This is a genomic window from Pseudomonas sp. FBCC-B545, from assembly GCF_059134095.1.
The window spans coordinates 6,043,652-6,101,322 of the sequence record NZ_CP101441.1 but is presented as its reverse complement, the minus strand read 5'-3'; the positions used below and the strand labels follow the sequence as shown (position 1 = coordinate 6,101,322).

45 protein-coding genes and 3 pseudogenes (2 of these 48 running past the window's edge) are annotated in these 57,671 nt (G+C 58.9%); 38 read left to right on the top strand and 10 right to left on the bottom strand.

Features of this window, described 5'->3' with window-relative positions:
* From NMB39_RS28020 to NMB39_RS27990, 7 genes are all read left to right on the top strand, one after another.
* On the top strand, nt 1-408 hold the 3' end of the coding sequence (locus NMB39_RS28020; protein WP_046070313.1) for a TolC family outer membrane protein. The gene continues 948 nt to the left of window position 1, outside the view; only the last 408 of its 1,356 coding nucleotides appear in the window; its start codon lies beyond the left edge, outside the window; its stop codon occupies nt 406-408.
* 41 nt (nt 409-449) lie between these two features.
* Nucleotides 450-2,606, top strand: a complete 2,157-nt coding sequence (locus tag NMB39_RS28015; protein ID WP_057025722.1) for a type I secretion system permease/ATPase — start codon at nt 450-452, stop codon at nt 2,604-2,606.
* Entirely contained in the window at nt 2,596-3,960 is a 1,365-nt protein-coding gene (locus NMB39_RS28010) for an HlyD family type I secretion periplasmic adaptor subunit (protein ID WP_198721300.1), read from the top strand. The genes NMB39_RS28015 and NMB39_RS28010 overlap by 11 nt, the downstream gene beginning before the upstream one ends.
* A 240-nt stretch (nt 3,961-4,200) precedes the next feature.
* On the top strand, nt 4,201-5,121 hold the full coding sequence (locus NMB39_RS28005) for a LysR family transcriptional regulator (RefSeq protein WP_057025712.1): 921 nt from the start codon (nt 4,201-4,203) through the stop codon (nt 5,119-5,121).
* Between the two features lie 219 nt (nt 5,122-5,340).
* On the top strand, nt 5,341-6,876 hold the full coding sequence (locus NMB39_RS28000) for an MFS transporter (RefSeq protein ID WP_057025713.1): 1,536 nt from the start codon (nt 5,341-5,343) through the stop codon (nt 6,874-6,876).
* Nucleotides 6,877-6,891: 15 nt separating this feature from the next.
* Nucleotides 6,892-7,950, top strand: coding sequence for an HlyD family secretion protein (locus NMB39_RS27995; protein ID WP_057025714.1), 1,059 nt, complete (start codon nt 6,892-6,894; stop codon nt 7,948-7,950).
* Entirely contained in the window at nt 7,947-9,392 is a 1,446-nt protein-coding gene (locus tag NMB39_RS27990; RefSeq protein ID WP_494339771.1) for an efflux transporter outer membrane subunit, read from the top strand. Before NMB39_RS27995 ends, NMB39_RS27990 begins: the two co-directional genes overlap by 4 nt.
* A gap of 33 nt (nt 9,393-9,425) precedes the next feature.
* Here NMB39_RS27990 and NMB39_RS27985 read toward each other — a convergent pair whose 3' ends face one another.
* The 4 genes from NMB39_RS27985 to NMB39_RS27970 all read right to left on the bottom strand — a co-directional run bounded on the left by NMB39_RS27985 (nt 9,426) and on the right by NMB39_RS27970 (nt 13,997).
* Nucleotides 9,426-10,688 carry a type II toxin-antitoxin system HipA family toxin gene (locus tag NMB39_RS27985; RefSeq protein WP_082636747.1) on the bottom strand — a complete coding sequence of 421 codons (1,263 nt, stop codon included), beginning with the start codon at nt 10,686-10,688 and terminating at the stop codon, nt 9,426-9,428.
* The gene (locus NMB39_RS27980; protein ID WP_057025717.1) at nt 10,666-11,025 is read right to left on the bottom strand and encodes a helix-turn-helix domain-containing protein; all 360 of its coding nucleotides are present in this window, start codon (nt 11,023-11,025) and stop codon (nt 10,666-10,668) included. Before NMB39_RS27980 ends, NMB39_RS27985 begins: the two co-directional genes overlap by 23 nt.
* A 108-nt stretch (nt 11,026-11,133) precedes the next feature.
* A complete protein-coding gene (locus NMB39_RS27975) occupies nt 11,134-11,838 on the bottom strand; it encodes a DUF3142 domain-containing protein (protein ID WP_494339772.1) in 705 nt (234 codons plus the stop codon).
* Nucleotides 11,835-13,997, bottom strand: coding sequence for a PA5441 family protein (locus NMB39_RS27970; RefSeq protein WP_494339773.1), 2,163 nt, complete (start codon nt 13,995-13,997; stop codon nt 11,835-11,837). Before NMB39_RS27970 ends, NMB39_RS27975 begins: the two co-directional genes overlap by 4 nt.
* Before the next feature lie 169 nt (nt 13,998-14,166).
* On the opposite strand from NMB39_RS27970, the gene NMB39_RS27965 reads away from it, so the two are divergent.
* The 19 genes and pseudogenes from NMB39_RS27965 to NMB39_RS27875 all read left to right on the top strand — a co-directional run bounded on the left by NMB39_RS27965 (nt 14,167) and on the right by NMB39_RS27875 (nt 43,941).
* Nucleotides 14,167-15,747, top strand: a complete 1,581-nt coding sequence (locus tag NMB39_RS27965; protein ID WP_494339774.1) for a glycosyltransferase family 39 protein — start codon at nt 14,167-14,169, stop codon at nt 15,745-15,747.
* Between the two features lie 32 nt (nt 15,748-15,779).
* Complete coding sequence (locus NMB39_RS27960) at nt 15,780-16,025, top strand: DUF2789 domain-containing protein (RefSeq protein WP_124398894.1); 246 nt, start codon at nt 15,780-15,782, stop codon at nt 16,023-16,025.
* A gap of 179 nt (nt 16,026-16,204) precedes the next feature.
* Nucleotides 16,205-16,829: pseudogene (locus NMB39_RS27955) on the top strand (Fic family protein); the annotation flags it as partial.
* A gap of 74 nt (nt 16,830-16,903) precedes the next feature.
* Complete coding sequence (locus NMB39_RS27950; RefSeq protein ID WP_169718284.1) at nt 16,904-17,326, top strand: hypothetical protein; 423 nt, start codon at nt 16,904-16,906, stop codon at nt 17,324-17,326.
* Between the two features lie 782 nt (nt 17,327-18,108).
* Complete coding sequence (locus NMB39_RS27945; protein WP_046070329.1) at nt 18,109-18,528, top strand: MarR family winged helix-turn-helix transcriptional regulator; 420 nt, start codon at nt 18,109-18,111, stop codon at nt 18,526-18,528.
* Nucleotides 18,525-20,603, top strand: coding sequence for an FUSC family protein (locus NMB39_RS27940; protein ID WP_494339775.1), 2,079 nt, complete (start codon nt 18,525-18,527; stop codon nt 20,601-20,603). The genes NMB39_RS27945 and NMB39_RS27940 overlap by 4 nt, the downstream gene beginning before the upstream one ends.
* Nucleotides 20,600-20,809: a DUF1656 domain-containing protein gene (locus tag NMB39_RS27935; RefSeq protein WP_003187469.1), complete on the top strand. Its 210-nt coding sequence runs from the start codon at nt 20,600-20,602 to the stop codon at nt 20,807-20,809. The genes NMB39_RS27940 and NMB39_RS27935 overlap by 4 nt, the downstream gene beginning before the upstream one ends.
* Nucleotides 20,806-21,696: an efflux RND transporter periplasmic adaptor subunit gene (locus tag NMB39_RS27930; protein WP_057025565.1), complete on the top strand. Its 891-nt coding sequence runs from the start codon at nt 20,806-20,808 to the stop codon at nt 21,694-21,696. Before NMB39_RS27935 ends, NMB39_RS27930 begins: the two co-directional genes overlap by 4 nt.
* The gene (locus NMB39_RS27925; RefSeq protein ID WP_057025564.1) at nt 21,693-23,135 is read left to right on the top strand and encodes an efflux transporter outer membrane subunit; all 1,443 of its coding nucleotides are present in this window, start codon (nt 21,693-21,695) and stop codon (nt 23,133-23,135) included. The genes NMB39_RS27930 and NMB39_RS27925 overlap by 4 nt, the downstream gene beginning before the upstream one ends.
* 81 nt (nt 23,136-23,216) lie before the next feature.
* Nucleotides 23,217-23,849: a hypothetical protein gene (locus NMB39_RS27920; RefSeq protein ID WP_057010456.1), complete on the top strand. Its 633-nt coding sequence runs from the start codon at nt 23,217-23,219 to the stop codon at nt 23,847-23,849.
* Between the two features lie 146 nt (nt 23,850-23,995).
* The gene (locus NMB39_RS27915) at nt 23,996-25,492 is read left to right on the top strand and encodes a YdgA family protein (RefSeq protein ID WP_494339776.1); all 1,497 of its coding nucleotides are present in this window, start codon (nt 23,996-23,998) and stop codon (nt 25,490-25,492) included.
* Nucleotides 25,493-25,794: 302 nt separating this feature from the next.
* On the top strand, nt 25,795-28,275 hold the full coding sequence (pgaA, locus tag NMB39_RS27910; protein ID WP_494339777.1) for a poly-beta-1,6 N-acetyl-D-glucosamine export porin PgaA: 2,481 nt from the start codon (nt 25,795-25,797) through the stop codon (nt 28,273-28,275).
* 12 nt (nt 28,276-28,287) lie between these two features.
* Nucleotides 28,288-30,291 (top strand): poly-beta-1,6-N-acetyl-D-glucosamine N-deacetylase PgaB, encoded by a 2,004-nt coding sequence (pgaB, locus tag NMB39_RS27905; RefSeq protein ID WP_494339778.1) that lies wholly within the window; start codon nt 28,288-28,290, stop codon nt 30,289-30,291.
* 3 nt (nt 30,292-30,294) lie between these two features.
* Entirely contained in the window at nt 30,295-31,635 is a 1,341-nt protein-coding gene (pgaC, locus tag NMB39_RS27900; protein WP_494339779.1) for a poly-beta-1,6-N-acetyl-D-glucosamine synthase, read from the top strand.
* 2 nt (nt 31,636-31,637) lie between these two features.
* Nucleotides 31,638-32,120 (top strand): poly-beta-1,6-N-acetyl-D-glucosamine biosynthesis protein PgaD, encoded by a 483-nt coding sequence (gene pgaD / locus NMB39_RS27895; RefSeq protein ID WP_043049161.1) that lies wholly within the window; start codon nt 31,638-31,640, stop codon nt 32,118-32,120.
* A 469-nt stretch (nt 32,121-32,589) separates the two neighbouring features.
* A complete protein-coding gene (locus NMB39_RS27890; RefSeq protein ID WP_494339780.1) occupies nt 32,590-34,308 on the top strand; it encodes a ShlB/FhaC/HecB family hemolysin secretion/activation protein in 1,719 nt (572 codons plus the stop codon).
* A gap of 31 nt (nt 34,309-34,339) precedes the next feature.
* Nucleotides 34,340-42,445, top strand: coding sequence for a two-partner secretion domain-containing protein (locus tag NMB39_RS27885; RefSeq protein ID WP_494339781.1), 8,106 nt, complete (start codon nt 34,340-34,342; stop codon nt 42,443-42,445).
* A 2-nt stretch (nt 42,446-42,447) separates the two neighbouring features.
* Nucleotides 42,448-43,029: a hypothetical protein gene (locus NMB39_RS27880; RefSeq protein WP_494339782.1), complete on the top strand. Its 582-nt coding sequence runs from the start codon at nt 42,448-42,450 to the stop codon at nt 43,027-43,029.
* A gap of 462 nt (nt 43,030-43,491) precedes the next feature.
* Nucleotides 43,492-43,941: a hypothetical protein gene (locus NMB39_RS27875; RefSeq protein ID WP_306956781.1), complete on the top strand. Its 450-nt coding sequence runs from the start codon at nt 43,492-43,494 to the stop codon at nt 43,939-43,941.
* A gap of 106 nt (nt 43,942-44,047) precedes the next feature.
* On the opposite strand, the gene NMB39_RS27870 is transcribed toward NMB39_RS27875, so the two are convergent.
* A complete protein-coding gene (locus NMB39_RS27870; protein WP_057725484.1) occupies nt 44,048-44,305 on the bottom strand; it encodes a hypothetical protein in 258 nt (85 codons plus the stop codon).
* 335 nt (nt 44,306-44,640) lie between these two features.
* Here NMB39_RS27870 and NMB39_RS27865 point away from each other — a divergent pair, with 335 nt between their 5' ends.
* The 6 genes from NMB39_RS27865 to NMB39_RS27840 all read left to right on the top strand — a co-directional run bounded on the left by NMB39_RS27865 (nt 44,641) and on the right by NMB39_RS27840 (nt 48,757).
* A complete protein-coding gene (locus tag NMB39_RS27865) occupies nt 44,641-44,892 on the top strand; it encodes a transposase (protein WP_494339783.1) in 252 nt (83 codons plus the stop codon).
* Nucleotides 44,893-45,414: 522 nt separating this feature from the next.
* On the top strand, nt 45,415-45,648 hold the full coding sequence (locus NMB39_RS27860) for a hypothetical protein (protein ID WP_306956783.1): 234 nt from the start codon (nt 45,415-45,417) through the stop codon (nt 45,646-45,648).
* A 44-nt stretch (nt 45,649-45,692) separates the two neighbouring features.
* The gene (locus NMB39_RS27855; RefSeq protein WP_306956784.1) at nt 45,693-46,289 is read left to right on the top strand and encodes an imm11 family protein; all 597 of its coding nucleotides are present in this window, start codon (nt 45,693-45,695) and stop codon (nt 46,287-46,289) included.
* Nucleotides 46,290-46,653: 364 nt separating this feature from the next.
* Nucleotides 46,654-46,863, top strand: a complete 210-nt coding sequence (locus NMB39_RS27850; RefSeq protein WP_233518739.1) for a transposase — start codon at nt 46,654-46,656, stop codon at nt 46,861-46,863.
* A gap of 646 nt (nt 46,864-47,509) precedes the next feature.
* Nucleotides 47,510-47,881, top strand: a complete 372-nt coding sequence (locus NMB39_RS27845) for a hypothetical protein (protein WP_306956785.1) — start codon at nt 47,510-47,512, stop codon at nt 47,879-47,881.
* Between the two features lie 186 nt (nt 47,882-48,067).
* Nucleotides 48,068-48,757, top strand: a complete 690-nt coding sequence (locus NMB39_RS27840; RefSeq protein WP_494339784.1) for a transposase — start codon at nt 48,068-48,070, stop codon at nt 48,755-48,757.
* A 30-nt stretch (nt 48,758-48,787) separates the two neighbouring features.
* Here the strand turns inward: NMB39_RS27840 and NMB39_RS27835 are convergent.
* The 3 genes and pseudogenes from NMB39_RS27835 to NMB39_RS27825 all read right to left on the bottom strand — a co-directional run.
* Nucleotides 48,788-48,880: pseudogene (locus NMB39_RS27835) on the bottom strand (RNA 2'-phosphotransferase); the annotation flags it as partial.
* A gap of 243 nt (nt 48,881-49,123) precedes the next feature.
* Nucleotides 49,124-49,264: a hypothetical protein gene (locus NMB39_RS27830; protein ID WP_306956786.1), complete on the bottom strand. Its 141-nt coding sequence runs from the start codon at nt 49,262-49,264 to the stop codon at nt 49,124-49,126.
* Nucleotides 49,265-49,433: 169 nt separating this feature from the next.
* A pseudogene (locus NMB39_RS27825) lies at nt 49,434-49,658 on the bottom strand (cupin-like domain-containing protein); the annotation flags it as partial.
* A 270-nt stretch (nt 49,659-49,928) separates the two neighbouring features.
* Between NMB39_RS27825 and NMB39_RS27820 the strand changes: the two are divergent.
* Together NMB39_RS27820 and NMB39_RS27815 are read left to right on the top strand one after the other, a co-directional pair.
* Complete coding sequence (locus NMB39_RS27820) at nt 49,929-50,186, top strand: hypothetical protein (protein ID WP_306956787.1); 258 nt, start codon at nt 49,929-49,931, stop codon at nt 50,184-50,186.
* 124 nt (nt 50,187-50,310) lie between these two features.
* The gene (locus tag NMB39_RS27815) at nt 50,311-50,712 is read left to right on the top strand and encodes a hypothetical protein (protein ID WP_306956788.1); all 402 of its coding nucleotides are present in this window, start codon (nt 50,311-50,313) and stop codon (nt 50,710-50,712) included.
* Nucleotides 50,713-50,818: 106 nt separating this feature from the next.
* Here the strand turns inward: NMB39_RS27815 and NMB39_RS27810 are convergent, their stop codons facing one another.
* Nucleotides 50,819-51,076, bottom strand: a complete 258-nt coding sequence (locus NMB39_RS27810) for a hypothetical protein (RefSeq protein WP_306958601.1) — start codon at nt 51,074-51,076, stop codon at nt 50,819-50,821.
* 457 nt (nt 51,077-51,533) lie between these two features.
* Between NMB39_RS27810 and NMB39_RS27805 the strand changes: the two genes are divergently transcribed.
* The 4 genes from NMB39_RS27805 to NMB39_RS27790 all read left to right on the top strand — a co-directional run bounded on the left by NMB39_RS27805 (nt 51,534) and on the right by NMB39_RS27790 (nt 57,377).
* Entirely contained in the window at nt 51,534-54,122 is a 2,589-nt protein-coding gene (locus NMB39_RS27805) for an autotransporter family protein (RefSeq protein WP_494339785.1), read from the top strand.
* A gap of 1,535 nt (nt 54,123-55,657) precedes the next feature.
* Nucleotides 55,658-56,338, top strand: a complete 681-nt coding sequence (locus tag NMB39_RS27800; RefSeq protein WP_057025555.1) for a CsgG/HfaB family protein — start codon at nt 55,658-55,660, stop codon at nt 56,336-56,338.
* Nucleotides 56,339-56,367: 29 nt separating this feature from the next.
* A complete protein-coding gene (locus NMB39_RS27795; RefSeq protein ID WP_046070345.1) occupies nt 56,368-56,730 on the top strand; it encodes a DUF4810 domain-containing protein in 363 nt (120 codons plus the stop codon).
* Nucleotides 56,727-57,377 (top strand): DUF799 domain-containing protein, encoded by a 651-nt coding sequence (locus NMB39_RS27790; protein WP_046070346.1) that lies wholly within the window; start codon nt 56,727-56,729, stop codon nt 57,375-57,377. The genes NMB39_RS27795 and NMB39_RS27790 overlap by 4 nt, the downstream gene beginning before the upstream one ends.
* Before the next feature lie 23 nt (nt 57,378-57,400).
* Here NMB39_RS27790 and NMB39_RS27785 read toward each other — a convergent pair whose 3' ends face one another.
* On the bottom strand, nt 57,401-57,671 hold the 3' portion of the coding sequence (locus NMB39_RS27785; protein ID WP_494339786.1) for a M10 family metallopeptidase C-terminal domain-containing protein. It continues 1,943 nt past the right edge of the window; 271 of the gene's 2,214 nt are visible here — the last part of the coding sequence; the start codon falls outside the window, past its right edge; its stop codon occupies nt 57,401-57,403.

The window sequence follows — 57,671 nt, the reverse complement described above, 5'->3', positions numbered from 1 at the left end:
GACCTGCAATCGAAGTCCTACCAGGCCAACCAGGCCCTGGATATCCGCAACAACGCCTTGCGCCAACTCAATGAAGAGCTAGGCTTGGCCTGGAACGCGTTGAACAACGCCAATGCGCAATTGCCAGTGGCTCAGCAATATGTGGACCATAGCTCCCGTGTACGCACCTCCTACCAGCAACAGTTCAGCCTCGGTCAACGCACCCTGCTGGATTTGCTCGACAGCGAAAATGAATTGTTCACCGCTTCCCGCCGCCTGGAAGAAATCAAGAACATTCAGTTATTTACTCAGTATCGAATCAAGGCGACCATGGGTGAATTGCTCAAGAGCCAGGGAGTGGTCGCACCAATGGCTTCCGTCGTACAGAACGACGTGAAACCTAAAGTCCAACTGCCTGGGATGAATTGAGCCACCCCAATAGCCCCATCTGTTAGTCGAGAGTGCACCGCGTGGAACCTGAAAGCAGTCGAGTTCATCTCAGTCATGATCCACGCGCCCTGCATGACGACCCGTTGCTCGACGGGCTGTTGGCGCTCTGCGCCCTGCATCAGAAACCGGCCAGCGCGGCCATGCTCACTACCGGCCTGCCGCTGCCCTCGCAACGCTTGAGCGCCGAGTTGTTGCCGCGTGCCGCTGCACGGGCCGGGCTGCAAGGCCGGCTGCTGCAACGCAAGCTGGAGCAGATCCCCACGATTGCATTGCCGGCGCTGCTGTTGCTCAAGGACGGTCGCAGTACCGTGCTGGTCGGCTGGGAAGGCGAGGATGAAGCACGGATCCTGCTCAGCGAAAGCGACGGCGGCGAAGTGCTGATCAAACGCGAAGCATTGGTCGACGATTACATCGGCAAGGTCTTCTTCGCCCAGCCGCAACACAAATTCGACGTCAACCACGGCAGCCTGATTCCACGGGCGCGGTCGTGGTTCCGTGACACCCTCATGCGTTCGCGCTGGCTCTACACCGACGCCATCGCCGCCAGTTTCCTGATCAACATCATCGCCATGGCTGCGCCGCTGTTCGTGATGAACGTATACGACCGCGTCGTGCCGAACCAGGCCACCGCCACCCTGTGGGTGCTGGCCGTGGGCATCTGCGGCGCGTACCTGTTCGACCTTGTCCTCAAGAGTCTGCGCAGCCTGTGCCTGGACCTGGCCGGCAAGAAAACCGACTTGATCATCTCGGCCACGCTGTTCGAACGCATCGTCGGCATGTCCATGAAGTACCGCCCGGCACGGGTCGGCAGCTTCGCCCAGAACATCCATGAGTTTCAAAGCCTGCGCGACTTCCTTGCGTCGCTGACCCTCACCAGCCTGATCGACCTGCCGTTTACCTTGCTGATCTTCCTGGTGATCGCCATCCTCGGCGGGCATCTGGTGTGGGTGCCGGTGCTGGCGTTCCCGCTTGCCCTGGGCATCGGCTATGCCCTGCAAAAGCCCTTGGTGGCAACCATGGAACGCACCATGGCCCTGGCTGCCGAGCGCCAGTCGAGCCTGATCGAGACCCTCGCCGGGCTCGATGCGGTCAAGGTCAACAATGCCGAGAGCGAGCGCCAATACGGCTGGGAACAGACCATCGGTACCCTGAGCCGGCTGGAGCTGCGGGTGAAGTTGCTGTCGGGCCTGTCGATGAACATGACCCTGCTGATCCAGCAATTGGCCGGCGTGATCATGATCGTGTTCGGCGTGTACCAGATCATCGACGGCAACCTCAGCATGGGCGGCCTGATTGCCTGCTACATGCTCAGTGGCCGCGCCCTGAGCCCGCTGGCGTCGCTGTCGGGCCTGCTGACGCGCTACCAGCAAGCCAAGGTCACCATGACCTCGGTGGACCAGATGATGGAGCTGCCCCAGGAGCGCAATTTCGACGAGCGCCCCATGAGCCGCCGTACCCTGCAAGGCGCCATCGAGTGCCGGGGCCTGAATTTCACCTACCCGAACCAACAGAACCCGGCGCTGAAAAACATCAACCTGGTGATCAAGCCCGGGGAAAAAATCGGCATCATCGGCCGCAGCGGCTCGGGCAAAAGCTCCCTGGCCAAATTGATCGTCGGCCTGTACCAGCCCGACTCCGGCGCCCTGCTGGTGGACGGCGTGGACGTACGCCAGATCGACGTCAGCGAACTGCGCCACAACATTGGCTACGTTGCCCAAGACATCCAATTGCTCGCCGGCACCTTGCGCGACAACCTGGTATCGGGGGCGCGCTACGTCGAGGACGAAATGGTCCTGCAAGCCGCCGAACTGGCCGGCGTGCACGAATTCGCCCGCCTGCACCCCCAAGGTTACGAGCTGCAAGTCGGCGAGCGTGGGCAGAACTTGTCCGGCGGCCAGCGCCAGAACGTCGCCCTGGCCCGAGCGCTGCTGCTCAACCCGCCCATGCTGCTGCTGGATGAGCCCACCAGCGCCATGGACAACACCGGTGAAGAACGCTTGAAGCAACGCCTGCAGGCCGTGGTGCAAAACAAGACCGTGGTTCTGGTCACGCACCGCGCCTCACTGCTCTCCCTGGTGGACCGCCTGCTGGTGGTCGACCGTGGACAGATTCTCGCGGACGGCCCGAAAGCCGTGGTCATGGAAGCGTTGAAAAAGGGGCAGATCAGTGTTGCTTAACTCCATCAAGAGTGCGGTCGGGCGCTATTTCAAAGGTTCCGACTCGCTGCAGGGTCAGCCCTTGCCCGAGGTCAACAAAGCCCTGATCGAAGATGCGCCGCGGGTCATCCGCCTGACCATCTGGGCGATCATCGGGTTCTTCGTGTTCCTGGTGGTGTGGGCAGGGTTTTCCCAGATCGACGAGGTGACCCGTGGCGACGGCAAGGCGATTCCGTCGTCCAAGTTGCAGAAAATCCAGAACCTGGAAGGCGGTATCGTCGCCGAGCTGTACGTCAAGGAAGGCCAGATCGTCGAAGCCGGTGCGCCATTGATCCGCCTCGACGATACGCGGTTTGTCTCCAACGCTGGGGAAACCGAAGCCCTGCGCCTGGCCATGCAACTGCGCGTGGAGCGCCTCAGTGCCCAGGTGGATGATCGCCCGCTGACCATCCCCGACGACGTGCTCAAGGCCGCGCCGAGCCAGGCCGCCAACGAGCGCTCCCTGTATGAAAGCCGGCGCCAGCAATTGAAAGACGAAGTCGGCGGCTTGCAGGAGCAACTGGTACAGCGCCAGCAAGAACTGCGCGAGTTCACCTCCAAGCAGGGCCAGTACCGCAGCCAGTTGTCCCTGCAACGCCAGGAAATCAACATGTCCGAGCCGCTGGTGGCCCAGGGCGCGGTGTCCCCGGTGGAAGTGCTGCGCCTCAAGCGCGCCGAAATGGAAACCCGCGGCCAGTTGGACGCCACCACCCTGGCGATCCCTCGCGCCGAGTCGGCGATCAAGGAAGTGCAGCGCAAGATCGACGAAACCCGCGGCAAATTCCGCAGTGAAGCCCTGACCCAGCTCAACGAAGCCCGTACCGAGCTGAACAAGGCCGAATCCACCGGTCGCGCCCTGGAAGACCGCGTCAGTCGCACCCTGGTTACCTCGCCGGTACGTGGGATCGTCAAGCAGCTGTTGGTCAACACCGTCGGTGGCGTCATCCAACCAGGCAGCGACATGGTCGAAATCGTGCCGTTGAACGACACCTTGCTGGTGGAAGCCAAGATCCGTCCGCAAGACATCGCCTTCCTGCACCCAGGGCAGGAAGCGGTGGTCAAGTTTACTGCCTATGACTACACCATTTACGGCGGCCTCAAGGCCAAGCTCGAACGCATCGGTGCCGACACCATCACCGATGAAGACAAGAAAACCACCTATTACATGATCACCCTGCGCACCGACCGCAGCCACCTGGGCACCGATGAGAAGCCGCTGCTGATCATCCCGGGCATGGTTGCCTCGGTGGACATCATCACCGGCAAGAAAAGCATCCTCAGTTACCTGCTCAAGCCAATCATCAAGGCGCGGGCCGAGGCGTTGCACGAGCGGTAGATCTCCAGCGCCTGTGCCGGCCTCATCGGGGGCAAGCCCCCTCCCACATTTGACTGCGTTCACAATTCAAGTGTGGGAGGGGGCTTGCCCCCGATAGGGCCATCAGCATCACCTTGGAGCCCGAGCCATCTGCGCCGCAAGCTGTACCGCACCACTATCCAGGGGGATGCGCCTTTCTGAACCGGTAAAGCCTGCTAGGATTGCGCCCAGTTCACTCCCAATTGATCACGAGTGCTTGGCATGCAACTACCGGACATGAACCTGCTGGTCGCGCTCGACGCCTTGCTCGACGAGGGCAGCGTGGTTGGCGCTGCGCGGCGGATGAACCTGAGCCCGGCGGCCATGAGCCGCACCCTCACGCGTATCCGCGAGGCTGTAGGCGACCCGATCCTGGTGCGTGCCGGTCGGGGCCTGGTGCCGACCCCCAAGGCCCTGGAGCTGCAAGGCCAGGTGCGCAACGTGGTGGAGCAGGCGGCGTTGCTGTTTCGTTCGGCCGATCAAGTGGACTTGAGCACCTTGCGCCGTCGCTTCAGCGTACGCGCCAATGACTTCTTCATCGGCGTGTATGGCGGTCGGCTGTTCGACACCATGGAGCGCGTGGCCCCCCTGTGCGAACTGCGCTTCGTGCCCGAAGGCGACACCGACGACGAAGCCCTGCGCGAAGGGCGCCTGGATCTGCGGGTGAGCAACACCATGCCGGCCAGCCCGGAAGTGAAGGTGCAGAACCTGTTTTCCACCACCTTTGTCGGCCTGGCGCGGCAAGACCACCCGTTGTTCGACGAAGAAATCACCGCGGCACGCTTTGCCAGCTATTCCCACATCAGCATTTCACGGCGTGGCATTGCCCGTGGGCCGATCGACACCGCGCTGAATGAGCAGGGCCTGGAGCGTCGTGTGGCGATGATCGCGCCGGGCTTTCACGGTGCGATGTTCATGTTGCCGGAATCCGACCTGATCATGCCGGTGCCCAAGGAAGCGCTGCTAAGCGCCAAACGCCTGAACCTGCCACTGCGCGCGTTCCCGTTGCCGATCTCCTTGCCGACACTGGTATTGGCCCAGTCCTGGCACCCACGCTTCGACAAAGACCCGGCGCACAAATGGCTGCGCGAGACCATGCGAGAGAGTTGCCACGCCACCTGGCTCGAAGCCCAACCCACCTAAGTCTAAAGCCCTGCGCGGTCAAAAATGTGGGAGGGGGCTTGCCCCCGATAGCAAAGTGTCAGCTAGAAATTAGCTACCTGACACCCTGCAATCGGGGGCGAGCCCCCTCCCACATTTGGATTGCGCCTGGCGCACTTATAAGCTTCCGATAAGTAACTTTTTTGCAGGGTATAGCCTGATTAAACTGCTCAGGTATTTATCATTCCGAGTTACCTGTTCATGACATCCCTCGCTGCCCCCGCTTTCCAGGCCGCAGCCCAACCTGTTGCTCCAAGCCCGCCCGTGTTCGGCCCACGCATCATCATCGGCCTGATCGGCGTGCTGCTGGCGGTGCTGGTGTCCGGTCTCAACGAGATGGTCACCAAGGTCGCCCTCGCCGATATCCGCGGTGCGCTGTATATCGGTTTTGACGAAGGTACCTGGCTGGTCGCGGCCTACACGGCGACGTCCGTGGCGGCCATGGCCTTTGCACCGTGGTGTTCGGTGACGTTTTCGCTGCGCCGTTTCACGCTGTGCGCCATCGGTTTGTTCACCGTGCTGGGTATTCTCTGCCCGTTCGCGCCGAACTACGAAAGCCTGCTGCTGCTACGCACCGTGCAAGGTTTGGCCGGTGGCGCGCTGCCGCCGATGCTGATGACCGTGGCGCTACGTTTCCTGCCGGCCAACGTCAAGCTGTATGGCCTGGCCGGCTATGCCCTGACCGCCACCTTCGGCCCGAGCCTGGGTACGCCCCTGGCGGCGTTGTGGACCGAATACGTCGGCTGGCAATGGGCATTCTGGCAGATCGTCGCGCCGTGCCTGCTGTCGATGGCGGCTGTCGCTTATGGCCTGCCGCAAGACCCGCTGCGCCTGGAGCGCTTCAGGCAGTTCAACTGGCGCGGTCTGCTGCTAGGGTTCCCGGCGATCTGCATGCTGGTGATCGGTTTGTTGCAAGGCAATCGCCTGGATTGGTTCGAGTCGGGCCTGATCACCTTTCTGCTGAGTGGCGGCACCGTGTTGCTGGTGTTGTTCCTGCTCAACGAATGGTCGCAGCCAATACCCTTCTTCAAATTGCAGATGCTCGGCCTGCGCAACCTGGCCTTTGCGCTGATCGTGCTGGCCGGTGTGTTGATGGTGCTGACTTCGGTGATCATCATCCCGTCGAGTTTTCTCGCCCAGGTCCAGGGCTACCGGCCGCTGCAAACCGCGCCGGTGATGCTGCTGATGGCACTGCCGCAGTTGATCGCGTTGCCGCTGGTGGCGGCGCTGTGCAACCTGCGCTGGGTCGATTGCCGCTGGGTGCTGGGGATCGGCCTGGGCATGTTGGTGCTGTGCTGCATCGGCAGTTCACACCTGACCTCGGCGTGGATCCGCGATGATTTTTATGGCTGGTACCTGCTGCAGATTTTCGGCCAGCCGATGGCCGTGTTGCCGCTGCTGATGCTGTCCACCGGCAGCATCCAACCCATCGAAGGGCCGTTCGCCTCGGCCTGGTTCAATACCGTCAAGGGCCTGGCCGCTGTGATCGCCACCGCGGTGCTGGATACATTGACCACCCAGCGCGGGCATTTCCATTCAACCATGTTGGTGGACCGCCTCGGCAACTCGCCCCTGGCCGACACGCAGGCGCAGGGCCTCGCCCACCGCTTGCACGAGCAGACCGTGGTGCTGACCTCTTCGGATCTTTACGTCGTCATGGCCGGTGTCGCGGTGGCGTTGATCCTGCTGATTTTCTGGATGCCCACGCGGATCTATCCGCCTCGCGCTCCAACCTGACCACAAGGACTTTCCATGAAACGCAAAGACAAAATTGCCGTCGCCGTTATTGCTGTATTTGCCGTCGGCGTACTGGTTTACCTGGTCGCGCCGGGTGTGCTGGGCAGCAAGCGCCAGACTACCAACGACGCTTTCGTTGCTGCTGATTTCACCCTGGTAGCGCCGCGGGTGGCCGGCTTTATCAAGGAGGTGTTGGTGGAAGACAACCAGCGCGTCAAGGCCGGCCAGCTGTTGGCGTTGATCGACGACCGCGACTTTCGCGCCGCCGCCCAGGCTGCCGACGCCGATACCCTGGTGGCCCGGGCCCAACTGAAAAACGCCACTGCGACCCTGGAGCGTCAAAGCTCGGTGATCGCCCAGGCCCAGGCCACCGTGGCGGCTGATCGCGCCGAAGTGGCCTTCGCCGAACATGAACTGAATCGCTACAACCACCTTGCCGGCGTCGGCGCGGGCACGGTGCAGAACGCCCAGCAAGCCAAGACCCGCATCGACCAGGCCACCGCCCGGCTGGCCAAATCCACCGCGGTACTGGCGGCCGAGCGCAAGCAGATAGAAATCCTTACCGCCCAGCGTGATGCGGCCGAAGGTGGCCTCAAGCGTGCCCAGGCGGCGTTGGAAATGGCCAGTTATCAGCTGTCCTACACACGCATCGTCGCGCCGGTGGATGGCATGGTCGGCGAGCGCGCCGTGCGAGTTGGCGCCTATGTGACACCGGGCAGCAAGATCCTCGCGGTCGTGCCGCTGGCCGAGGCCTATGTGGTGGCCAATTTCCAAGAGACCCAACTGTCCCATATGCACGCCGGCCAAGCTGTGCAGGTCAGCGTCGACAGTCTTGACGGTGAGCTGCTCAAAGGCCATCTGGAAAGCCTGGCGCCGGCCACGGGGGTGACCTTTGCCTCGGTCAAGCCGGACAACGCCACCGGCAACTTCACCAAGGTGGTACAGCGTATTCCGGTGAAGATCGTGCTTGAGCCGAACCAGCCACTGACCGAGCGTTTGCGCGTTGGCATGTCGGTGGAAGCCAGCGTCGATACCCGGCCGGCCGCGCAACAGCGTGAGGTGGCCCAGCAATGAAACACGTCGCCTGGCTCACCTTGAGCCTCATCAGCCTGAGCGCCTGCACCGTCGGCCCGGATTTCCAACGGCCCCAAGGTCCACAGGTCAGCCAATGGAGCGAGCCCCAGGGTCGCCAAGCCGCAAGCCGTGCCGTCAGTGACCCCTTGCAGGAGCGCTGGTGGGACGTATTCCACGACGAGCAACTTTCAGCACTCACGCGCCGCGCCCTCAGCGATAACCTCGACCTGAAACTGGCCAGCAGCCGCCTGCAACAAAGTCGCGCCGTACGCCAAGTGACCACCGCCGAACGCTACCCCAACGTCGATGCCGACGGCGGTTACCAGCGCAAGCGCAACAGCGGCAAAGGCTTGAACGACCCCTCCGGCGAGAGCGGCCGCTCGGCCTTCAACCAATGGGACATGGGCTTCTCGGCCTCATGGGAACTGGACTTCTGGGGCCGGGTCAAGCGTGAAACCGAAGCAGCCGAAGCCACCCTGGAGGTCGCCGAAAACGACCGCCGCGCCGTGTTGTTGTCGGTCCTGGCCGAGACTGCTCAGGATTACATCCAACTGCGCGGCGTGCAGAGCACCCGTGCCGTTATCGAGCAAAACCTCGACGTGGCCCGTCACAGCCTCAAGCTCTCGCAATTGCGCCTGGCTGATGGCGTAGCGACCGACCTCGACGTGGCCGAAGCCGCCGCCCAGGTCGCGGCGATTGAAGCGCGCCTGCCGGACTTGCAACAGCGCCAGGACCAACTGATCAACGCCCTGAGCCTGCTGATGGGCGAACCGCCCCAGGCCCTGCAAGCACAGCTGTCCAAGGACGCGGCCGTACCGCAAACCCAACGCCAGGTCGCCATCGGCCTGCCCTCGGAGCTGGCTGAACGCCGTCCCGACATCCGCCAGGCAGAAGCGCGCTTGCACGCCGCCACTGCCAGCATCGGCGTGGCCAAGGGCGACTTCTACCCGCGCATCACCCTGTCCGGCAGCCTCGGCTCCCAGGCCATGCAGCTGTCGGACTTCGGCTCCTGGGGTTCCCGCGCATTTGCCCTCGGCCCGCAATTGAGCCTGCCGCTGTTCAACGGTGGGCGCCTGCAAGGCATGGTGGATTTGCGCGAAGCCCAGCAACAGGAAGCGGCCCTTGCCTACCAGCAAACCGTGCTGCGCGCCTGGCATGAAATCGACGACCAACTGACCCGCTACAACGCCAGCCAACTACGCCGCGACAGCCTCGCCGAAGCCGTGCGCCAGAACCAGATCGCCCTCACCACCGCGCAGCACCAGTATGTTGAAGGCGTGGTGGATTTCGTCAACGTACTCACCGTGCAAAGCGCATTGTTGGCGACGCAGGAGCAGTGGGTGGAAAGCTCTACCAGCGTGTCCTTGGCCATGGTCGGTTTGTACAAGGCGCTGGGAGGAGGGTGGGAGTCGGTGTATCCGTTGCAGACCGCTGGGCGCTGAGAGACGAAGGTTTTTTTGTCAGTTCGACACCTGTCACCCTAAGCGAGGTTTGCTGCTGACCGCGATGGGTGGCCTTGCCATGAGCTCCGATTCAAACCTGGTACATACATTGGAAAGCATGCTGACATCGGCACCGCTACAGCCTGCCGCCTCAAAAAAACCGGAGGCTTCTCGCACCACAGCATAAATATCAGTGACGATTGATCTTGCTTCATCCATTCCCAACCCAAAGCGCTCGGGGGTACTGAGCAAATTGCTGACCGACGATACCCTGCCCTCATTCCCGATGATCAGTGCCTGCAGGCCTAGCTGCGTCGGGTGGGGCAACACGTCAAATACTGGCGCAAGGGAATAGCCCGAAGCGCTGGTCAACAGCAGTCCGGTTTGTTTCAGGTGATCGTCGCTATTGCCGATGAGCACATTGAAAGCCATGCGCTTGTAAAGCTCACGCATATCTAACGTTGCATCGTCGCTGACCTTCTTCAAAACGTCTGCGATTCTGGAATAGGAAACGGCACTCTCCACCGCGTCAACTCGCATTCGCGGCTTCTCAGTGCTGACTAACGAATTGCAGCTGACATAGTGCTCGCGCCCAGCCCCCTCATGCCGGTCAAAACGCTCGACCATCAAAACCGGTTTGCCGGCGACCTCTACCAACTTGTGCCCGGCTGCGGGTAGACCTGCCGCATCCGCCATTTGAAGGCTGGCGAATTCAGCACGTGGTTGATCGAAAACATCGTCGCTACGGCCGAATTTAGCAATCCATTCCTTACCTTCGTGAGTCACGGTGACCTTCGGCCTGGCGCCGCCCATGGAGCTTCCAAACTCGAATAGCCGTGCGATTTCCACGGGCAGGTCGACGTCACCCTTCTCGACTCGATCAAGGCCCACCATGATTTTCTCAAGGTCTTCAAATTGCGGCGGTTGGTGCAGAGTCGGCAGCAGATTTCTTGACGCACTGAACAGCAGGCAGCCCACTCCCGCACCCCGCGAAGCAAGGAGCCATTCAACTTCGTTTTGTGGATGCTGTTTGTGGGTCGCCAGTAGAACACGCCGACCCCAATTGTCGGGCGTTGCGTCGTCGAGCACACCAAACATGCGTGTCGAGGAATACTGGTTAGGGGTCAGTGGCAGGCTAAGCGGGTCGATCGCAAATGCTTTGGGGCGCGCAAGCCAGCTGTTGGCGTAGCGAAAAACGAATCCGCTTGCGTGCATGGCCACCTCACCAACAGGGACCGGATCACCGACTGAGTGAGCTGAAAAAACGAATGCGTTACCAATCGGCTTCCAAGACATCAGGTTCCCCTTCTGTGCGAATTCGGTCGGGCTCACGGGCGAGGCTCATGGTAATCCCAACCAGGTCAAGTTCTGGTGACGCAATGCTCGCCATACCTTCTTCCAGGTCCATCGCGCTAAGCACATTCATCAGCACGCCGAGGGATACGCCGGCCTCGCCCTGTCTCAGCCGCTGATACGTCTGTCGTGTAATGCCCGCCCGGCTGCATATGGTCGAGATTTTCAAACGGCGACGAATGCGGGCTATTTCGATACCGTTCCCGATACCTCTCATCAGTTCAGCGCTTCTCTCTGAGATATACCCTTTGTGGGGGTATGGCTTGCCTGTTTCATGCATGATATATCACCCCTTAAGGCTGTAAGGGCAACTTATATCATTCAAGTCGCTAAGGCCACACGCAAAAAAACCGGTTTGATAGACGGTTTTTTTCCATGTTTGGAAGATTCAAGGATTCTGCAAAAACACCACATACCCCCGAAACCACTCACTCCCTTGCAAATATCCTGGCGCCTCCCACTCGCCGCCTTGAATCAAACCGATCTTGAACGGAACTCCCATTCTGTTCATCCGTGGCAGGTACGCCGCGTAATCCGGGATGCTGTGCCGCCCTTGATACGTCTGCACCACCACTTCATCCACTACGCCTTTGAGCTGGGCGATGGCGGCCGGGTCGGCGTTGCTGCTCCAGTCCATCAGGCCGGTGATGCTTAACCGCAGGTCGGCAGGCAGGCGCCGGCGCAGGTCGCGCAGGAAGTTCGCGTATTCGTGCAGGTATTGGGTGCGGGCGTCGAAGTCGATCTGGATGCCAACCACAGGGTTGCCAGCGTCACGCCAGCGTTGCACCTGACCGAGCAGTTGGGTGTAGACCTGTTCCGGCCAGTGCAGGGTGTGGGCGCGGTAGACCACCCAGATTTCGCCTTGGGTAATGCGCGGTACGCTGATGCCCTGGGCGATCAGTTGCACGTCGCGTTGGGGCGCGCGGCGAGTAGAGTTGATCTGGCCCTGGAGGATGTACAGTGTCCGGGCCTGCTTGATCACCGGCTGGGGCGTGACACCACTCCACAGCCAGAAAGCGTCATAGTCGCGGGCGTCGACCGCACCGAAAGCCGGGCCTGCCAGCAACAGCAAACCCAGCCACAGCGACTTCACCAGTAGTACTGCAGCGATTTGCCCCACTGGGTGTCGGCGAAACCGGTCTTGAGCTGGCGGAACCAGGCTTTGCGTACCGCGGGCGCGACGTCTTCGCCACCGCAGCTGTTGTAGCCGGCCGGCGCGTAGCAATTGATGGCGCGGAACAGTGCATAGGCCTTGTCGGTTTTCGGCGCCTTGGCATTGGCGATCACCTGTTTGTAGCCGTCCAGGCGCGAGAAGGTTTCACCCTTGAACTGCGATTCGGTGCTGCCCAGGCTGCCGGCGGCGCGGGGGTGTTCCAGGGGCATGCCGTCCAGGCCGTTGCGCAGGATGAACTCACCGAAGCAGTTCAAGGCGTGCGGGTTTTTGGCCTCATCCTGCAAGGTCGCGGCGGTTTGCGCGATGCTTGGGCAGGCGTAGCCGGATTCGGCTTTGTCACCGTTCCACTGGAACAGCTTCAAGGACTGGCCGCTGGTGTAGGTGTAGCCCAGGCTGGTGCCGAGCTTGTCGTCAGCGAGCGAGGCTTGCTTGAGATCATCGGCAAAGGTGGCGTACTGGCCGTGCAGCAGGTCTTTGTAGAGCAGCACGAATTGCGCACTCTGGCGCTCGGTCGGGTCGCTGGCCTTGGCGATCTGCTGGCGCAGCAGGTCGGGGCCGGCGACGTTGCGCAGCAGGATGTAGCGCACCTGCTTGGCACTGATCGGCGAATCGACGGCGAACACCTTGGCCAGTTGGCCGCTGCGCTCATAGTTCATCGCCAGGGCCAGCTCCAGCTGGTCGCGTTGCAGCGGTTGCTTGGCCAGGGGCAGCAGTTGCAGCCACAGGGCTTCGGCGCCTTGCCAGTCTTGCATGGCTTCCAGGGCCAGGGCGCGCAGGGTCTGCTGGCTGAAGGCGAAATAGTCGAGGCTCGACGGCACGCTGTCGGGCAGGTGCTTCAAGGCGTTGTCGGGCTGATGCTCGACGTACAGGGCATACGCCGCTTGCAGATAGTCGAACAAGGCCGGCTCGTTGGCGAAGGTGCTCTTTTGCTTGTCGAGGTCTTCTCGGCTCAAGAGCGGCGGCGTATGGGCACGCATCGCCATCAGGTCGCTGACCACCTGCAGCATCGGGCTGTTTGCCGACTTGTTGCCGACCATCAGCAACTTGAGGTCAGCTTCTTCGACCAACTCGTCGACGCTCACATTGCGCTGGGCGTTGGTTGCCTCGGTAAATTGCCAGGTAAAGTCTTCTGCAAGCTTGGCGTCGTCGTTCGCCAACCAATGCACGCGGCGCAGCAGGCCACGGGCGGACGCAACGTAATCGCCCTGTGGAAAATGTTTCAGGTAACCGAGAAAGCCTTCTTCGGCGTCGCTCAAGGCAGACTTATCCACATGCTCGCGTTGCGGCATACCGTACTCATCGAAGGCTTCGGCCTGGGCCCGGTTCAACGAGGTGCGTGCGGTCATGTACAGCGCGGTCTCTTTCAGCCAGGGCACCTCGCTGGTCGCGGCGGCGGCGAAACCGCGCTCGGCGTAAACGAAGCGGCCGCCGTAGAAATCGGCGGCGGCCTGCAGGTAGGTGCGAAACAGCTGGGCGTTGGTCGAGGGCGTCAACTGCGCGTCCACCACTTGGCCAGTGAACTCACAGGTCGTCAGCAACTTTAAGCGCGCTTTCACCAGCAAATCGCGTTCGGCGGGCGGCATATCGGCCTTGATCACCTGGCTGATAAACGCGGTGGCGCTGTCATCGCTGTTGCTGCGGCAGCGGCTGCCTTCGCCGTTGAGGAAGGCTTCGCCGGCGGTTTTGTATTCCTCACGCTTGATGCCCAGCGGTTGCAGCAGGGCGTCGAGTTCGGCTGTGCGTGAATCGTCCGGCTGGTTGTCAGGCTCATCACCGGTGGTTGGTGGGGGTACAAGGCGATACACCGGGAAGGGCACCGGGCCAAAACCCTGGGCCAGGTCATCTTCACCCAAGGCATTGGGCGTCAGGGGCGCGGCTTTTTTGTCGGCCAGCAACAGGCGCAGGTTGACCCGGCTGTCGTTGCCCGGGCTGAGAAAGGGCTGGTTGCTGCAGGGTTCGAGGCTGTCACGCGAGACCCGCCAATCTGGGTAGCACGAGTCGTCGGAACTGGCCTGGGCCTGGAGAGAAATACCGGCCAGCAGGGCCAGTGCCAGAGGTGACATAAAACCGATGCGCATGACGTGTCCTTGATCCTTGGTCCTTGGAGGGCGCCAATAATAGCCTGATCCTGACGCGCGCTTCGGTGAAGGCCTACACAAAATGCTGATTTGTCCGATTCCAGCAGCGAAGCCGGGGCTTTTGTCCTAGAGTGGCGGTGTTTGCGCTTAGGCAAGCAGGGGAATTCAAGTGCGTCGGTCTGTGGTAGAGCAAAACGAAAAAGCCGGGGTGCTGCCTGGCTCCCATCGCCTGACCTGGGAGGGTGCTGCTTGGCTCAGCCGTCTCTGGTGGGTGCCGATCCTGGCGCTGGCCATGGCCCTGCGGTTTTACCATCTAACGTCGGCGGCGATCTGGGGCGACGAAGGGTCAAGCCTGTTGCTTAGCGAATACGCCGCGGCCGACCTGTGGTTTCACGCGGCCCATGATGTGCATCCGCCGCTGTATTTCTTCCTGCTGCGCGGCTGGATCGAAATGTTCGGCGACAGCATCGGGTCGATTCGCAGCATGAGTGCGCTGCCAGGTGTGGCCGTGGTTGGATTGGGCATTTGGCTGACGCGGCAACTGTCTACCCGACGCGCGGCAGTATTGGCGGGGATCCTGCTGGCGCTGCTGCCCACGGCGGTGCGCTACAGCCAGGAAGTGCGCATGTATTCGCTGCTGGGCATGTGGCTGCTAGGCGCGACGCTGGCGCTGGTGTACTGGATGCGCCAACCCGAACGCACGCGCTATCTAGCGGCGTATGTGCTGTTGATGAGCGCCGGTTTCTATACCCATTATTTCACCGCGTTGTGCGTACTGGTGCATTGGGCCTACCTGGGGTGGCCGGCGCCGGGCCAACGCTTGATCACGCGCCCTGCATGGTGGCTGGCCAACACCATGATTGTGCTGCTGTACCTGCCTTGGCTGCCGAACCTGTTGGATTTGGTGCAACACGTCGACCAGCTCAAAGTGGGCGGGGACATTGGCTGGGAGGATCCGGTCGACCTGCTATCCCTGCCGTCGATGATCTGGCAGTTCGTGCTTCAGGATGAAGGCGTGGATTTCTGGCCGCCGCTGTTCTGGTTCTTTCCCCTGCTGTTGATAGCGGTTGTGTTGATGACGGCCTGGCGCTATCGGCCGGCGTGCCTGCTGGCACTGTTTTTCTTGCTGCCGCTGTTGCTGGTATATGGCGTTTCGCTTATCTCGCCGGTGTTTATCGAGCGTTACCTCACCGTCTACGCCCTGGGCTTGCCGATCCTCGTGGCTCTGGCTATCGACCGCCTGCCTTCACGTTGGTCATGGTTGGGGGCGGCGCTGTTCGTGCTGTTTGTCGGCGTGGAGTCCGTGGGGTTGAAGAACACCTTCGCTGTGGATGAACACGACCAATTCAACGTGCCGGTGGAGTTCGTCAATCGCAATTACCAGGAAGGCGACCGCATCGTCCTCAGCGACATGATGTGGTACCTCAGCTACGTGTACTACGACCAGACCGACGCACAGCTGCAGCTCTACACCCCGCCCAAACCCGACAGCACGCCGACCCGGCCGAATGCCTACGGCTTCGGCACCCTGGTGGACCAGGATGGTGGGCGCATCTATCTCGATTCTTTGGCGGCGTTACCGGCCAATACCCGGCGCGTATGGTTGATCAGCAGCAACGAAACACCGGACGACTTTGCCCCGCTGCCCGCAGGCTGGCGCGAACTCAGTCGCCAGGACGGTGGCGGGGCGCGGGCGCGCCTGTTCGTGCTGTGCAACGTGCCGGCACCGCAACCTGAAGGCTGCCGCTAGACTCTTCTGAACAGGCTTATGAGGAACACTCCATGGAATCTCCAGTACACAGCTTGCCGGCTTTGTTCAAACAGCTTGGCCTGCCAGACGACCCGGTCAGCATTGAGCAATTTGTCGCCTCTCATTCACCGCTCAAGCCGGATTTGAAACTCGCCGATGCGTTTTTTTGGAGCGACGCCCAGAGGGCATTTTTGCGTGAGGAGATTCTGGACGATGCGGATTGGGCAGTAGTGGTGGATGAGTTGAATCTGATGTTGCGGGGTGGGCGAGGGGTGTAAAAAAATATCCCAATAAAAGCGAGCATGTAAAAAAAAATGGTGAGCGGTAAAAAAACTGGGTTTTAATCGCTTAAGTGAATTTTTTCTGGAAAAGCTCTCCATGCCAACAGTCGGTTACGCTCATCTGTGTGAGGCGCTGGATCTAAGGTTATCGCACCGTTGCGGGCTGCGATGATCAAGCCAACCAGCCCGTGCGAGACGTCGATCCCTTGGTCGCCGCGGCCGTCACCGCCTTCGGCTTCGTGTCCCTGCACCCGTTCATGGACGGTAATGGCCGGCTGTCTCGCTTCCTGATCCACCAGACGCTTTGCCACTATGGCGCACTGGGAAATGGCTTGTTGCTACCGGTCTCCGTAGCCACGAAGCACGAAGAGCAAGCCTACCTGGAGGCACTCAAGACTTTCTCCCAGCCGACGCGGAAATTTTGGGAATGTCACCTGGCTGGACGCCGACCACATGGCCTTCGACTTTATCGGCCACCCCTCGATCTACCGCTACTGGGACGCCACCCGCTGCGTCGAATTCACCCTGCAAATGGCCCGCCGCGCACTGGAAGTAGAACTGCGCGAAGAAACCGAATTCCTCGACCGCTACGACCGCGTGATCAAGGCCGTGAACCAACGCTATGACGTGCGTGGCAGTGATCTGTGGAAGCTGGTGATGATGTGCCTGGATAACGCGGGCAAGCTTTCCAAACATCGGCGCAAGCAGTTTCAGTACAGCGTGTCGGAGGAGGTGTTTGGGTTTATTGAGAAGGAGGCGGGGCGTACTCTGCGCGAAATCGGGAAATTTCCTATCGACTAAACAGAAACGGGCGATAGTTGCCAGCGTGAGGAGATCGTTATTAACAGGTGCTGGCTACCTGTTCTGGACACAACATGAAACTGACGCGCATGCATGTTTTTTGGTTTTGGGGAGCCATGGATGCCCTTTATCTAATTCGGTATGCAGTAGCAAGCGCAATGGAGGGAAGGATTCCCTATTTAAGTGATATTGAAAGTGCTTTATGGGTGCTGCGTGATCACAGTCGTGAGCAGTTATACATGTTCGGCATTGCCATGCTGCTGCAAGTTTCCATCCTGATCTCCTGCGTACTGCTCTTCCTCGGACGTGAACAGGTGAGGTGGGTTACTTACCTTCAAACACCCTTGCGATTGGCTTTTATCGTGCCTTCTGTTTCGCTGTTGCTGGTAGGCGCTCAGCTTGTTCCTAACTACAACCTGGTGTTGATGGCTGTGCTAGTGGTTATCTCTGAAGTCGTTAAGGTCTGGAGCGTATGGCGTTGGTGCGAAAAATCCTGACCGGCCAATAGGCTTGGCAACCAAAACTCCATCATCTAATCACGTGCGCATGGGTCTCGCTGCGCGATGGCCTTGACATGATGGCCGAGATCCAGCGTCGCCTGGAGTGTCAGGCTGAAAAATAGCCCCCACATCCGACGCTGATCCAAATGTGGGAGGGGGCTTGCTCCCGATGGCGGCCTTCGGGCCGACCAGGATCTTGGATCAGACCGAGTACATATCCATTGCTGCGGTAACGGCCACTTAGGGTTCCGCTTTTACAGCGGCTCACTTTTGAAAAGCGCAAAAGTAAGCAAAACGCTCTTGCCTCACCACTCGGCACCTCGCCCAGGCTCGGTGTGCCCGTAATCCGCCATTGATTTGGGGGGCCGCCGCCACGCGCCATCCATGGCGCGGGGCGGCTAAACCGGCATCCCTGCCGGTTTACCCCCCAAATCCATGGCGAATTCCGGCCAGCGTGGTTTAACGGGGCGCCTGAGATCAAAAGCAGATCAAGATCAAGAGCGGCTCGCTTCGCATCGTGGTTACCGTCGGCTGCTACACAGTTGTGTAGATACCTATGCCCCGATGAGGGCGTGTCAGTAAACGCATCTGTGACTGACCCATCCCCATCGGGAGCAAGCCCCCTCCCACCTTCGTCCTGCGGTGATGCCGCTGAATCGCTCCATCCATCGAGAAATTGTTTCAAAACTTGACGACGCCTCATCCCTCCACCATATTAATAGTTAGCAAACTAACTGTATGCGAACTATCCAGTGCCTCTATCCCTCGAACAACTCCAGATGAACCTCAGCAGCAGCATGGTGGTGGGCGCCCGTAACTGGCGCAAAATCTGCCAGACCACGCTGGTGAGCTATGGCATCTCCGAAGCCTGCGCCGTGCCGTTGTTGATGATCGGCCGCCTGGGCGACGGTGTGCACCAGGTCAAGGTGGCCCAGGCCTCCGGCATGGAGAGCCCGTCGCTGGTGCGCCTGCTCGACCGGCTGTGCAGCGACGGCTATGTGTGCCGCGCCGAAGACATCCACGACCGCCGCGCCAAGGCCCTGAGTCTCACCGAGCGTGGCCGTGAGCTGGTGCAGGCGGTGGAGGCGCAACTGGTGCGCCTGCGTAACGAAGTCCTGGCGGATATCGCCACCCCGGATCTGGAAGCCGCATTGCGCGTGCTGCGGGCCTTCGAGGCGGCCGAGGCTGTGTCATCTTGAGCGGATTTTTTACCGGCTTCCCGCCTGCCCGCGACTGGTTCTATGGGGTCCGTACATTCGCTGCGTCGATGATCGCGCTGTACATCGCCATGCTGATGCAAATGCCGCGTCCATACTGGGCGATGGCCACGGTGTATATCGTCTCCAGCCCGTTTGTCGGTCCCACCAGTTCCAAAGCCCTGTACCGCGCCATCGGCACCTTCATGGGGGCGGCGGCGGCGGTGCTGTTCGTGCCCATGTTCGTGCAGTCACCTTACCTGTTGGTGGTGGTCATCGCGTTGTGGACGGGCACCTTGCTGTTCCTCTCCATGCACCTGCGCACCGCGAATAACTACGCCTTGATGCTGGCCGGCTACACCTTGCCGCTGATTGCCTTGCCGGTGGTGGATAACCCGCTGGCGGTATGGGATGTGGCCGAGGCGCGTACCGAGGAAATCTTCCTGGGCATCGCGGTCGCGGCGGTGGTGGGGGCGATGTTCTGGCCGCGGCGCCTGATGCCGGTGTTCGATGGCTCGGTGGCCAAGTGGTTCAGCGACGCCCAGGTCTACAGCCAGCGTTTTCTCACCCGCCAGGTCGACCCTGAAGCCGTCAGCAACCTGCGCGGCGGCATGGTCGCCACCTTCAACACCCTCGAGTTGATGATCGGCCAGTTGCCCCACGAAGGCGCTCGCCCGCAGACGGTGCGCAACACCAAGGAACTGCGCGGGCGCATGATTCACCTGCTGCCGGTAATCGACGCCCTGGATGACGCGGTGTACGCCATCGAGCATCGCGCCCCGGAGTTTCTCGACCGGCTCACACCCTTGCTGGAAGCCGCCAACGCATGGCTGCAAAGCACCACCGAAACCGCACCCCTTGAACGCTGGCGCGTGCTGCGCGACAAGGTCGACGCCGCGCAACCCCAGGGCGAAGCGCTGGATGACCGTCACACGCTGCTGTTCTCCAACGCCCTGTACCGCCTGGGCGAATGGATCGACCTGTGGCAGGACTGCCGCAGCCTGCAATCCGCCATCCAGTGCGAAAGTCAGGACACCTGGCGCGCCGTCTACCGCCACTGGCGCCTGGGCCGGCTCACGCCGTTCCTCGACCGTGGCCTGATGTTCTACTCGGCGTTTTCCACCGTCACCGCGATCATCGTCGCCTCGGTGCTGTGGATTCTGCTGGGCTGGACCGATGGCGGCAGCGCCGTGATCCTGGCCGCCGTCGCTTGCAGCTTCTTCGCCTCGATGGACGACCCGGCGCCGCAGATCTACCGGTTCTTTTTCTGGACCGCCATGTCGGTGCTGTTCGCCAGTCTGTACCTGTTCCTGGTGCTGCCCAACCTGCACGATTTTCCCATGCTGGTGCTGGCTTTTGCCGTGCCGTTTATCTGCATCGGCACGCTTACCGTGCAGCCACGGTTCTACCTGGGCATGCTGCTGACGCTGGTGAACACCTCGTCGTTTATCAGCATCCAGGGCGCCTATGACGCCGACTTCCTCAACTTCGCCAACGTCAACCTGGCTGGGCCCGTGGGCCTGCTGTTCGCATTTGTGTGGACCTTGATCGCCCGGCCCTTCGGCGCCGAACTGGCGGCCAAGCGTCTGACCCGTTTCAGCTGGCGTGACATCGTTGGCCTGACCGAGCCCGCAACCCTGAACGAACACCGGCACATGGCCGCGCAAATGCTCGACCGCCTGATGCAGCACCTGCCGCGCCTGGCTCTCACCGGCCAGGACACCGGCAGCGCCCTGCGCGACCTGCGCGTAGCGCTGAACCTGCTCGACCTGCTGGCCTACTCGCCGCGCATCCTCGGTGTGCCACGGGTGTTGCTCAACCAGGTGGTGGAAGGCGTGGGCGGTTACTTCAAGGCGTGCCTCAAGGCCGGTGAACGCTTACCCGCGCCCAGCGGTCTGCTGATGACCCTGGACCGCACGCGCCGTGCCCTCAACGGCCAGGGCCTGCAAGACGAAGACGACACCCGCCTGCACCTGCTGCATGCCTTGGCCGGCCTGCGCCTGGCGCTGTTGCCCGGCGTGGAATTCATTGGCGGCACGGAAATGGAAGCGCCGCTACCCGATGGAGCGCCTTTATGATCGGTGATCTGGATATCAGCGGGGTGTTCCTGCCCACGCTGCTGGTGCTGATGGGCATTACCTATGTGTTGTTTCTGGTGGTGCACGGGCTGTTGACGCGCATGCACTTCTATCGCCTGGTCTGGCACCGGGCATTGTTCAATGTGGGGCTGTACGCGCTGTTGCTGGGCGCGGTGGACTCACTCAGTCGATATTTGATGACATGAAAAAACCTTTTTTGACTATCGGCCGTGTCGTCCTGACGTTGTTGATCGTGAGTTTCGCGGTCGTCGTTGTGTGGCGCATGGTCATGTACTACATGTTTGCGCCCTGGACCCGTGACGGCCACATCCGCGCCGACATCGTGCAGATCGCCCCGGACGTGTCCGGGCTGATCCAGCGCGTCGACGTGCGCGACAACCAGTTGGTGACCAAGGGCCAGGTGCTCTTTGCCGTCGACCAGGACCGCTTCAAGCTGGCCTTGCGCCAAGCCCAGGCCGCCGTGGCCGACCGCCAGGAAACCCTTGCCCAGGCCCAGCGCGAGTACAAGCGTAACCGTGGCCTCGGCAACCTGGTGCCCAGCGAGCAACTGGAAGAAAGCCAGTCCCGCGTCGCCCGCGCCCAATCGGCCCTGGCCGAAGCCCAGGTGACGGTAGACTCTGCCCAACTCAACCTCGACCGCTCGGTGATCCGCAGCCCCGTGGACGGCTACGTCAACGACCGCGCGCCGCGCACCCAGGAATTCGTCACCGCCGGGCGCCCGGTGCTGTCGGTGGTGGACAGCAATTCCTTCCACATCGACGGCTACTTCGAAGAGACCAAGCTCGACGGTATCCATGTCGGTATGGGGGTAGACATCCGCGTGATCGGCGACAACGCCCGCCTGCATGGGCATGTACAAAGCATCGTCGCCGGTATCGAAGACCGCGACCGCAGCAGCGGCTCCAACCTGTTGCCCAACGTCAATCCGGCGTTCAGCTGGGTGCGCCTGGCCCAGCGGATCCCGGTGCGCATCGCCTTCGATGATGTGCCGGCGGACTTTCGCATGATCGCCGGGCGTACGGCGACGGTGTCGATCATCGGCGATAAGGTCAAAGACGGAGAGCAGCCATGAAGCGGCTGTTGCCAACCGCTGCCCTGGGGTTGTTGCTGTCGGCCTGCCAAGTGGTGGGCCCGGATTACAAACTGCCGGAACAGGCTGCAGTCAACCGTGGCGACCTGCAAGGGCCGATCATGGGCGAGGGCAGCAACGTGGTCTCGGCGCCGGTGCCGACCGATTGGTGGAAGCTGTACAACGACCCACGCCTGGACCAACTGGTGCAGCAGGCCATGGCCTCCAACACCGACCTGCGCGTGGCCGCCGCCAACCTGCAGCGTTCGCGTTACCAGGTGCAGCAAGCCGAATCCGCCGGCGGCTGGAGTGCCGGCGCCAAGGCTGAGGCCCAGCGCTTGCAGGAATCTGGCGAAGCATTTTTGCTGCCCGACAAAGTCCCGGTCGGCAATATCGGCAGCGTCGGCATCACCACCTCCTATCAATTCGACCTGTTTGGCACCTTGCAGCGCGGCATCGAAAGCGCCAAGGCCAGTGCCGACGCAACCCAGGCCGCTGCCGATATCGCCCGCATCACCCTGGTGGCTGATGTGGTGCGCTCCTACACCCAGGTGTGCGCGGCCAACGAAGAGCTGGCAATTGCCAACCAGTCCCTCGACCTGCAAGCCCAGAGCACCAAACTGACCCAGCGCCTGCGCGATGCCGGGCGCGGCGATGAAACCCAGGTGACCCGTTCGCAAACCCAATACAAATCCCTGCGTGCCGAGATGCCGCGCTACGAAGCCTCGCGCCAGGCCGGGCTGTTCCGCTTGTCGATGCTGCTGGCCAAACCGGTGGACCAGCTGCCGGCCGGCACCAATAGCTGCGCCGAGCTGCCGCATATCGCCCAACTGCTGCCGGTAGGCGACGGCGCCACATTACTCAAGCGCCGCCCCGACGTGCGCCAGGCCGAACGCCAACTGGCCGCCGCCACCGCGCGCATCGGCGTGGCGACCGGCGCGCTGTACCCGGATATCAGCATCGGCGCCACGGTAGGCACCGTGGGCCTGCTGGAAAACCTCGGCACACCGGCCACCAACCGCTGGGGCTTTGGCCCGATGATCAGTTGGACCCTACCGACCAACGGTGCCCGCGCACGTATCCATGAAGCCGAAGCCGCGACCCAGGGTGCCCTGGCCCACTTCGATGGCGTGGTACTCAACGCCATCCGCGAAACCCAGACCGGGCTGGCGCAATACACCGCCGTATTGCAGCGCCGCGACGCCCTGGCCGAAGCCGAACAATCGGCGCGGCAGGCAGCGGACCAGACCCACCGCTTCTTCCAGGCCGGCCGCGAATCGTTCCTGGCCGACCTGCAAGCCACGCGCACCTATACCGAGATGCGTGCGCAACTGGCGGCGGCCAACACCCAGGTTGCCATGAGCCAGATCGATCTGTTCCTGGCCTTGGGCGGCGGTTGGGAAAGCGGACGAACGCAAGGTACAAAACCCGGCAAACCGTGAGGTGATTGCTATGCTTTGTCAGGGGAGGCGCCGTGACGCTTCACCCGACAAAGTCTGCGTTTGCTCATGGGGATTCCAATAATGAAAAACCCTTATGCTCCCGCTTTCTGGTGCGTGCTCTTCGCACTGGTCCTGTTATCGGCCGCGTATTTCTATGGCGTCATGCTCGCCCATCAACTCGACAAGGCCATGGTGTTCCTCGACAGCGCCTGCCTGGTGATCGGCACCTTGTCCATCGGCGTCGTTGCCTGGGCCTCCTACCAAAATCAACGGGTGAAGAAAAAGCTCCTCGAGCAAGGCAAGACCCGCGTCGCGATCTGGGACACCAAGGTCGCCCTGCGCCGGGTCGAAACCGTGTTCGACCGCTATTTCTGGGGCAGCTACTGGCAGCCCGGGCGCACCTTCCAGGAAGTCATGGGCGATCTCACCGGCACCCCGCTGGAAAAAAGCCTCGAAGTCCTGAAAAAACAATGCGTACTGCTGGATCGACAGGTAGACGACGGTAGGCACTGGCTGAATAACGCGCGGGAATTGTCCGACGTGGCCACGCAAATGGCCCGCGAGCGTTATCAGCTGGATTTCTGCGACCCCAAGGCCGACACCCCCGGCAATGCCGTGATACACCGCGAGTTTGAGGTGTTGGTGTACACCTGGACCGCACGCTTGAAGAGTTTTGATCACCAGTTGGATGAAATCGAGCTGGAGTACTCCTGAACTACGCCTGAACTGATCCCTCTGAAAGGTTGGGCCGTTTGCGCCCGCCAGTGCTAATCTTCCCCCGTTTTCGGCGGGCTTGAGCCAACCCCTTCGGGGTTCAAGGAAGACAGCCCACTTCTCACAGGATTTGATCAGGTCACTTCATGAATAAGCCAGCCGTTGTTTTCTTGGGTTTTGTTGTCGCCATCGGCGCCGTCAGTGCGGGCGGTGCCTGGTACACCGGCAAGCAACTGGAGCCGGTTCTGCAGACCGCGATCCAGAACGCCAACAAAGAGCTGCAGACCTCCATGGCCGGCGTCGACGGCACCCTGGCCCTGGAGCTGGTGTCCCTGGACCGTGGCGTGTTCAGCAGCACCGCGCACTACCGCCTCAAGGGCCAGGGCAGCGTTTTCGGTGAAGACAACCCGAACCCCGAGTTGCTGTTCGTCGACCACATCGAGCACGGCCCGCTGCCATTCTCGCGCCTGGTGACCCTCAAATGGCTGCCGGTCATGGCCACCAGTCACTACGAACTGGAAAAGAACCCCACCACGGAAAAATGGTTCGCCGCCAGCAAAGACGTGTCGCCGCTCAAAGGCGTGGCGAATATCGGCTATAGCCGCTCGGTCACCGGCAACATCGAACTGCTGCCTCTGGAGTTCAAGGACGACACCTCCTCGGTGAGCTTCTCCGGCGCCAACCTGGACTTCGACAGCAGCGCCGAAGGCCAGAAGGTCAAGGCTGACGGTTTCATGAACAGCCTCAAGGTTGCAGCGGTGGATGCCAACGGCGCGCCGTTCGAAGCCGAACTGGCCGGTCTGACCGTGGCCAGCAACCTGGAGAAATCCACCTTCGGTTTCTACACCGGCCAGAACACCGTGGAGCTGACCGACACCAAGGTCATCTTTGGCCCGCAGAAAGCTGTGCTGACCCTCAAGGGCTTCGAGCAGAAAGACTCCACCCAAGCCAAGGACAACAACCTGGCCGGCCGCGTCGACTACAAGATCGACGAGATCGGTTACCAGGGCAAACCTGTCGGTTCGGCCGCCATGGCCGTGAGCATGAAGAACGTCGATATCCCGGCGATGCTGGTGCTGACCAAGCTCTACCAGGACAAGATGCAACCGGTGCAAGCCGCGGCCGCGGCTGGCCAACCGGTGCCGGAACTGCAATTGACCGAAGCCGAGCAGACCCTTGCCGAAGCCAATGTCAACCAGGTGCTGGCCGCCAAGCCGCAACTGGCCGTGGAAAACCTGTCGTTGAAAACCACCCACGGCGAAAGCAAATTCAACCTGGTGGTCGACCTGGCCAAGCCAACTTCCATGGAACTGCCGCCGGTTGAACTGGGCAAGCAAATGGTCGCGCTGCTGGATGCCAACCTGACCCTGTCCAAGCCGATGATCAGCGACGTGGCGGCCCTGCAAGCCCAGGTCGGTGGCGTGACTGACCCAAAGGCCATCGAACAGCAGTCGCAGATGGCGGCCGAGATGGTCAGCAGCATGGCGGTCGGCACCCAAATGGCGACCCTGGTGGGCACCGATGTGGTTTCCAAGCTGCACTATGCCAACAACGAAGTGACCTTCAACGGCCAGAAGATGACTGTTGAGCAGTTCATCAGCTTTGTGATGTCCAAGGTCGGTGCAGTAAGCGGCGCCCAGTAAGCGTTGAAAATGCGGTAATTAATGTGGGAGGGGGCTTGCTCCCGATGGCGGAGCGTCAGTCAGTATATTTTTACTGACCCACCGCTATCGGGAGCAAGCCCCCTCCCACATTTGTATTCGTGCCTGGCAAGAAATCTCTGTCAGCCAATTCTGAACAATTGTTCTGAATTGCCCTTCCCCTGACATCGCTAAGGGATAGTTCGCCCAGGAAAGCTAGGTCGGGTCCCGAGACGCCGACACCCTGATGCACATCGCTCAGGATCACCCATCGTTGCAGCTTTCCTTGTAAGGAAGCCGACGACATGTTGCGAATCCATCCACTCAGTGCATCAGGCCAGTTGCGACTGCTCATTGGAGCAGCCTTGTGCGGCCCATTGCTGATGCCGGCCTATGCCGTGGCTGACCCTGCCTACGACGCCCTGATCATGCAGGCCCGCAACGGTCACTTCACGCCCGCCTTGACCCAGTTGCGCCAACTGTCCGCCGAACGCCAGAGCCCAGGCCAGGTCAGCGACCACCTGGTGATCGCCGGCTGGGCCGGGCAAGACGCCGAAGTACTGAAGGTGTACGAGGCACAAGGCAAGTATCGCAACCTCACCACCCAGGCGCTCGCCACGGTAGCGCGCACCTATCGTAATCAAAAGCAGTGGGCCCAGGCCGAGGCGGTCTATCGCCAGGCGTTGCTGCGTGAACCGAATAACGTCGACCTGCAACTGGGCCAGGCCCTGACCCAGGCCGATGGCGGCAAAGCCAATGAGGCGGTGCAACGCCTGCGCACGATGGTGGCAGCACAACCCAACGACCCCAACCGCCGCATGGCCCTGGGTTATGCGCTGACGCGTGCCGGCTTGAACTACGACGCGCTGTTTGAGTTCGACCAAGCCTTTATCCGCGCCGGCGACAAGCCGGAAGTGGCCCGCGAATACATCGTCGCCCTGCAAAAAGCCCGCATGCCGGAGCCTGCCCTGCGCCTGTCGGCCAAGCGCCCCGGCCTGGTGGATGCGGTCACCCAGCGCCGCCTGGAAGGCGACCTCGCCGCCGAGCGCGTACGCATGGCCGAGTTCGCCACGCGCACTGAGAAGGAGCGCTATGTCATCGCTGATCGCGCCCTGCAGGATTACGACAAATTGATCAGCCGCTGGGGCCCGGACGCCACTGCCCACGACGACGTGGTGGGCTGGCGTATTGACCGCCTGGGCGCGCTCAAGGCGCGGGCGCGCACGGCTGAGGTGATCCGCGAGTACGAAACCCTCACGGCCGAGGGCGTGCAATTGCCGACCTATGCCGTGCGCTGGGTGGCCGCGTCCTACCTCGATCAGCGCCTGCCGGAAAAAGCCGCGCCGCTGTACCGCCAGGCGCTGACCGCAGCGGACGCCGACGTTGGTGATCACGTCAAAGACAGCACGGCCCTGTTCTACGCCCTGTTGGAAAACGACCAGGTCGATGAGGCGCGTGCGGTCGCCACGCAGTTGGCCAGCACCGAGAAGCCTCGGGTCGAACTCAAGGGCCTGCCCATTGGCAACCCCAACGACGAGTGGATGGACGCCCAGCAATTGGCGGCCCAGGCCGGCACCTATGGGGCTGACCTGGATGCCAGCGAACAGAGCCTGGAAGACCTGGGCAGCAAAGCCCCCGGCAGCATCGGTGTGCGCCTGGCACAGGCGGAAATGTACCGGGCCCGTGAATGGCCAAGGCGCGCTGAAGACTCCCTCAAGGAGACTGAAAACCAGAGCCCCCGCGACATCGGTGTAGAAATGTCCCAAGGCTTCACCGCGCTGGACCTGCAGGAATGGCGGCAACTGGATCTGCTCACCGATGATGTCGTCGCCCGTGCCCCGGACAACCGCCAGGTACAGCGCCTCAAGCGCCTGCGCGATGTGCACGACATGGCCGAAGTGCGGGTGGAAGCCTACACCGGTAAAAGCTTCGGTGGCGGCAATAACCAAGAAGCCGGCGCGGTGTCGGGTAGCCGTGACTGGGGCATAGAAAGTGTGATCTACACCCCGCCCATCGACGAAGACTGGCGCGTGTTTGCCGGCGTCGGCTATGGCACTGCCGATTTTGCCGAAGGCACCGGCCATCACCGCTGGCAGCGTGTGGGTGTGGAGCGGCGCACCCGCGACATGACCATCGAAGCGGAGGTGTCCAACCATTCCTATGGCGATGGCTCAAAGCAAGGCGCGAGCGTGTCGATCGCCCGCGACATCAACGACCACTGGCAGTACGGCGGCAGCCTTGGCTATCTGCTCAACACCACGCCATTACGGGCGTTGAATGATGGGGTCACGGCCAACGGCGGCAGCGGTTTTATCCGCTGGCGCGCGAATGAAAGCCGCGAGTGGAAACTGACTGTCAGCCCGTCCCATTTCAGCGATGGCAACGACCGAGTGGAAGCCTTGCTCACGGGCCGCGAAGGCATCTATAGCTCGCCGAAAGTACAAGTGGAGCTGGGCCTGGACGTCGGTGCCAGCCGCAACAGCAAGGAAGACACGATCTACTTCAACCCCAAGTCCGACTTCAGCGTGTTGCCCACCGTCAACGTCAACCATGTGCTTTATCACCGCTACGAAACCCAGTGGAGTCAGCAGTTCCAAGTCGGCGCAGGCACCTATAGCCAGAAGGATTACTCCACCGGTGGCGTTGGCTTGATCGGCTACGGCCAACGCTTTCGCTGGAATGACGTGCTGGAAGCCGGCGCCAACCTGAGCCTGGTCAGCCGACCTTATGACGGCGAGCGCGAACGTGATCTGCGCCTGCTCCTCGACCTCACTTACCGTTTCTAGAAGAGCCTGACCATGACCCTCCTCAGCCGTTGCTTTCTGGTCCTGGGTGTAATGCTGGCCGCCGCCTGCGCCCAGCAACCCGCGCCATTCGTTCCACCTGCCGAGCGGCCGATACTGGCCAGCGAAGCGCCGTGGCCGAAGAACCATTTCCTGGGCATTGCCTACCACGACGTCTCGGACAACGACCCCGACCAGGCCGTGGTGGCGGTGCGTACCGAACGTTTGATCGAGCAACTGGCCTGGCTGCGGGAGAACGGTTACCAGGCGGTCAGCGTCGACCAAGTGCTCGCTGCGCGCCGGGGCGGGCCGACGCTGCCACCCAAGGCCGTGATGCTCAGCTTCGATGACGGCTATTCCAGCTTCTACACCCGCGTGATGCCGATCCTGCGGGCCTACAACTGGCCGGCCGTGCTGGCGCCTGTGGGCAGTTGGATCGATACGCCGCTGAACCAGCCGGTGGACTTCGCCGGTACACCACGGGCGCGGGGCGACTTCCTGACCTGGCAGCAGATCCGCGAAGTGTCCCAGTCGGGCCTGGTGGAAATCGCCGCCCATACTGACGCCAATCACAAAGGCATCCTCGCCAACCCCCAGGGCAACCTCGAGCCGGCCGCCACCACGCGTCGCTATGACCCGGCAACCCGTCGCTACGAAACCGAAGCACAGTTCCAGGCACGGATGCGCACGGACGTCGCGGCGATCTCCAACAAGATCCGTACCGTCACCGGCAAGTCGCCGCGGGTGTGGGTGTGGCCTTACGGCGCGGCCGACGGCACCACCCTGGCCGTGGTGGGTGAACACGGCTATGAGATGGCGCTGACCCTCGACGACGGCCTGGATGATTCGAACAAGCTGATGAACAGCCCGCGCTTCCTGGTGGCCTCCGACCCGGATGGCGAACACTTCGCCAGCAGCATGGTCGCGGTGCAGGCCAAGGCGCCGCTGCGCGTGCTGCACGTGGACCTGGATCATGTCTATGACCCCGACCCGGTCCAGCAGGCGCACAATCTCGACGTACTGGTGCAGCGCGTGGTGGATATGGGCGCTGTCACCGTGTTCCTGCAAGCCTACGCCGACCCCAAGGGCGATGGCCTGGTGCATTCGCTGTACTTCCCGAACCGCCACCTGCCGATGCGTGCCGACCTGTTCAACCGTGTCTCCTGGCAGCTGCATACCCGTGCCCACGCCAGCGTGTTTGCATGGATGCCGGTGCTCAGTTTCGCCCTCGATTCCAAGCTGTCACGCGTCACCCGTTGGGACCCGCAAACCGGCAAGGTCGGCACCGATCCGGATCAATACCAGCGCCTGTCACCCTTCGACCCAAAAGTGCGCCAGATGATTGGCGAGATCTATGAAGACCTGGCGCGCACCAGCAACAGTGCCATCGACGGCGTGCTCTACCACGACGATGCGCTGCTCAGCGACTTTGAAGACGCCAGCCCCGCCGCACTCAAGGCCTACGCCGCACAGGGCCTGCCGGACAACATCGCCGCGCTGCGTGCCGACCCTGCGCTGATGCAACGTTGGACGCGCTTCAAGAGCCGCTACCTGATCGACTTCACCAACGAGTTGACCGTCAAAGTCCGTGCTATTCGCGGCCCGCAGATACTCACTGCGCGCAATATCTTCGCCGAGCCGATGCTCAACCCTGGCAGTGAAGCCTGGTTCGCGCAGAACCTTGATGACTTCCTCCAGACCTATGACTGGACGGCGCCCATGGCCATGCCGCTAATGGAAGGCCAGTCGCTCAAAGACTCCAATGCCTGGCTGGAAAAACTGGTAGCCACGGTCAAGGCGCGCCCCGGCGCCCTGGATAAAACCATCTTCGAGCTGCAAGCCAAAGACTGGCGCACCAAGGCCGCGCCGGATATCAGCGCTACGCAATTGGCGCAATGGATGGGTGTACTCAAACGCCAGGGCGTCACCAGTTTCGGCTACTACCCGGACAACTTCCTGGAGAACTCCCCGGACTTGAAGACCATACGTCCGGCTCTTTCCAACCAGTGGAATCCTTAGATCATGATCGACAGAATCCTGGCTATATTCGTGTTGGCACTGGTGTTGGGCTTGCCCCTGGGCCTGATCTTCCTGGTGACCGGGCAGTTCCTGATGGACTTCGTGTTCTTCTACCCGCTGTTCATGTCGGCGCTGTGGATTGCCGGCGGCTTGTACTTCTGGCTGCACTGGGAGCGCCATTGGCCGTGGGAAGCAGACACGCCTGCGCCGATCCTGGCCGGCGAGCCGCTGATCTCGATCATCATTCCTTGCTACAACGAGGGCGATAACGTCGCCGACACCATGGCGGCCGCATTGGCCCAGGTGTACCCGAATATCGAAGTGATCGCCGTCAACGATGGCTCCAGCGACAACACTGCTGCAGTGCTTGACGCCCTGGCGCTGCAACACCCGCGCCTGCGCGTGCTGCACCTGGCGCAGAACCAGGGCAAGGCCGTGGCCCTGCGCATGGGTGCCGTGGCTGCGCGCAGCGAATACCTGGTGTGCATCGATGGCGATGCCTTGCTCGACAAAAACGCGGCGGCCTACATGGTCGCGCCGATGCTCGAGAACCCGCGCCTGGGCGCCGTCACCGGCAACCCACGTATCCGTACCCGCTCGACCTTGATCGGCCGGGTGCAGGTGGGTGAGTTCTCCTCGATCATCGGCTTGATCAAGCGTACCCAGCGGGTGTTCGGGCGAATCTTCACGGTCTCGGGAGTGGTGGTGGCGTTTCGCAAGAAGGCGCTGGACCGCATCGACTACTGGAGCACCGACATGATCACCGAAGACATCGATGTCAGTTGGAAGCTGCAACTGGATCACTGGTCGATCTTCTACGAGCCGCGTGCACTGTGCTGGATCCTCATGCCCGAGACCGTCGGCGGCCTGTGGAAGCAGCGGCTGCGCTGGGCCCAGGGCGGCGCAGAAGTATTGTTCAAGAACATCCGTGGCATCTGGCAATGGCGCCATCGCTACCTGTGGCCGCTGCTGTTCGAATACTGCCTGTCCACCGGTTGGGCGTTCACCTTCCTGCTCTCGGTGGTCTTCTGGGCCATGGGTAAATTCGTCACCCTGCCGGCGGCCATTACCGTCGACTCCCTGGTGCCGCCCGCGTTCACCGGCCTGGTGTTGGCGATGGTGTGCCTGCTGCAGTTTGCGGTGAGTATCCTGATCGACCGGCGCTACGAAAAAGACCTGTGGAAAACCCTGTTCTGGACCGTGTGGTACCCGATGGTGTTCTGGCTGGTGAGCCTGTTCACCACGCTGGTGAGCTTTCCCAAGGTGTTGTTCAACCAGCATCAGAAGCGCGCACGCTGGGTCAGCCCGGATCGCGGTATCAAACCTGCCCGAGAGGAGGCGTGAGCATGAAACTGGTCAGAACTCGCCAAAGCCCTGTGATGTGGATCATCGATGTGTTGCTGACCTTGCTGGCCTGGGGCGGGCTGGTCTGGCTGCTGGCACGTGGCATCGGCGCCATGCTCGAGACCCATGGCGGCCCACGCATCGAAGCGCCGATCTTTGCCGCGCTCAACACCTTGCAGATCTACCTGTGGATCGCCTTGTTCAATGCCTTGATCCTGATCGGCTGGGCGCGCTATCAACAGCGCCGCGGCCGCCAGTTTGCCCAGCGTCGCGCCGAGGCCAACGCCCTGAGCGACAAGCACCTGAGTGAAAGCTTCAATCTGGGCGATGGTCACCTGGAGCAGTTTCGCAAACCCGGCGTGCTGGTGATCCACAATAACGAGGAGGGCGGTGTGGAAGACGTGAAGTCCCACGTCTCTCGCGACGTCGAACGCCCCGGCCTGGCCCTGGTGCCCGGCACTGACAAAGACAAGGGCATTGGCTGACCTAGGAGTACCCAATGTGGGAGGAGGCTTGCTCCCGATAGCAGAGTGTCAGTCACCCTATATATGACTGACACACCGCGATCGGGAGCAAGCCCCCTCCCACATGTAAGATTTCCAGCCCATTAATTGCAGTGGTTCAGCCTCCCTCCCTGGAATTCCGATAAATGGGATCCAATTCACAAAACCCTCGCGAACTTTTCTCCCTTCCTCGGTACTAACCTATCTCGACGCAGCTTGATGGCTAAATAATGGCAATCAAAAATTCATTCGTCGAATCGCCATCAAAATAGTCGCCACTTGTCGGAATAATCACTCCGTGTGCCCGGCCAAGACTCTTTTGATGAAAATTTATTATTAATAATCAATAGGTTAAAAGACTAACCCATCGAAAGACCCAACTTTGCCCGTTTCTAGGCTAGCGGGAAGTTCGATGTTAGTTTGCCGGCCCTTGATTTTCGATGGATCGAACATGTCCTCACTATTGCCACGGACTCGGTTTCTTGTATGCGCCTTGCTCACTTGCCTGAGCCTGAACAGCGCATTCGCCGCCCCCACGCCTGGTGACCAGGACCTGATCCGCGACCGGCAAAACCGCCTGCTCGAAGAGCAACAGCGGCGCCTCCAGGAACTCCAGGACCTGCCCGGTAAAGCGGACAAGCCCCAAGCCCCGGCAACGCCTGCCGACACTCGCTGCTTCCCGATCAAAGACATTGAGCTCAAAGGCGCCGACAGCCTGCCGGCCTCCGACCGCGAGCGCCTGCTCAAGCCTTATATCGGCCAGTGCCTGGGGGTGTCCCAGCTCAACGAACTGCTCAAGGCCATCACCGACTACTACCTCGGCAAAGGCCGCGTCACCAGCCGTGCCTACCTGCCGCAACAAGACCTCTCCAGCGGCCACCTGCAAGTGCTGGTGGTCGAAGGCAAGCTCGAAGCCCTGCGCAGCGCCGAAGGCAGCACAGTGACCGAGCGCGAACTGGCCATGGCTTTTCCCGGCAAGGTCGGCGAGGCGTTGAACCTGCGCGAGATCGAGCAACTGGTGGACCAGCTCAACCGCCTGCCGTCCAAACAGGCGCAGATGGAACTCACCCCCGGCAAGCAAGTCGGCGGCAGCGACGTGGTGGTCAAGAACACCGCGCAGAAACCCTGGCGCGCCAGCCTGTCGCGCAATAACGACGGCCAGAAAAGCACCGGCGAACAGCAATGGGGCGCCGGCCTTGAGTGGGACAGCCCGCTGGGCCTGGGTGACCAACTGATGTTGCGCGGCGGCCACGATGCCATCAGCGACCACCAGAAAACCTCGAAAAACACCATGCTCTACTACAACGTGCCGTGGGGCTGGTGGAACTTCAGCTACACCTACAGCGAAAGCGACTACCGCACCTACGGCAGGACCGACGACTACAAATATAAGCAGGACGGCGACAACCAGAACCACCAACTGCGCGCCGAGCGGGTAATCCACCGTGATGACGTGAGCAAGACCTCGGTCAACGTCGGCCTGGCGCACTTGCGCACCAACAACTACGTCCTCGATGTGCGCACCGCGCCCAGCAGCAACCGCCTCAGTGAACTGCAACTGGGCATCAACCACGGTCGGCGTATCGGCAGTGCCTTCGTCAACCTCGACCTCGGCATGCAGAACGGTATCGGCTTGTTCGACGCCCAGTCTCAGGAAGAGCGTGACCCCATTGGCCGGCGCCAGCCCAATTCGCGCTACCGCAAATACACCGCCACCGTCAGCTACCTGCAACCCTTCAGCCTGTGGGGCGAGTCTTTCAGCTTCAGCAGCCTGGCCACCGGGCAACGCAGCGAAGACCCGCTGTTCTCGCCCCAACGCATGAGCCTCGGCGGCTCGGCGTCGGTGCGCGGCTTCAAGGACCAACTGTTGACCGGCGACAGCGGCGGCTACTGGCGCAACGAAGTGCGCTGGGCGCGCCCGGTGACCCTCGACTGGATGCGCCCGGCCTTCTTCGAATACGGCGCCAGCGTCGGCTATGACCAGGGCGTGATCCGCAACGACCGTTACAACGACAACGTGCATGGCCGGGTGTCCAGCAACTCCCTGGAGCTGTTCGCCCGCGGCAAAAACGTCAGCACCAGCGTGACCTTTGCCCACTCGCTGGAAAGACCCGGTGTAGTCACCGAGCGCGAAGCGCCGATCTACTTCCGCATGGATTTCTTCCTGTAATTCAACGCCCCGCTGCAACGAGAAACTGACAATGGATGTTCGCCAATTTGCCTTCCTGGCCCGCCAACCTTCTGCTGCCCTGAAGCCGCGCAACTCGTTCTTCGGCCTGCCTAAGCGCGGGCTGGTGCTGATCCTGGCCAATGCGCTGTTCTGGCAGCCGCTGCTGGCCCAGGCCGAAGGCATCGTGGTCAGTGCGCCGGGCACCACCGTGGGTGCGGCGGGCAATGGCGTGCCCGTGGTGAACATCGCCACGCCCAACGGCGCGGGCTTGTCCCATAACCAGTTCAAGGACTACAACGTCGGCCCCAATGGCGTGATCCTCAACAACGCCAACGGCGCGATGGTCAACACCCAGTTGGGCGGCTACATAGTCGGCAACCCCAACCTCAAGGGCGGCACGGCCAGCGTCATTCTTAACGAAGTCAACGGCGGTAGCCGCAGCCAGTTGCGCGGCTATACCGAAGTGGCGGGGCAGTCGGCCAAGGTCATCGTCGCCAACCCCTACGGCATCACCTGCAGCGGCTGCGGCTTTATCAACACCCCCAACGTCACCTTGACCACCGGCAAACCGGTGATCGACCAGAACGGCCAACTGCAGCGCTACCAGGTCGATGGCGGCGCCGTGACCATCGACGGCGAGGGCTTGAACGCCAGCAACGTCGAACGCTTCGACATCATCACCCGCTCGGCCAAGATCAACGCACAGATCAACGCCCGCGAACTCAACGTGATCGCCGGCCGTAACGACGTCGATGCGCAAACCCTGAAGGCCACGGCCCGCGCCGACGACGGCAGCGCCAAGCCTGAGCTGGCGATTGACTCCTCGGCCCTGGGCGGCATGTATGCCGGCGCGATCAAACTGGTGGGCACCGAAGCAGGTGTGGGCGTGAAGCTCGACGGCACCCTGGCGGCCAGTGGCGGCGACATCCAGCTCGATGCCAATGGGCGCTTGAGCATGGCGCAAACGGTGGCCACCGGTAACGTCAAGGTCACCGCACAGAACGTCGACCTCACCGACAAGGTCTACGCGAACGGCAACGTGCAGGTCACCAGCGCCCAAGCCTTGGTCAACCAGAAAAGCGTGGCCGCCGGCCAACGCATCGAACTCAACGCGGCCACGCTGACTAACGCTGGCATCATCGAAGCCGGCGTTGCCCCCGACAACAGCCGCAACACCACCGGCGACCTGGTGGTGAATGCGCAGACCGTCAACACCAGCGGCAACCTGCTGGCCAGCCGCGCACTGGCGATCACCGCCGCACAGGCGCTGACCAACCAGGGTGCGATCATCCAGGCCAAGACCGTCGAGGTCAGCAGCGCCAAACTGACCAACCAGGGCGCCAGCGCACGCTTGTTCGGCGAACAAACCCTGGCGATCAGCTCGCCGGCCATCGTCAACCTTGGCGGCCTGATTCGCTTCGGTGAAGGCCAGGCCGCCACGCTCAACAGCGCCTCTCTGGACAACCGCCAGGGCCGTATCGAAATGGCCGGTGGCAGCCTGGTGCTGACCAGTGCCGACCTGAACAACAGCGGCGGCCAAGTCATCGCCAACGACCTGACGGTCAACGCCGGCAAGCTCAATAACCAGAACGGCGTGCTGGTGGCCAAGACCGCCACCGTCAATGCCAGCGACCTCGACAACAGCCTCAAGGGCCTGATCCAGGCCGACGGCGGCGCGCTCAACCTCGCCGTCACCAATGGCTTCAACAATGCCCAGGGTTTCGCCCAGGCCAGCACCGACCTCAACGTCAGTGCCGGCACCCTCAGCAGCAATGCAGGCGGCGTACTGAGCGCCGACACCGGCAAGCTGACCCTCACCGCCGCGCAACAGCTCAACAACGCCCAGGGCCGCTTACAGGCCGGGCAGGGCAATATCGAACTGCACGCCGCGAACCTGGATAACCGGAACGGCGTGATCGTCGGCAAACAACTGCTGCTCGACGTGGCTGGCGGCGATATCGACAACCGCGCCGGGCGCGTATTGGGTGACCAACTCGACGTGCGCGCCTCCGGCCTCGACAACCGCAACGCCGGCCTGCTGGCCGGTGGCGCCCAGGGCGTAAGCCTGCTGCTCAAAGGCCCGGGCCAGTTGCTCAATGCCCAGGGCCGCATTCAGAGCGAAGGCCTGCTGCAACTGCGCGGCGAACGTTTCGACAACAGCGCTGGCATCCTGCTCGGCCAAACCGTCGATGTGACGGCGAAAAGCTTCAACAACAGCAACAAAGGCGCGCTGGTCAGCGATGGCGGCGACGTGGTGCTCAACGTCAGCGACCTGCTGACCAACGTCGGCGGCCAGATCGACGCGGGCGAAAGCAGTGTATTGGTCAAGCAACTCACCACCCTCAACAACAACGGCGGCACCTTGCGCGGCAAGCGCCTGGACATCACCGCCCAGCACCTGAATAACAACGACGACGGCCAACTGCTGGCCGGCGACGGGGGCTTGAACTACAGCGGCCAGGATGTGAGCAACCGCAAGGGCCTGATCCTCAGCGGCGGCGCCCTCACCGAATTGCACACCACCAGCTTGGATAACCAGGGCGGCACGGTGCAAGGCGACAGCCTGACCGTCACCGCTGACAGCGTGAACAACGGCAGCGGCGGCCTGATGGCAAGCCTGGTCGGCAACCTGCAACTGACCGTCGAAGCCCTCGCCAACCGTGGCGGCAAACTGTTCGGCAAAGAACAAGTGACCGTCAGCGGCGCCAGCCTCGACAACAGTGAGGGCGGCCAGATCAGCGGCAACCAGCTCAACCTGACCTCACGCGCCACCCTCACCAACCAGGGCGGCCTGATCGAAGCCAACCAGGGCCTGAGCCTCAACGGCGGCAGCCTGGATAACAGCGCAAGCGGCCAACTGCGCGCCCTCGGTGGCGCCACCAGCAGCCTCAACCTCAGCGGCGCGCTGAACAACCAGAACGGCACCCTTGAATTCGGCAGCCAGGCCTTCAGCCTCGACGCCGTCAGCCTCAACAACCAGGCCGGCCAGATCCAGCACGCCGGCACCGGCCTTTTCCGCGTCAACACCGCCAGCCTCTCCGGCAGCCAGGGCGACATCCAGGGCATGGGCACCGCCGACTGGGCGTTCGGCAAGGTCGACGGCCTGGGCCGCGTGCAGCTCAACGAAGTCCTTACCTACAAGAGCGACCAAGGGCTGACCCTCAAGGCCGGCGACCGCATGGCCAGCGGCAAGGGCTTGGTCCTCAACGTGGCCAGCCTGGACAACGGCGGCGAACTGCTCAGCGACGGTGACATCAGCATCACCACCGGTGACCTGACCAACAGCGGCCGTGTATCGGCCTTGCAAACACTCATCGTCGCCGCCAACAACCTCAGCCAGAACGGCGGTCGCCTGGCGGCCACCAATGCCCGCCTGACCCTGGGCGGCACCCTGGACAACCTCGGCTTCCTCACCGCCCGCCAGCAACTGGACATCGCCGCCGCGCAAATCAACAACCGTGGCACCCTCGGTGCCCAGGGCGCGGTGAACCTCACGGCGGTCAACGGCATTACCAATGCTGCCGATACGCTGCTGTTCAGCGGCGGCGACATGACCTTGCGCAGCAATGGCTTCAGCAACAGCTATGGCGACGTCTACAGCAAAGGCAACTTGAGCTTCGCCGCCCGCGATGGCGGGCGCGCCGTGCTGTTCAGCAACCGTTCCGGCACCGTGGAAAGCGAAGGCTCCATCGGCATCAATGCAGGCTTCATCGAAAACGCCAAAGACGAATTCGAACTCGGGCAAACGCTGACCACCGGCAGCCTGTATTGGGTCTGTGGCCAGCATTGCGACGAGAGCGACAACTGGGAACGTGGCGAGATCACCATCTACGAGACGTACCTTGAGGCGGCGACCAAGGATTCGGTCGCGGCGCGCCTGGTGGCTGGCAAAAACATGCTGCTGCAAGGCGACAATGTGCAGAACCGCTACAGCCTGATGGCCGCCAATGGCGACCTGAGCATCACCGCCGGTGACCTGCTCAACCAGGGCGCGGCCACGCGCACGGGCCAGCGCAAGCTTGTCATCAGCACGCCAGGGCACGTTCCCGACGATCTGTTCGAACGCATGCGATATGTCGACGTGCCCGCGTTCAATGCGGCCACGGCGGCTGGCAATTTCGACAAGGCGCGCTTCGAAGAACTGAAAAGCCGCTCACCCAATAGCCGGCCTTTCGCCTACGCAAGTGACGTCACCACCTGGACCAACAACGGCGGCCCCGGCTACGACGCCACCCTGCAAGCGGGCGGCACGGTCAACCTCAACGTCGCCCGCACCCTGCAAAACGGCACGCTGCACAACAACACCCTGGCGCAGTTGACCGGCACCCTCGGCGACGACCAGACCGGCATCCCCGTCGGCGGCATCAACATCAACCTGAGCAAACACGCCAACGACCCGAGCGCCCAGGCGCCAGGCAGCGTGTTGCCCGTCGTGGGCGTGGCCCCCGGCGGCGGCTTCGTGCCCGTGGACTACACCGGCACCGCCTTCGCCCCGGTCGATCCCACCACCTCGCCCACCTTCCAGTTGCCCAAGGGCGAGTACGGCCTGTTCGTCAAGAGCGCCGACCCCACCAGCCACTACCTGATCGAGACCAACCCCGAGTTCGCCTCCGTATCCGGCTTCCTCAGCTCCGACTACATGCTCGGCAAGCTCGGCTACACCTCCGACGACGCCTGGCGCCGCCTCGGTGACGGCCAGTACGAAACCCGCCTGATCCGCGATGCTGTACTCGCGCAAACCGGCCAACGCTTCCTCGCCGGCGGCCTGTACAGCGACGCCGACCAATTCCGCTACCTGATGGACAACGGCCTCGCCAGCAAAGACGCCCTGCGCCTGAGCCTGGGCGTGGCGCTCACCGACCAGCAAGTCGGCGCCCTGACCCACGACATCGTGTGGATGGAAAACCGCGTCATCGACGGCCAGACCGTGCTCGTGCCGGTGCTCTACCTGGCCCAGGCCGACTCGCGCAACGTGCGCGGCAACAGCCTCATCCAGGGCCGCGACCTCAACCTGGTCACCGGGGGCGACCTGATCAACGTCGGCACCCTGCGCGCCAGCAACAACCTCTCCGCCATCAGCAGCGGCAGTATCTACACTGGCGGCTTGGTCGAAGCTGGCAACAACCTCAACCTGCTGGCCCAGGACAGCATCCGCAACGCCATGGCGGGAGAAATTCGCGGCAAGCAAGTCAGCCTCACAGCGCTTAAAGGCGACATCACCAACGACACCACCGCCATCCAGGTGCGTGACGGCGTCGGCATGCGCACCCTCACCGACACCAGCGCCGGCACCATCGTCGCCCGCGAAAACCTCGCCATCGACGCCGGCCGCGACCTCACCAACCGAGGCGCACTCACTGCTGGCAACGACGCTAACTTAACCGCTGGCCGCGACCTCAACCTCATCGCCGCCAGCGACACCAGCGTCAAACACGAGACCCGCGACGGCGGCGAGAAATCCAGCATCACCACCGACGTCAAAAACCTCGCCGCCAGCGTCATGGCGGGCGGCAACCTCAACATGCAGGCCGGGCAAGACGTCAACATCATCGGCAGCACCGCCACCGCCGGCAAAGACCTCAACATCGCCGCCGGCCGCGACCTCAACGTCGCCTCGGTCAGCGACATGCACAACGTCGAGGGCAAGGAAAAGCACGGCAAAAAACGCATCAAGACCTCGGACGACCAGACCACCCAAGTGGCAAGCGTGCTGACGGCGGGTGGGGATTTTGTCAGCCAGGCGGGGCGTGACACCACGATCGTGGCGAGCAGGATCAGTGCGGGGAATGAGGCTTATCTGTATAGCGGGGATAAGTTGAACCTGCTGGCGGCGCAGAACAGCACCTACAGCCTTTACGACATGAAGGAGAAGGGGGGCTGGGGCGCGAAGAAGACCAAGCGTGATGAGGTGACCCACGTTACAAATGTGGGGACTGAGATCAAGACTGGTGGTGATCTGGTACTCAAAAGTGGAGGCGACCAGACCTATCAACTTGCCAAGCTTCAGAGCGGCCGGGACATCACTTTGGATAGCGGTGGCGCGATTACCTTTGAGGCGGTCAAGGATCTACATCAAGAAAGCCATGAAAAAAGCAAGAACAGCCTGGTTTGGACCAGCGCCAAAGGCAAAGGAAATACTGACGAAACGTTGCGCCAGAGCCAGCTGATTGCGCAGGGACAAGTGGTTATTAAAGCCGTAGATGGCTTGAAGATTGACGTCACGCATGTTGATCAGCAAACGGTTAGTCAGGCCATTGATGCAATGGTGAAGGCAGATCCGCAGTTGGCTTGGCTGAAAGAGGCTGAGAAACGTGGGGACGTAGACTGGCGCAGGGTTCAGGAGGTTCACGATAGCTTCAAGTACGACAACTCCGGCCTCGGCGGAGGCGCTGCGTTAGTTATTGCAATCATCGTTACATATTTCACTTGGGGAGCGGGGGCTGGCCTTGTGGGCGCCGCTTCCACGACCACAACCGGACTTGCTGCTAACTCTGTTGTCACCGCCGTGGCAGTAAAAGGTGCGACAAGCACTATAAATAATCGGGGTAATATTTCAGACATTGCCAAAGATGTTACCTCTGGAGATAGTATTAAAGGGTACGCAATTGCGGGGCTGAGCGGCGCAATTGCTAAATTCGCGGGCGTTACGGGTAGCCTTACAGCTTCAGATTTAGGGCGGCAACTTGCTGTTAATTCTGCCTTGAGGACAGTCACGAGCGGCGGCAGTTTTACAAAAAATGTTGGTCAAGCAGCAATCGATCTGACAGCCAGCGTTCTTTCTGGAGTGATTTATGAACATGTGGGCACAGAGTTAAGCGGTACGGGCCTAAGTACAAAAGTTGCTGTACATGCGATAGTTGGTGGGTTGATAGCAGAAGCCGCTGGAGGAGATTTTACAGCGGGTGCCATCGCGGCAGGTGCGAACAAAGCACTAATACAGACATTCGGCGCTGAAATGTTTCCTGGCGAGGCACATGACCGCGTGCTAGCGATGACCTCGCAACTAATAGGAATGACAGCGGCAGCAGGGTTAGGTGGCGATGCCAAGGATCAGGAGGTTGCTGGGTGGGTAGCACAGCAAGGTACAGTTTATAACTATCTTGAACATTCGGATGTGAAGTCTTTTGCGTCAGATATGAAAGGCTGTGGAAAAAATGGAATATGCCAGGAAAACAGATGGAATAATGAACGCTATAATGAAGAGAGTATTTATAATACGGAGAATGCGCTCAGTATCACCAGCTCCATGTTGGCAAAAGATAAACTCCCGGGCGTAATTGTTGCGCTTGATGAATTGATGTCGATTGATTGCCAAACTACGGTATGTGAAGGGTATAAAACCGAACTCATTAGTCGTTCTGTCCTCGTGGCAGGGCATCTGGCGAAACAGATTGCCGACTGGGGGCCGTCAATGGATCGGCTAGCTTTGTTAAGTGGAGGTGCAACTGGTGGTGGTAAGGTTGAGCCTAGGTCCCGGTTGCCGGGAGAGGTCGATCCCGCTGGATTGGTCCAGCTTGAGAAAGCAATAAAATATTTGAAAGATACAAAAGGACCTTCTTCAGGCTTGGTGTTCGGAGATACGAAAGTTGTAGGCACCGGCAAGCCTGCTGCAAATGATGCGAGCTTCAGTGTTCCCAAAGGGTACACGCAGGGGGCAGACGGCGTGGTGACAGGCCCCGGTGGAGGAATTTACAAAGCCACCGGAACGCTTGATAGCAGCGGCAATCAGATCTATCTGGGTGGCAACGGCAACTACTACACGCTTACAGCAGAGAGCTCAACGCGAATCGTTTCACCCAATCCGTCGCTAGAAATTGGAGCAACGGGAAGAATTGGAGAGGAAGCATTGAAACCTCTAGGGGGCCAATCTCAGGTAACCTTCCAAACAACACAGGGCGCTCGTGTTGTTGATCAACTAGCTCCAGGTAGCATTGCTCATGAATCTAAGGTCGGATACACATCGCTTGATGCAAATACAGCGTTGCAAGTTGCTAAGGACGCTGAGTTATTGAGACGCGGCTTGGTCAATGGGGTAACATGGAACTTCTTCAAAAGTCCCGTTACAGGCCGTGTTGGACCCGCAGCGGCACTAGAAAAAGCGCTGTCCGAAGCGGGTATTAAGATAAAGGTGCATTAACCATGAACTTCACAACAGCCTATTCGCCAGTTACAACAGCATTTGTATCTATGAGCGCCAAAGATAGAGATGCTTTTTATAAATGGTTCATGCTTAACAAACCTTACTGTTTGGATGAGTTGATCCACACCGTTTGGCAGACCCTTGGATATGAAGGCTGGAGTGCGGATTTCTCACCTGAGTCGCTGGGTTTGTTAGGTGAGTGGCTTTTTTTCATAATTACTACAAAACGTCATTCCCTAAGAGAACATCACGTTGAGAAGAATTTTCTAAGTGGCGTGGATAAAGTCGAAGCTGACCTTTTGTCAGATCAAGAAAAGTCATTGGCTGTTATGGTTGGTATGTATTACGGGGATGTTGCCGTTAGAAATAATCCAGAGCTCAGTTGGGTTCAATTAAAAGGCAGCAAAAAAGAGGCAGATTATGGCCAGCCTGTCATATCTGGTCCAGGCTTACTACCTACAAATCCTGTAAGAATTTCTAATGCATTCGCATGCGGGATTGCCGATGGATCCAGAAGTGGAAGCCGACTTCGAGAGACATACGAGTATTGGATGACTTTGGTAAAGAGGTATAATGCGTAATTGAGATCATAGTGAATTTTAATTTTAGAGCGACATCGCGTCAGGTTCCTTTGTTTTTGGTTTGATATCTTTTTGAAAATTGTAGGGGTTGAATTCTTAAAAAAATTTATTTTTACCTGTTTGATTGTTTCTAAGCAGGTGGTTAGGAAATTGGGACATCCATGAAGAAGGTGAGGGGGGCGAGAAGGAGAATAGCGGAGAATAGGGGTCAGACCACGGTTTTGCGTTTTTTAGTGTATCGGTTCATGGAAGAATAGTGGTCTGACCCCTATTTTGCAGCTTATGTAGGCGTCATTGATGATGGTGTTATTGATCGAATCTTGCTGGAAGGACTGCTCGTCCCGTGGCGAAATCATATCAAAGGGAAAAGTTGAGCTGGTGCAAAGATAAGAAAAGGGCATAGATTTATTTTGATTCGAGATCGCATAAAAACCAATCAATGGTTGAAGGGAACCATACATAATGACTGATGAAACAAAAAAAGGATTTTGGCGTTGGGGTTTTGCATTGTTGTTTGTTGGTATAGCGGCGGTCTTGATAAAACAAGCAACAGAAGAAACGCCTGAGCCTAGCAAACCAACCTTCCTTAGTGACTTGATAATCGTCACCGCGCGAACGCAAGCGCGTAATCGGAAGGTTGACGAAAATACAGAGCTTGTTCGTATGGAGGCGACTAACAGTCATACTATAACAGTTTATTATTCTTTATTGAATTATGATTCTGATGTTTCTAGTTTTAACTTGGAAGTTACCAAGTCAGCAGTCGTAAATATTTTTTGTGATCCAAAAAACTTTGAAAAACAATCCATATTTTCGCTGGGCGGTACTTACGTTTATGTTTTTGGTAGCAAAAATGTAAAAGAAATTGGCCGATTTGAATTTAACAAAAAGAATTGTGAAGGTTCTTTGTAAACGCTTGGTCATCGAGGCGGAGCAGTGCGAAAGGGCAGGTTTATTTAGCCTTTACCCTCCCCGCACGAGGCCAAAGCGGGCGACACAAAGGCCGCCCGATTTTCACTCAGGACGGATCGGCATTAAGCCTACGACTGATGACATCCAGCAAATCGCACCCATCGCGCAGCGGAATGGCCAGCAAGTGGGCGAAGTCTGAAAGCACTACGGCATCGCTGCTGAGTTGTTCGCGAAAGGCCAGATTTTCCAGCAGTTGGGTGACGGCCCGAATGCGGTGCACGGCGGCGTCGTGGAGGACGTCGAGAGGTGCCTGGGTGTCGATGATCAGGGCTGGGATGGTGCAATCGTGGCCGGTTAGGGGTATGTATCTATTCATACTGAACACTCTGTTTTTGGTGGCTGAGGCCACCACTCAATCGTCGCCAAACGAATGGGTGGCAGCTGTACGCAGGTTGGCGAACCGGCAACAGAGTAAACCGGCAGACCCGAAGGTCTCCCGCGCACAGCCGCCATAACGAGCACAGCTTTGCGGGTGCAAAAACACCTGAAGGGGAATAGGGGTCAGACCACGTTTTTGCGTTTTTTAGAGTTCAGCAGAGTTGCTCTTTAAAAATATGATTTATTTTTTGTAATTATTCTATTTGGTTGGCCTGTTGATGGGCGGCTAAGCTGTAAACTCTTATCCAGTTAGGAGGTTATATGGCTCGCCGTCCTAGGGTTTTACTGCCGGGTATCCCGTTGCATATAATACAGCGGGGAAACAATCGGTCTGCGTGTTTTTATTCAGATGAAGACTACATTTTTTACATTGATACATTAGCCGTGCTTGCTCAATTGTATGGCTGCAAAATTCACGCATTGTGCTTGATGACAAATCACGTTCATTTGTTGTTGACTCCCACCTGCTGCGCAGGGGCTGGCCTACTTATGCAGGGGCTGGGGCAGCGCTAAGTTCAATATGTCAATCGAACATATCAACGAACGGGTACATTGTGGGAAGGCCGTTTCCGCTCCTGTTTGGTTCAACAAGAAAACTATGTTTTAGCTTGCTATCGATATATCGAAATGAATCCGGTCAGAGCGGGTATGGTTACTCATCCGGGCGACTATCGCTGGACCAGCTATAGGGCAAACGCACAGGGCGAGCTATCAGGCTTTATAAGTCCGCATGCGGTTTATAGCGAGTTAGGTAGCGGCACCGCGCAGCGAGCCGAAGCTTACCGATCTATATTCAAGGATCGGCTTTCATCTGGACTGATAGAACAAATTCGATCTTCTACAAACGGCAATTACGTTTTGGGCGATCAGAAGTTTGCGTCCGAGATCGCGGAGATATTAGGTAAAAGAGTTTCACCGGGTGCGTCAGGACGCCCGAAAAGTGTGAGTTAAAAGAATAGAAGAGTAGTGGTCTGACCCCTATTTTTCACTATTTTTCAATCCGCCTACAGGCGCAGAATTGAAGAGTTGGAAATAATGTACACACAAAATGATCTTGCTAATGATCTTGAAAAAAAATTATCCGCAGGGTTCGACGTGTTTAGGATTTCTAAATTTGCGTTTGAAATTTATCAGCGTCATGGATTAGAGATCACTCCTCCGATGGATCGAATACTTCTTTCATTGATGGCAATGGAAGAAGGGGAAGAGTTTGAGCTGACAGAAACTGAATTTTTAGATTTGCTCTCAGCGCTTAGAGTTATGGATTGACAGAGCTCAAAATGCAGAAAAGGGGACGAGAAAAGGGGACTGAAATGAGATATTACTTAATGCGACAAGATGTAACTGTTTGCGATAGGTGGGTGCTTGGAGATGTACATCATGTAGATAACTGGTATTTCAGTAATCCTCCAGTTAATTTTATGGAGCCAGGCATATATACTCTCGATGTAAGATTCGACGGTAAAGAAGTTGATTATTCCCTCGCTGGATACGCCAGTGTTCCTGTTTTAAGCGAGAGCGCAAAAAATTCGCTCGCCGGTTTGCCAGAGATAGACGAACCTTATCAACGTGTCGTTTTTGAGCCGGTTAAGATAAATAATAAAGTGGTTTGCCAGAGCTATTTTTTGATGATTATAGAAACGCAAGTCGATTGCGTGGATGAAAAGCGCTCTCGCTATAAAAAGTTTGAGGTAGATGATCCTGTTAGGCCAGATATGGCCGGCAACCATCGTGCTTTCTACAATTTGGTGGTTGACCCGGGCAGGGTCGGATCAAGTCATATATTTAGACTTAAAAAATATTTGGGTGCGGTCATAGTAAGTGAAGAAGTGAAGCGGCGATTTATGGCGGCTGGTGTTGTCGGCGTACTGTTTGATTCTGTTAATGGTGATCAAGAAACCGTTACCTAGTTAGTCAGATAGTTGGGGAAGGGCGGCGAATTTATTTAGTTCGTAGTGGTAGTACAAAGGCTGTTGAGTAAATCTGCCCCCCTTTTGTTGCTTTTGTTCGATAGGGAAGAATAGGGGTCGAAGAATAGGGGTCAGACCACGTTTTTGCGCTTTTGAGCGAAGAATAGGAGAATAGGGGTCAGACCACGTTTTTGCGTTTTTTAGAGTTCAGCAGAGTTGCTCTTTAAAAATATGATTTATTTTTTTTAATTATTCTATTTGGTTGGCCTGTTGATGGGCGGCTAAGCTATAAACTCTTATCCAGTTAGGAGGTTATATAGCTCGCCGTCCTAGGGTTTTACTGCCGGGTATCCCGTTGCATATAATGCAGCGGGGAAACAATCGGTCTGCGTGTTTTTATTCAGATGAAGACTACATTTTTTACATTGATACATTAGCCGTGCTTGCTCAATTGTATGGCTGTAAAATTCACGCATTGTGCTTGATGACAAATCACGTTCATTTGTTGTTGACTCCCACCTGCTGCGCAGGGGCTGGCCTACTTATGCAGGGGCTGGGGCAGCGCTATGTTTAATATGTCAATCGAACATATCAACGAACGGGCACATTGTGGGAAGGCCGTTTCCGCTCCTGTTTGGTTCAACAAGAAAACTATGTTTTAGCTTGCTATCGATATATCGAAATGAATCCGGTCAGAGCGGGTATGGTGACTCATCCGGGCGACTATCGCTGGACCAGCTATAGGGCAAACGCACAGGGCGAGCTATCAGGCTTTATAAGTCCGCATGCGGTTTATAGCGAGTTAGGTAGCGGCACCGCGCAGCGAGCCGAAGCTTACCGATCTATATTCAAGGATCGGCTTCCATCTGTACTGATAGAACAAATTCGATCTTCTACAAACGGCAATTACGTTTTGGGCGATCAGAAGTTTGCGTCCGAGATCGCGGAGATATTAGGTAAAAGAGTTTCACCGGGTGCGTCAGGACGCCCAAAAAGTGTGAGTTAAAAGAGTAGAAGAATAGTGGTCTGACCCCTATTTTCTTGATAATAATGACGGTCCAGAGCGAGGAAAAATAACAAGATGGGATAATAGCTCCGGTCATTATCAGCCACCTGCTACCCTAAAGGCTAACTCTGGGTTACCGGAAAACTCATTTAATCCAAGGAAATAGTTTGGTATGGATTCAAGATTGATATCACTCTGTAAAGAGTTGGCGAAAATGACTTCTGATCAGGCGGCAGCTTGGATATTGAGCCGGTACCCGCTTGCTTCAGATAATTGGGGTGAAGCTTTATTACTCCTTCCTCATAGATCTTGGAAAAAACCAGAGCAGAAACGTTTAGCGGATTATTATTTTAAGAAAATTCCGTTCTCTAGCGCTAGAGGATATGAAGCGTTCGCGTCAATTATGTCAGTTAAGTTAATGGTTGCATGCATTAACGATGCTTTGCCCAAAGATCCTAGCAGGCTCGAGTTATTGTTTTATCATCTTGTCCCAGTGCTTAAGCGTTTTGCAAAGAATGATGCAGATCGAAAAATTATTGAGGCTTTCCTTTCGGCTTTTTCGATAAGTTTGCCAAAAGATAATTGAGAACAAAAAAATGCGGTTTGTTTGATCTTGCTAAAGAGGGAATAGGGGGCAGACCACGTTTTTGCGTTTTTTAGAGTTCAGCAGAGTTGCTCTTTAAAAATATGATTTATTTTTTGTAATTATTCTATTTGGTTGGCCTGTTGATGGGCAGCTAAGCTGTAAACTCTTATCCAGTTAGGAGGTTATATGGCTCGCCGTCCTAGGGTTTTACTGCCGGGTATCCCGTTGCATATAATACAGCGGGGAAACAATCGGTCTGCGTGTTTTTATTCAGATGAAGACTACATTTTTTACATTGATACATTAGCCGTGCTTGCTCAATTGTACGGCTGTAAAATTCACGCATTGTGCTTGATGACAAATCACGTTCATTTGTTGTTGACTCCCACCTGCTGCGCAGGGGCTGGCCTAATTATGCAGGGGCTGGGGCAGCGCTATGTTCAATATGTCAATCGAACATATCAACGAACGGGCACATTGTGGGAAGGCCGTTTCCGCTCCTGTTTGGTTCAACAAGAAAACTATGTTTTAGCTTGCTATCGATATATCGAAATGAATCCGGTAAGAGCGGGTATGGTTACTCATCCGGGCGACTATCGCTGGACCAGCTATAGGGCAAACGCACAGGGCGAGCTATCAGGCTTTATAAGTCCGCATGCGGTTTATAGCGAGTTAGGTAGCGGCACCGCGCAGCGAGCCGAAGCTTACCGATCTATATTCAAGGATCGGCTTTCATCTGGATTGATAGAACAAATTCGATCTTCTACCAACGGCAATTACGTTTTGGGCGATCAGAAGTTTGCGTCCGAGATCGCGGAGATATTAGGTAAAAGAGTTTCACCGGGTGCGTCAGGACGCCCGAAAAGTGTGAGTTAAAAGAATAGAAGAATAGTGGTTTGACCCCTATTTCGAGTCTAACTCAAGCCCAATAGAGCGTGGTTTATGTCTTAGTACGTAGCTAAGAAATTTGCTGGCTTCATTGATCTGTTTGCTATCCATAGTCATTGACCTTGTCAGAATGATAATTTGTCTATATTTAAAGTGGCAATTTGTTTAATATATTTCTGTCGCGAGCAGGGCTGTCGTGTCGGGCCATAAGTTCCCGGTTTTTGATAAGCTTACAAGAATTACGTTCTTTAAAAATCAATTTTTATTTTTGTCTGCTTGGATTTTTAAGTAGGGCGGTTACCAGATAACCGCCAGCGTCGGGTGTGTATTCCAAACGCGTAGAGCGGCATCAGCTCATTGCTTGGATCTGTTTGCCCAGCCAATGACCATAAAAACAATGCCGGGAATCCAGAACCCGGGATTTGCAATAGCCAAGCCGATAGAAATGAATGAAACACCGATCACAAACATGGGTTGCTTGAACACGCCTTGCATACCTAGAACTCCTTTCCGATAGACCGTTATTTAAACATGGTATCGCTCATCATCGTCAAGTGCCCACGGGTCGCGTATACCTCTGGCGGAGGGGACGCCAGACGTTCTCCCCGTACCCTATGACTTTGCAGCAATGTTTGCCCGGCTCATCGGGTAACGGCGAGTTTCTCCAACCACGCCCAGAGTTCACCCAAAAATTGATCGATAGCGAAGTTGACAATGACTCGACCTGATGAAACCAACCCTCAGGAATAAACAAGAGCTCACCGGCATGCAATACGATATCCAAGAACCGTACCGAGCCTGCACCTGGGAAACGATCAAGGTCAGGTGCCTGGGGATCGACATCACACCCTTCCAGGCCGCCGTCAGGCGAAGTGCACCACGTGCCCAGTGGGGAATAGGTGGTGGGAATAGGGGTCAGACCAAGGTTTAGAAAAATAGTGGTCTGGCCCCTATTTTTCTATGAGAGGCAAGTCATGCTGAGAAAAATTTTATTTAAAGTGTGAGGCCTAGAACCGTGCAATGAAAGCGGGCTGAATAATGGGCTGAGAGGAAGTAAACGGAGAAAAGGGGGGGGCGTATTTATTTTAATTTGAGATAGTAGTATAAAGCCTATTAAACAAATGTGCCCCTTTATTCTAGTAATGCACGAGAAAAAGAAGTGATCAAGCCAAAGTCCAGATTGCAAGCATTTTCATTGTTGCTGATTTATGTGGTTTTGTTGTTTCTGTCGATGGGGGTCGTTGCAAAGTTTGTGGGGGCGCTGGTTAATTATTCAAAGGTTGGAGTTTGGAATTTTGGTTGGGCTGATATCGCAGATCTTTTTCCGGGTGTTTTCGCTTATGCGATCCCTGTTGGGGTGGGGATTTGGATGCTGTCATGGTTGAAAAAACGTAAAGAGAGTAAGATTAAAGGTTGAAAGGTAAAGGGCATAGATTTATTTTGATTCGAGATCGCAGAAAAACCAATCGATGGTTGAAGGGAGCTATACATAATGACAGAGGAATCAAAAAAAAGGATTTTGGCGCTGGGGTTTTGCACTGTTGTTTGTTGGTATAGCAGCGGTCTTGATAAAACAAGCAACAGAAGAAACGCCTGAGCCTAGCAAACGAGCTTTCCTTAGTGACTTGATAATCATCACCGCGCAGACGCATGCCCGTAATTGGAAGGTTGACGAAAATACTGAAATTTTCCGTATGGAGGCAACTAATAGCCATACAATAACGATTTATTATTCTTTGTTAAATTATGATTCTGATGGTTCTGGCTTTGACTTAGACGCTACTAAGTCAGCAGTTATAAAGATTTTTTGTGATCCGAAAAATTTTCAAGAGCAATCCATTTTTTTGCTGGGCGGTACTTACGTTTATGTTTTTGGTAGCAAAAATGTAAAAGAAATTAGCCGGTTCGAATTCAACAAACAAAGTTGTGAAGGTTCTTTGTAAGCTATTGGTCATCGAGGCGGAGCAGTGCGAGAGGGCAGATTTATTTAGCCTTTACCCTCCCCGCACGAGGCCAAAGCGGGCGACACTACGGCCGCCCGATTTTCACTCAGGACGGATCGGCATTAAGCCTGCGACTGATGACATCCAGCAAATCACACCCATCGCGCAGCGGAATGGCCAGCAAGTGGGCGAAGTCTGAAAGCACTACGGCATCGCTGCTGAGTTGTTCGCGGAAGGCCAGGTTTTCCAGCAGTTGGGTGACGGCCCGAATGCGGTGCACGGCGGCGTCGTGAAGGACGTCGAGAGGTGCCTGGGTGTCGATGATCAGGGCTGGGACGCTGCAGTCGTGGCCGGTGAGGGGGATGTATCGATTCATCATTAAGCTCTCTATTGATTATTGAGGGCTCGTTCTTCGGGTCGCCAAACCCGGCCGCCTTTTGGGCGACCGCCGGACTATAAGCCCCTCACCCAAAACCGCGCAAGGCATCACCGCAATGGCACCCCCCGTCACGCAATGGCATCCATCGTGAAGCGTCTTCCCCTTGGGCTTTGAACATTTCGTATATCCCAGTGTCTTTACCCCGCCCACCCGCAATCGGTCGGGCTGCATGGACTGCAGCGTTTTCAATAACATTAAGGATTAATGTGAACCTCTCCCCTTTACGGCCCCCTTTCTGCCACCGCTCGCGGTGCATTGGCTCGCGCCCGGAATTTGCAGGGGCGCCCGGGGGGCCTCATTCGGATCGATTGATCCTTTCGCACAGCATACCTACTACCGCCGGGCGTATTGGCGGCTTTGACTGTAGTTCATGGAGTTTGAAATGAAGCGTAAGCAGTTCCAGAAAAGCCTGTTGGCAATCATGGTCGGCGCCATCAGCACGCAGGTGCTGGCGATCGAGTTCGACCTGGGTCAGGGTAAGAATATTTGGGCCAGTGAGTCGTTCAATGAGCCGGTGACCATCACCGGTCAGTTTTCCCGCGTGGTCGACACCAGCACCACCGACCCCGCCGGCCTGGGATTTGCCAATACCCAAATTCAAGGCTCGCTGATCAATCGCGCCGACATCACGCTGGACTCGCAAGGCCGCACCATCCGTGCGATCGCCATCGACCCGATGTTCTGGACCGGCCCGACCGGTTTGGCCCCGAGCACTGTCACCGGGGATGTGGTTCAGGCAGGCAACGTGCTGATGCGCAACGGCGCCTATGAAGGGCTTGAGATCGGCCCCACCACCATTGGTGGCAGCCTTATCAACTCAGGCACCATTCGCTCCACGCCTCCGGTGGGTACCGTGACGACGCCCGGCTACCTGGGCGGCGGTGAAGGTATTTACCTGCACGGCACCACCATTGCGGGTGACGTATCCAACACCGGTGTGATCGACATGGCCGGCCCGGGCGCGATTGGGTTGATCCTTGACGTCAACGGCGACACGCCGACCACCATCGGCGGCAAAATCCTCAACTCGGGCTCGATTACCGCCACAGGCGAAGGCGCTTGGGGTGTGGAAGTGGAAACCGACACCAGCCCCCTGCGTATTGAAAACAGTGGCCTGATTTCTGCCAATGGCGATGAGGCCAAAGGGCTGTTTCTCTACGGCGGCACCTTTGATTACATCCTCAACACCGGCACCATTGAAGCCAAGGGCGCGTCTGCCAATGCCTTCGATCTTTCCGGCGCCAGCTTTGCGCAGAACAGCGCCACGGGCGCACGCGGCATCGTCAACCGCGGCCTCATCGCGGCGGACGGTACTGCGATCCATGTGGATACGGCCGAGCAGGTTGCGAGCTTTGAAATCAACCAGCAAGCCGGCGAAATCCGCAGTAACAGCGGTATCGCCGTCGACGCCAACAACCTTGCCAGCCTGAACTGGACCGGTGGCAAAATCACCGGCGACCTGCTCAACCTCAGCGCCGTCAACATCGGCGGTCAGGCAGGTTTCAGCGGTAGCCGTATCATCGCCCCGGTGTCGGTCAACTCGGGTTCGCTGAACCTCTCCGCACCTGGCACCGCCATCACCGGCGATCTCAATGTGGCCAGTGGCGCGGGCATTGATATGCACCTGGCCGACAGTGTGGTGCCGACCACGCCGTACCTCACCGTTAACGGCACCGCCAACCTGGCCCAGGCTTCCAAGCTGACAGTCAGCGCCAACCCGGGCGACTTCGCGGCGCCTAAAGCCGGCACGCAATACACCTTGCTGCAAGCCACCAGCGTGCAGAACAACGGTGTGGCCGTCGCCAGCGCGTCGTCGTTGCTGAACGTGCTCAGCTACTCGGCCGATGCGCAGACGGTCAAGGCCGTGGTGGCGGTGAAAAGCGATCAGCAGGTGCAGCAGGAGTTGGCGGGTGTGAGTGCGGGTGCGTCGGCTGCAACCGCGGTCAACGTGTTGAAAAACGATGTGCTCGGTCAACTCAACCAGAACGACCCGGTGTTCCAGAGCCTGGCCAACGCCGGGACTGCACAACAACTGGCGCAGCTCGCCGACCAGCTCACGCCGGACGTCAACCGTGGCGCCCTCGACGTGGCCCTGTCGGGGCAAACCGTGGTCAACGGTGCGATCTTCAACCGCCTCACCGACCAGCGTGAAAGCCATCAGGTCGGCGGTGTGTGGGTGCAGGGCCTGAGCAGCAACATGGATCAGGACGGCCGTGGCGGCAATAACGGTTACTCGGCCAATAGCAGCGGTATGGCAGTGGGTGTGGACGGTCGCTTGAACGACACCACCACCCTGGGCGTGGCCTACAGCTACCTGAATTCGAACATTCATTCGGACCTGGGCAACAAGACCGACGTCGAAGGCCACGCGTTGTCGCTGTACGGCAACTGGGCGCTGCAGAACTGGTTCGTCGATGGCAGCCTCAGCTACGGCCATAACGAGAACGACAGCAAGCGCCACGTCGCGGGCACTACGGCCAAGGGCAGTTACGACAGCAATGTGTTGTCGGCCAGCGTGATCGGCGGCTACAGCTTCAAGCCGACCCAGGCGGTGGTGATCGAGCCGCGTGTGGCTGCACGTTATGCCAACGTGCGCATGGATGGGTTTACCGAGAAAGGTTCGTCGGCGGCCTTGAGCACGGCTTCGCAGCGTTATGAAGTGGGCGAGTTGGGTGCCGGTGTGCGTTTGGCAGCCAACCTGCCGCTGAGCGCCGGTACGCTGCAACCGGAAGCGACCTTGATGGCCTATCACGATTTGATGGGTGACCGCGTGGCGCAAACCTCCAACTTCGTGGCTGGTGGTTCGGCGTTCACCGTCACCGGTGCGTCGGTGGCGCGTGACAGCTACGAGGCCAGTGTGGGTGTGAACTACCAGGTGTCGGACTTCACCGTCGGCGCCAGCTACACCCGCCAGGCACGTAGCGGTTTCGATGCGGACGGCGTGATGCTCAAGGCGCGCTACGCCTTCTAAGCAACACCGCAAAACAAAGTGTGGGAGGGGGCTTGCTCCCGATAGCTGTGAATCAGTCAATGATGTGTTGGCTGACTCACCGCCATCGGGGGCAAGCCCCCTCCCACATTGGGTTTGTGTGATCCGCAGCGTTCGGGTCGGGGCAACTTGCGCTGGCTCAGCCCGTATACGTTGAGCGTGACGCTCTGATACGAGTGTGGGAGGGGGCTTGCTCCCGATAGCGGTGGACCAGCCAATGGATATGTTGACTGACTCACCGCCATCGGGGGCAAGCCCCCTCCCACATTGGGTTTGTGTGAATCCGCAACGTTCGGGTCGGGGCAACTTGCGCTGGCTCGGCCCGCTTACGTAGGGCGCGACGCTCTGATACCAGTGTGGGAGGGGCTTGCTCCCGATAGCGGTGGTCCAGCCAATGGATATGTTGACTGACTCACCGCCATCGGGAGCAAGGCCCCTTCCACATTGGGTTTGTGTGAATCCGCAGCGTTCGGGTCGGGGCAACTTGCGCTGGCTCAGCCCGCCTACGTAGGGCGTGACGTTCTGATACCAGTGTGGGAGGGGGCTTGCTCCCGATAGCGGTAGTCCAGCCAATGGATATGTTGACTGACTCACCGCCATCGGGGGCAAGCCCCCTCCCACATTAGATTTGTGTGAATCCGCAGCGTTCGGCACGGGGCAACTTGCGCTGGCTCAGCCCGCCTACGTAGGGCGTGACGCTCTGATACCAGTGTGGGAGGGGGCTTGCTCCCCGATAGCTGTGAATCAGTCAATGATGTGTTGGCTGACTCACCGCCATCGGGGGCAAGCCCCCTCCCACATTGGGTTTGTGTGAATCCGCAGCGTTCGGGTCGGGGCAACTTACGCTGGCTCAGCCTGCTTACGTAGGGCGTGACGCTCTGATACCAGTGTGGGAGGGGGCTTGCTCCCGATAGCGGTGGACCAGCCAATGGATATGTTGACTGACTCACCGCCATCGGGGGCAAGCCCCCTCCCACATTAGATTTGTGTGGATCCGCAGCGTTCGGCACGGGGCAACTTGCGCTGGCTCAGCCCGCTTACGTAGGGCGCGACGCTCTGATACCAGTGTGGGAGGGGGCTTGCTCCCCGATAGCTGTGAATCAGTCAATGATGTGTTGGCTGACTCACCGCCATCGGGGGCAAGCCCCCTCCCACATTGGGTTTGTGTGAATCCGCAGCGTTCGGGTCGGGGCAACTTGCGCTGGCTCAGCCCGCCTACGTAGGGCGTGACGCTCTGATATCTGTGTGGGAGGGGGCTTGCTCCCGATAGCGGTGGACCAGCCAATGGATATGTTGACTGACTCGCCACCATCGGGAGCGCGCGCCCTCTCACATTGGGTTTGTGTTGGATTTCACTACTCGGGCCGAAACATCTTGAGAACCGCTCTCAACCCCGTAAAATGCCGCAGCCGTTGCATCACAGTCTTTCAGGGAAGAATTCAGGCCAGCGTATTGTCAGGCTGCCTAACTCCTTGGAAAACCCGGCAACGCTGATTTCCTCACCCAAGGAGCACCCTGTGAAGACACTGTCCAAAATCCTGCTGTCGGGCCTCACCGCCGCGGCGCTGTTGACCGTGGCCGGTTGCGCCACCGAGAGCAACCGCGCGATGCCGGTGGAGCAAGTCGCCAGCGCCCACGTGGCCTATTCCGGCGTGCGTGTGCCGATTGCTGTGGGCAAGTTCGACAACCGCTCCAGCTACATGCGCGGCATCTTCTCCGATGGTGTCGACCGTCTCGGCGGCCAGGCCAAGACCATCCTCATCACCCACTTGCAGCAGACCAATCGCTTCAGCGTGCTGGACCGCGACAACATGGGCGAGATCTCCCAGGAAGCCAAGATCAAAGGCACCGCGCAGAAGCTCAAGGGCGCTGACTACGTGGTAACCGGCGATGTGACCGAGTTCGGCCGCAAAGAAACCGGCGACCGCCAGCTGTTCGGCATCCTCGGCCGTGGCAAGACCCAAGTGGCCTACGCCAAAGTCGCGTTGAACATCGTCAACATCAACACCTCTGAAGTGGTGTATTCCACCCAGGGCGCGGGTGAGTACGCACTGTCCAACCGTGAAGTGGTCGGCTTCGGCGGCACCGCCAGCTACGACTCCACCCTCAATGGCAAGGTCCTCGACCTGGCCATGCGCGAAGCGATCAACCGCCTGGTCGACGGCATCAACGCCGGCGCCTGGAACCCGCGTAACTGATCAGCAACACCTCAAGGAGCAGTACACGGATGAGCAAGGCAGTTAAGTTGGCGCTGATGCTGACAGCAATCGCGACGGTAGCCGGGTGCCAGACGGCGCCCCAGCCCCTGTATCAATGGGAAAGCTACCAGCCGCAGGTTTACGAGTACTTCAAGGGCGAGCCCAAGGAAGCGCAGGTGGAAGCACTGGAGCGCGACCTGCAGAAGATCAACGCCAGTGGCCGCAAGGCCCCACCGGGTTACCACGCGCACCTGGGCATGCTGTACATGAACATGGGCAAGGATGACCAGATGGTGCAGGAGTTTCGCACCGAAAAGGCCCTGTTCCCTGAGTCCGCTGCGTACATGGACTTTCTGCTGAAAAACGCCAAAGCCGGAGTGGCCACCAAATGAGCCTGTTAAAACTTACCGGCGCCTTGCTGGCCCTGGCGTTGCTCGGCGGTTGTGCGGCGCCCAAGACGGTCGACTACTCGGCGTACAAACAGGCGCGGCCCAAGTCGATCCTGGTACTGCCGCCGATCAACGAGTCGCCGGAAGTGCAGGCGTCCTACAGCCTGGTGTCGCAAGTCACCTACCCGTTGGCCGAAGCCGGCTACTACGTGCTGCCGATTGCCCTGGTGGACGAAACCTTCCGCCAGAACGGCCTGACCACCGCCAATGATATCCAGGCGGTACTGCCCGCCAAGCTGCATGACATCTTCGGTGCCGACGCGGCGCTGTACATCACCGTCAGTGAGTACGGTACCAAGTACATGCTGATCTCCAGCGACACCTCGGTGACGGCCTCGGCCAAACTGGTGGACCTGCGCACCGGCACCACCTTGTGGACCGGTACTGCACGGGCCTCCAGCGAGGAGGGCAACAACAACGGCGGCGGTCTGGTGGGCATGTTGATCACGGCGGCGGTCAAGCAGGTGATCAACAGCTCTACCGATGCGGCGCATCCGATTGCCGGTATCACCAGTGCACGCCTGCTGTCGGCAGGGCAACGCACCGGGCTTCTGTACGGCCCGCGTAACCCCAAGTACGGCACGGACTGATCAGCGGCAACCGGTAAACCGCGTCACCTCTGACGACGGTGCTGTTGGATCAAGTCGGTGCGGGTGGCCGTGCCCATGGAGTCGCGCTGCCCGTTTACGCTGGTGCCGATGGAGCCGTTGTGCAAGGCAACGATCTCGCCCGTATCGACGCTGATCAGCGGTGAGCCGGAGGTGCCGGGTTTCTTGAAGGCGTCGTGGTAGACCGTGCCCTGATAACGGCTGTCCTGGTCGTATCCCTTGAGCGTGGTGGGTTGGCCCTTGGCATTTAGAAATGAAATGCCGAGGGCCTCTTGC

Excerpts from the sequence above, each read along its gene's own strand:
- NMB39_RS28005 (WP_057025712.1), top strand. The coding sequence starts at position 4,201 with ATGCAACTACCGGACATGAACCTGCTGGTCGCGCTCGACGCCTTGCTC.
- NMB39_RS28000 (WP_057025713.1), top strand. The coding sequence starts at position 5,341 with ATGACATCCCTCGCTGCCCCCGCTTTCCAGGCCGCAGCCCAACCTGTT.
- NMB39_RS27995 (WP_057025714.1), top strand. The coding sequence starts at position 6,892 with ATGAAACGCAAAGACAAAATTGCCGTCGCCGTTATTGCTGTATTTGCC.
- NMB39_RS27990 (WP_494339771.1), top strand. The coding sequence starts at position 7,947 with ATGAAACACGTCGCCTGGCTCACCTTGAGCCTCATCAGCCTGAGCGCC.
- NMB39_RS27985 (WP_082636747.1), bottom strand. The coding sequence starts at position 10,688 with ATGTCTTGGAAGCCGATTGGTAACGCATTCGTTTTTTCAGCTCACTCA.
- NMB39_RS27980 (WP_057025717.1), bottom strand. The coding sequence starts at position 11,025 with ATGCATGAAACAGGCAAGCCATACCCCCACAAAGGGTATATCTCAGAG.
- NMB39_RS27970 (WP_494339773.1), bottom strand. The coding sequence starts at position 13,997 with ATGCGCATCGGTTTTATGTCACCTCTGGCACTGGCCCTGCTGGCCGGT.
- NMB39_RS27960 (WP_124398894.1), top strand. The coding sequence starts at position 15,780 with ATGGAATCTCCAGTACACAGCTTGCCGGCTTTGTTCAAACAGCTTGGC.
- NMB39_RS27950 (WP_169718284.1), top strand. The coding sequence starts at position 16,904 with ATGAAACTGACGCGCATGCATGTTTTTTGGTTTTGGGGAGCCATGGAT.
- NMB39_RS27945 (WP_046070329.1), top strand. The coding sequence starts at position 18,109 with ATGAACCTCAGCAGCAGCATGGTGGTGGGCGCCCGTAACTGGCGCAAA.
- NMB39_RS27935 (WP_003187469.1), top strand. The coding sequence starts at position 20,600 with ATGATCGGTGATCTGGATATCAGCGGGGTGTTCCTGCCCACGCTGCTG.
- NMB39_RS27930 (WP_057025565.1), top strand. The coding sequence starts at position 20,806 with ATGAAAAAACCTTTTTTGACTATCGGCCGTGTCGTCCTGACGTTGTTG.
- NMB39_RS27925 (WP_057025564.1), top strand. The coding sequence starts at position 21,693 with ATGAAGCGGCTGTTGCCAACCGCTGCCCTGGGGTTGTTGCTGTCGGCC.
- NMB39_RS27920 (WP_057010456.1), top strand. The coding sequence starts at position 23,217 with ATGAAAAACCCTTATGCTCCCGCTTTCTGGTGCGTGCTCTTCGCACTG.
- NMB39_RS27915 (WP_494339776.1), top strand. The coding sequence starts at position 23,996 with ATGAATAAGCCAGCCGTTGTTTTCTTGGGTTTTGTTGTCGCCATCGGC.
- pgaA (WP_494339777.1), top strand. The coding sequence starts at position 25,795 with ATGTTGCGAATCCATCCACTCAGTGCATCAGGCCAGTTGCGACTGCTC.
- pgaB (WP_494339778.1), top strand. The coding sequence starts at position 28,288 with ATGACCCTCCTCAGCCGTTGCTTTCTGGTCCTGGGTGTAATGCTGGCC.
- pgaC (WP_494339779.1), top strand. The coding sequence starts at position 30,295 with ATGATCGACAGAATCCTGGCTATATTCGTGTTGGCACTGGTGTTGGGC.
- pgaD (WP_043049161.1), top strand. The coding sequence starts at position 31,638 with ATGAAACTGGTCAGAACTCGCCAAAGCCCTGTGATGTGGATCATCGAT.
- NMB39_RS27890 (WP_494339780.1), top strand. The coding sequence starts at position 32,590 with ATGTCCTCACTATTGCCACGGACTCGGTTTCTTGTATGCGCCTTGCTC.
- NMB39_RS27885 (WP_494339781.1), top strand. The coding sequence starts at position 34,340 with ATGGATGTTCGCCAATTTGCCTTCCTGGCCCGCCAACCTTCTGCTGCC.
- NMB39_RS27880 (WP_494339782.1), top strand. The coding sequence starts at position 42,448 with ATGAACTTCACAACAGCCTATTCGCCAGTTACAACAGCATTTGTATCT.
- NMB39_RS27875 (WP_306956781.1), top strand. The coding sequence starts at position 43,492 with ATGACTGATGAAACAAAAAAAGGATTTTGGCGTTGGGGTTTTGCATTG.
- NMB39_RS27865 (WP_494339783.1), top strand. The coding sequence starts at position 44,641 with ATGGCTCGCCGTCCTAGGGTTTTACTGCCGGGTATCCCGTTGCATATA.
- NMB39_RS27860 (WP_306956783.1), top strand. The coding sequence starts at position 45,415 with ATGTACACACAAAATGATCTTGCTAATGATCTTGAAAAAAAATTATCC.
- NMB39_RS27855 (WP_306956784.1), top strand. The coding sequence starts at position 45,693 with ATGAGATATTACTTAATGCGACAAGATGTAACTGTTTGCGATAGGTGG.
- NMB39_RS27850 (WP_233518739.1), top strand. The coding sequence starts at position 46,654 with ATGCAGCGGGGAAACAATCGGTCTGCGTGTTTTTATTCAGATGAAGAC.
- NMB39_RS27845 (WP_306956785.1), top strand. The coding sequence starts at position 47,510 with ATGACTTCTGATCAGGCGGCAGCTTGGATATTGAGCCGGTACCCGCTT.
- NMB39_RS27840 (WP_494339784.1), top strand. The coding sequence starts at position 48,068 with ATGGCTCGCCGTCCTAGGGTTTTACTGCCGGGTATCCCGTTGCATATA.
- NMB39_RS27830 (WP_306956786.1), bottom strand. The coding sequence starts at position 49,264 with ATGCAAGGCGTGTTCAAGCAACCCATGTTTGTGATCGGTGTTTCATTC.
- NMB39_RS27805 (WP_494339785.1), top strand. The coding sequence starts at position 51,534 with ATGAAGCGTAAGCAGTTCCAGAAAAGCCTGTTGGCAATCATGGTCGGC.
- NMB39_RS27795 (WP_046070345.1), top strand. The coding sequence starts at position 56,368 with ATGAGCAAGGCAGTTAAGTTGGCGCTGATGCTGACAGCAATCGCGACG.
- NMB39_RS27790 (WP_046070346.1), top strand. The coding sequence starts at position 56,727 with ATGAGCCTGTTAAAACTTACCGGCGCCTTGCTGGCCCTGGCGTTGCTC.